The organism is Aeromonas sp. 2692-1, from assembly GCF_013085505.1.
GTDB lineage: Bacteria > Pseudomonadota > Gammaproteobacteria > Enterobacterales > Aeromonadaceae > Aeromonas > Aeromonas hydrophila.
The window spans coordinates 1582656-1636723 of the sequence record NZ_CP038513.1 but is presented as its reverse complement, the minus strand read 5'-3'; the positions used below and the strand labels follow the sequence as shown (position 1 = coordinate 1636723).

The window sequence follows — 54068 nt, the reverse complement described above, 5'->3', positions numbered from 1 at the left end:
GAGGGTCTTCATCCGGCCGATGTTGGAGCTGCCGTACTGAGCCAGCCGGATGTTCTCCTCGTCGCCGACGAAGCAGGGCATGGAGAGCGGCCAGATCCGTTCATCTCCGAGATGGTGGATGGTGTGACGGTGGATGTCGCCAAGCTGTTCCATCAGGCTGTCGATGGAGTCGGTGGCCGGCGTGATGAACTCCAGCAGGCTCTCCGAGTAGTCGGTGGTGATGTTGGCATGGGTCAGCGCCGAGCCCAGACTGCGGGGGTGATCGGTCTGGGCCAGGGTTCCTTCCGGGGTGATGCGCAGACATTCACGTTCGATCCCGCGCCGGATCCCCTTGAGGGCGGTCAGCCGTTCCGGCGAACCCAGGGCGGTCAACAACTCGGTGAGTGACAAGCTTGTCGTAGTCATATTCACAGCTCATGTGTGGCCGCCCCACAGGGGGGCGGCGCTCTTTATTATGTAGCGCCCTCAGGGCAGCTGCAGCGGATAGATGGGAAGATGAAGCTCCTTCAAGGGTTTTTCAAGCTTTTGCTTGTCCCCCACCACCACAATCACCATCTCGGCCGGGTCAAGCCAGCGTGCCGCACTGGCCTTGAGCGTCTCGGCCGACACCGTCTTGATCAGGTTGTTCTGGGCCTGCACATAGTCCGGCTTCAGGTCGTACATGATCATCTGCAGCAGGAAGCCCGCCTTCTGGCCCAGAGTTTCGTAGGAGAGCGCATCCTGCTGGGAGACGGCGCTGCGCATGTAGGCGAGCTCCACCGGAGTCGGCCCGTTCTTGCGGTAGTTGTCCATCTCCTTGAGGAACTGGCGGATGGCATCCACGGTCGCATCGGCCCGCACGTTGGCACCGGTGGCGAAGGTACCCGCCTCCCGGTTGGCGGAGAAGCCCGAGCTGGCACCATAGGTGTAGCCCTTGTCTTCGCGCAGGTTGAGGTTGATGCGGCTATTGAAGTTGCCGCCCAGGTTGAAGTTCATCAACCCGGCGGTGAAGTAGTCACCCGTGGTATCGAACGGCATGGCGCGGCGGCCGATGCGGATCACCGACTGGGGCGCCCCCGGCTTGTCCACCAGATAGATGCCCGGCTTGGCCTGCTCGCCCGCCGGCTTGAGGCTGCCCAGAGAGGGCTCGGCCCCCTTCCACTGGGTCAGGAAGGCAAGTTGATCCTCCACCTGGGCCTGGGTCACGTCACCCACCACCACCACCTTGGCGTTGGTCGGGTTGTAGTAGTTCTGGTAGAAGCGCTTCACGTCCGCCAGGGTCAGCTTCTCGACATCGGCCAGCACGCCGTCACCCGGCTGACCGAGGCGGTTCTGCTTGCCGTAGACCAGCTCGCGGAATGCCTGACCGGCCAGCCACTCCGGCTGCTGCTCGCTCTGCTTCATCCCTTGCAGCATCTGCGCCTTGACCCGCTCGAAGTCGGCTTCGCGCATGCCGGGCCGCTCGAAAACCTCGCGTACCAGCGCCAGGGTCTGCGGCAGCTTGTCGGTCAGGCTGCTGATGGTGACCAGATTGTTGTACTGGGCGCTGGAGACGCTGACGCTGGAGCCGAGCTTTTGCAGCTCGTCGCTGAGCTGGGCCTCGGTCAGGCGCACCGAGCCCTGCCCCATCATGCTGGCGGTGAGGCTGGCCAGCCCCAGCTCGCCCTTGCCCTCGGCCCGCATGCCGCCCGGCAGGGCGACCATGATGGAGACGGCGGGAATTTCGTCGCTCTGGGTGCCGATGATCTCGATCCCCTTGTCGAGCTTGCCGTGCCAGATGGCCGGCACCTTGACGCTCACCGCATCGGCCGCCTTGGGCTGCACGCTGCGATCAAAGTCGTCTTTCACCGGTCGCTCGGCCAGCACCTGATCATGCTTGGCATAGTCCGGCAGCTCGCGTTTGGCCGGGGTGAAGTTGGGTTTGGCGGCCTGCCAGTCGCTCTTGCCCTTGGGCACCACGCTCAGTACCACCGCCGGCTTGTTCAGGATGAACTTGTCGTAGGCGGTCTTGACCTGCTCCGGGGTCACCTTGCCGATGGCATCCAGGCTCTTGAACACATAGTTGGGATCCTGGGCGAACACCTGACCCATGGCGAGCTGGCTCACCTTGCCGGAGACGCTGTCCAGACCCCAGATGGCCGAGGCGCGATAGCTGTTGATCGCCTTCTCCAGATCCTCCGGCTTGAGGCCGCGACCGGCGAACTCGCCGATCACCTTGTCCACCTCGCTCTTGAGGGCCTTCAGGCTGCCGTCCACCGCCGGGTTGGGATAGGCGTAGACGGTCAGAGTACAGGCCAGCTCCTCGCAGTAGTGGGAGGCGCCCGCATCAATCGCCTTGCCGCTCTTGACCAGCGACTGGTAGAGCATGGAGCTGGCGCTGCCGCCCAGCACATCGGCAAACATGTCGAGCGCCGGCTCCTGCGGATCGCCGAGCGACACGGTCGGGTAGCTGATGTAGAGCAGCGGCAGATGCACCTTGTCCTCAAGCGTCACATAACGGGTCTCGGGCAGGGTGACAGGCGCAGGGGTCGGCTCGGCCACGTCCGGGCCGCGCGGGATGGAGCCGAAATACTGCTCAATCCAGGCCAGCGCCTGCTTGGTGTCGAAGTCGCCGCCCAGGGTCAGGGTGGCGTTGTTGGGACCGTACCAGCGCAGGAAGAACTGCTTGAGGTCGTTGACGTCGACCCGGTCCAGATCCTCCACATAGCCGATGGGCTGCCAGGAGTAGGGGTGGGTGCGCGGGTAGAGCGCCTCGCCCACCTTCTCGCTCACCAGGCCGTAAGGCTGGTTGTCGATGCGCTGGGCCCGCTCGTTCTTGACGGTGGCGCGCTGGATCTCGAACTTCTTCTGGCTCACTGCATCGAGCAAAAAGCCCATGCGGTCGGCCTCCAGCCACAGCACCTTCTCCAGCTGGTTGGCCGGCACGGTCTCGTAGTAGTTGGTGCGATCCTTGTTGGTGGTGCCGTTCATGTCACCGCCAGCTTCGTTGATGATCCGCATGTGCTCCTGATCCCCCACATGCTTGGAGCCCTGGAACATCATGTGCTCGAAGAAGTGGGCGAAACCGGACTTGCCCACCTGCTCGCGGGCCGAGCCCACGTGGTAGGTGACGTCCAGGTGCACCAGGGGATCGGATTTGTCGGGCGCCAGAATGACGGTCAGGCCGTTGTCCAGCTTGTACATCTGGTAGGGAATGCCGAGCTTGCCCTCTTCCTTGACCTGTTCCGACACCAGGGTGGGTGCCGCCAGCACGGGCAGGGAGAAGCCCAGAAGCATGCTTAATGGAATGAGTTTGTTCACGGTTACCTCGTGAGTGAAGCTAGAAGATCTGCCTGGCCAGCATAAAGACCAGGGCATAACGCAACAATTTGCCGAGCCCGATGAGAATGAGAGAGCGCCAGAAGGAGAGACGCAGCCAGCCGGCCAGCAGACAGAGACCATCGCCGATCACCGGCGTCCAGGCCAGCAGCAGACACCAGTGGCCATGTTGTTTGAGCCAGCCGAGGGCTTTTTGTTCCCCACGGCCTTGAAAATCTTCCGGTTTTTTCTTGAAGGTGGCGAGCCAGCCGAGCCACCAGGTGGTCATGGAGCCGAGGGTATTGCCCAGCGTCGCCCACAGCAGCAGGCTGGCCATGCTCCATTCCCCCTTGGTCGCCATGGCCCCCAGCAGCACTTCCGAGCTGCCGGGCAGCAGGGTGGCGGAGGTAAAGGCGCTCAGAAACAGCCAGCCGAGCCCCAGCTCGGTGATGCCATTCATCCAGCCAGACCGTCCGCGGCGGGCATGCGCAGCAACAGCTTGCCACGCACGTGGCCCTGCTCGATGGCCTGATGGGCCAGCGCCCCCTCGGCCAAGGCATACTCCCCGGCGACCGTGACCTGAACCTCGCCCTGACGCAGCAGGGTCAGCATCTGGCTCAGCTGCTGGCGGTCAGGGTGTACCAGCATGCCGAGCACCTCGATGGCGCTGCCGGCCGCGGCATCCTTGATCTGCTGGGCGCTGATGGTGGGCACAGTCACCAGCCGGCCACCGGGCTTGACGCAGGCAAGCGCCGCTTTGCCGCTCTCGCCACCCACCAGATCCAGCACCAGTTCGACCTGACCGCCGGCCACCACCTGGGCGACCCAGTCTGCGTCATGGTAATCCACCATCCGACTGGCCCCCAGCCCGTGCAGGAAGCTGTGGTTGTCGCGACTCGCCGTCGCCACTACCTCAGCGCCATAGGCGCTGGCAAGCTGCACCGCCAGGTGGCCGACACCGCCGGCACCGGCCAGGATCAGCACCCGTTGCCCCGCCTTGAGGGCGCCGTGTTCAAACAGCCCCTGCCAGGCGGTGAGGCCCGCCAGCGGCAGCGCCGCCCCCTGTCTAAGGCCAATATCCTCCAGCCTGACCAGCTCCTCCTCGCGCGCCACCACGGACTCGCCGTAGCCGCCGGCCGCGAGGGGAAAGCCCACCATGCCGCACACTCGATCCCCCTCGGCCAGCGCGGTGACGCCGGGGCCTATCTTCTCCACCACCCCGGCCACGTCATAGCCCGGCGTCCAGGGCAGCTTGTCCTTGTTCTGGGCCGCCGCCCAGCCGAGGCCTGCCCGGGTCTTGGCATCGATGGGGTTGACCCCCGCAAAGCAGATGCGCACCCGCACTTCGCCGTCGGCTGGCACCTTGTCCAGGGAAGGGTTGAGCCGAAGTACCGAGGGGTCGCCGAATGCGGTAATCTGTAGCTGCGTCATTGCACAATCCATCCTGTTGATTGATCAAGGGTCAACAGAATAACAGCGAGGACACCATGGCTCGAATGTTTCTTATTCCTCTGTTGCTGGCCCTCGGGTGGTGGGCGTTTCTGCTCTACTTCCGCATCCCGCTCAAACAGGGGGCCAAGGGCTTTTACTGGATCATCGGCATCGGTGGCGGGCTTGCCGCCTTCCTCAGCCTGATGATGGTGCTGACCCACTAGCACAGCCCCCGCGCGGCAATAAAAAGGCCACCCTGCGGTGGCCTGATGATCAACTCCCCAGCGAGCTGAGATGGTAGTGGCGGTTGCTGCCCTGCCCCAGCACCCCCTGGGCCAGCAGATGCTGGAACACCCGATCCACCTCCTCCAGCGACAGCGACAGCGCCTCTGCGACTCGCCGCTTGCTGCACTTGAGCTCACCGCTCTCCAGCGCGCTGCGCACCTGAGCCACCACCTCCGGCTCGGGCTCCGGTCTGGCCATCACGGCGGGCACCATGGCCGCCACCTCAGCCTGGCGGGCCAGGGTCTGCTCCCTGGCCTGCTGCCACAGCCAGCTGCGACGAAAGCGGTTCTCTTCGCCGATCAGGCTGACGAAGAAGGCGCCAAACACGTCGAGCAGCACGGAGAGGAAGCAGACCAGCAGAAACTGCACCTGGCTGATGCTCATCCCCACCCCGTCCGCCAGGCTGCTCATCAGCCCCAGCATGGAGGATTGCTCGTTGATGGGCTTGGCATCGCGCTCCTGGCGCAGCTCATCCTGACGCAGCCTGAGCTTGGTGTTGGCCTGCTGCAACCCGCTGACGCCGCTGGAGATGCGCGCCATCTCGATGTACTTGCGGGCCGCCTCCTCGTTGAGCTGGATCTGCCGCTCTATGCTGGCGATCTGCTCGTCGAAGCGGGCGATCTCCCGCTCATGGCGCGCCTGCTGGTTGAGGATGGTGTTGGTGGCGCTGTTGATGCCGCCGATGCTGCCACCGATGGAGATGGCGGCCAGCACGCTGTAGAACAGCAGCGACCAGAAGGCCCCGCTCAGCTCCCGCCGCGCCTTGCACTCGCCGTACTCGTACCAGACGTAGAACTTGCCCAGCTCGAAGATGATGGCCAGGCCGCCAAACAGCCACTTCATCAGGGGATTCTCGTCGATGGAGAGAAACAGCAGCAGGGAGAAGACGATGGAGGCCAGAATGGCCAGCCCGGTAAAACTGTACACCGTGGTCAAGGCGAACCACCCCTTGGGGTAGCGCAGCACGGTAGAAGCCTGTGTAGTCATGATGAAGGGGGTGCGATATGCAGGAAAAGTTGGCTGCCGATTATAGTCAGCCGAGCCACAGAATGAAGGCTAATCATTTGAATTGACTCAGATACCTTCACAAACGGACAGGCTGCGACCAGATTGGGCAAATTGTCGACGCTTCCCCGTTGTCTGCCGCTGCAAACCCCGCTAGCCTGATCGCCTGCCCACCCGCGGCAAGCCGGCATGACATGCCCGCCAACTGATGTCGTGCCTGGTTCCGGCCCGGTTAAGGCGCCAGCTTCTACACTGAGACCAATCCTTCCGCACTCGAGGTCATCATGCACAAATCCATACTGCTGCTCTCCCTGCTGCTCGTCCAAGGCATGGCCATGGCGGCGCCCCCCTCCAAGAACAACGATGGCGTCAAACTCTCCACCGACGACATCAAGCTGGACATCAACTGGGATCAGAAAGAGTACGACTGGTGGCAGAGCAACTGCCTGGATCTCGGCATCGGCGACAGCCGCATCCAGCTCAACTGCGACAAGATGGACGGCAAATACCGGGACCACTACAACCGCAGCATCCACAGCGGCAACAACCCGGGCCAGGGCCACAACAAGCAGAAAGGCAACGGCAACGGCAAGAAGAATTGATCGTCATCCCCGTCACCCTGACACAGGGGCCGAGGCCCCTGTGTCCATTTCTCTACCAGTAGTTCTCCGCACTGATGTTGCCGGGCGCCCGCCGCAGGTTCTTGGCCAGCCCCAATGACAGCAAGGTCTGCTGGGTCTCCTTCACCATGGCCGGGTTGCCGCAGATCAGCACCTGACTCAGCTCGGGAGCAAATTCCAGCCCGACCCGCGCCTGCAACCGACCGTCGGCGATGGCGGCCGGGATCCGCCCTGCCATCGCCTCGGGCCATTCCTCCCTGCTGACGAAGGGCACATAGCGAAAACGCTCGCCGTGGCGGGCGGCAAAACCCGCGATAAGCTCCCGATAGCTCAGCTCTTCCCCCTTGCGCACCCCGTGCACCAGCACCAGGTTCTCGAAACGGGCGAAGGCTTCCCCGTCGGCCAGCATGGAGAGGAAGGGGCCGATGGCGGTGCCGGTGGAGAGCAGCCAGAGATCGCGCCCGGCCGGTATCTCGTCCAGGGTCAGAAAACCGGTCGCCAGGGATTGCACCAGCAGGCTGTCGCCCGCTTGCAGTGAACCGAGGGACGGAGTCAGTTCCCCATCGGGGATCTCGACGAAATAGAACTCGTGATAGGGGGCTGACGGGGGATTGACGAAGGAGTAGGCCCGCTGGATGCGGCGTTCGCCCTGCTCGAGGGCCAGTTTGGTGAATTGCCCCGCCTTGTAGGGGGCCAGCTCGGCCGCCACACGCAGGGAGAACAGGGTGGGCGTCCACTCGATACGCTCAAGGACGCGACCTTCGACCCAGGCCATAGGGATCTCCTCCAGAAGAACGGATCCTTACTCTAACCCTGGGCCTGAAAATAAAAAACCCGCGCAAGTGCGCGGGTTTTTTCTGCAAAAGCGAATCGCTATTACAGGGCAACAACCTGGATCTGTACGGTTGCTTTGACGTCAGCGTGCAGCTGAACAACAACTTCGTAGTCACCGGTGTTACGCAGAACGTTGCCCATGCGGACTTCGCTCTTGGCAACGGCTACGCCGGCAGCAGTGATGGCTTCAGCCACGTCACGGGTACCGATGGAACCGAACAGCTTGCCTTCGTCGCCAGACTTGGAGGCGATAACAACGGCAGCCAGTTCACCCAGCTTGGCAGCGCGCTCTTCAGCGGCAGCTTTACCGGCAGCCAGTTTGGCTTCCAGTTCAGCACGGCGAGCATCGAAGGTCTCGATGTTGGCCTTGGTAGCCATAACAGCTTTGCCTTGCGGGATCAGGTAGTTACGGGCATAACCAGCTTTCACGGAAACTTGGTCACCCAGACCGCCCAGTTTGGCGATTTTGTCGAGCAGGATAACTTGCATTACCTTTCCTCTATAAATTTCGTTGAGTTAGGCTTAAGCGCCGGACCGATTCTTACTTGTTGTGCAGATCGGTGTACGGCAGCAGAGCCAGGTAACGAGCACGCTTGATGGCGCGTGCCAGCTGACGCTGATACTTGGCGCGGGTACCGGTGATACGGCTCGGTACGATCTTGCCAGATTCAGTGATGTAGTTTTTCAGAGTAACGATATCTTTGTAGTCGATCTCGGTAACGTTCTCGGCGGTGAAGCGGCAGAACTTACGACGACGGAAATAACGTGCCATGGCCTTTATCCTCTAGTCAGTGATCCAGAATTACTCTTCGGAAGCAGCTTCAGTAGCTTCTTCGCGGCGCTCGTCGTCACGACGGGTGAAGCGCTCTTCCTTGGCCTTGGCCATCGGAGAAACTTCAGTCACGGCGTGCTTGGTGCGCATGATCATGTTGCGGATAACGGCATCGTTGAAGCGGAAGTTGGTTTCCAGCTCATCGATAACGGCTTGCTCTGCTTCTACGTTCATCAGAACGTAGTGGGCTTTGTGCAGTTTGTCGATCGGGTAAGCCAGCTGACGACGGCCCCAATCTTCCAGGCGATGAATGGTACCACCGGAGGTGGTGATGGCGCCGGTGTAACGCTCGATCATGCCAGGTACTTGCTCGCTCTGGTCCGGATGAACCATGAAGACGATTTCGTAATGACGCATTTTAGCTCCTTACGGATTAATTCAGCCTCCGCCCAGGTGCAGCCAGACCTCGGAGGCAAGGAACATAATGGTGTTTAGACGCTGCTTTTCTAGGGCGGCGTATTGTACAAAATCCCATCCCCCACTGCAACCAGCCGCCACCGATGTTTTTATCTATGGGAACAATACAAAACTTCAATTGATAATAATTATCATTTAGATCTATTCTATCTCCATGCACTTATGGAGGCTGATACCATGCAACCCGCGCTGACCACGGCCATCCCGGCCCGCAAATTCAAGCTGACCCTGCTCGGGCCGGCCTTTATCGCCGCCATCGGCTACATAGATCCGGGCAACTTCGCCACCAACATTCAGGCCGGATCCACCTTCGGCTACCAGCTGCTGTGGGTAGTGGTGTGGGCCAACCTGATGGCCATGCTGGTGCAGACCCTCTCGGCCAAACTCGGCATCGTCACCGGCAAGAACCTGGCGGAACACATTCGCGACCGGCTGCCCAAGCCAGCAGTCTGGGCTTACTGGGTACAGGCGGAGATCATCGCCATGGCCACTGATCTGGCCGAATTCATCGGTGCGGCCGTGGGCTTCAAGCTGCTGCTCGGGGTCACCCTGCTGGAAGGGGCCGGCATCACCGCCGTGGTCACCTGGGGCATTCTGATGCTGCAGTCCCGCGGCCAGAAACCGCTGGAGTTTGTGGTGGGCGGCCTGCTGCTGTTCGTGGCGGCGGCCTACATCGTCGAGCTGGTGTTCTCCCGCCCCCATCTGCCGAGCCTGCTGGAGGGCGCCCTCTTCCCCGGCCTGCCCAACAGCGACGCCGTCTATCTGGCGGCCGGCGTGCTCGGTGCCACCGTGATGCCCCACGTCATCTACCTGCACTCGGCACTGACCCAGCACACCCAGGATCAGGGCTCGGTCCCCCAGCGGCTGCACACCACCCGGGTCGACGTGGCCATCGCCATGACCATCGCCGGCTTCGTCAACCTGGCCATGATGGCCATGGCGGCGGCCGCCTTCCACAGCTCCGGCAACCAGCAGGTAGCGGAGCTGGAGTCGGCCTACCAGACCCTGACCCCGCTGCTGGGCCAGGCGGCCGCCACCCTGTTCGGCCTCTCGCTGGTCGCCTCCGGCATCAGCTCTACCGTAGTGGGCACGCTGGCCGGCCAAGTGGTGATGCAGGGCTTCGTGCGCTTCACCATCCCGCTCTGGCTGCGCCGCGCCATCACCATGGCCCCCGCCTTCGTGGTGATCGCCATGGGCCTCAACACCACCGAAATCCTGGTGCTGAGCCAGGTGGTGCTGAGCTTCGGCATCGCGCTGGCGCTCATTCCGCTGCTGATATTGACCGGCGATCGCGCCCTGATGGGGGAGTATCGCAACCACCCGGTGACCCAGGCGGTCGGCCGCCTCATAGTCGCCTTGGTGATCGGGCTCAACGCCTACCTGCTGGTCGCCATGATCTAGCCCTCCCCCCCTTCTCAGGCCGGTTCGTTAACCGAGGTTAATGAGCCGGCCTGCGCTTTGGCGTATGCTGGCGGCTCTCTTCCTCTTCGATTTGCGGGAGCCATCCATGCCACATACCCGAGCCAGCTTCGTGCTGGGCCACCATCAGGAGCAGGCCAGCGTGCTCTTCTGCCAGAGCGGCGACACCAGCCTGCTGGTCACCGACCTCACCCCCTTTCATCCCCAGAGCCACCTCTGGCCCGATCAGCCGGGTGACGTGGGTACCGTGCATTGGGAGGGTGGCGACGCGGTCGTCGGCCCCTGCCGCATGGGGGCCATCAGCCCGGATGGGGAGCTGTTCGTCGACCAGGCGATCCCGGTCAAGCGGAGCGCAGAAGGGTGGCGCTTCGTGGTGGTGCACCCGCTGGCCGGTCACTGTGCGCTGCCAGTGGGCAGCCAGGTGACACTGCGGGTGGATGCCGAGGCCCGCCATGCCCTGAGCCTGGGCCACAGCGGCTGCCATCTGGCGGCACTGGCACTCAACCGGGCGCTGATGCCTTACTGGCGCAAAGAGCTCAGCGAGCGGGACGCGCTGGATCAGCCGGACTTCGATCGCCTCGCCATCCAGACCTCGCGGGTCGAGCCCATGGGTTCGCGCGAGCAGTACCGGATCGGCAAAAGCCTGCGCAAGAAAGGAGTCAACAGCGAGGCGCTGCTGGCAGACCTGCCGCAGATAGAAGAGAGGATCAACCAGCAGTTGGCAGACTGGCTGGCGGCCGGTGGCGAGATCCGCCGCAGCCGGGCCGGCGAGGCGATCATCGACTCCCGTTACTGGCACTGCTCACTGGAAGGCCGGGAGGTCACCATCCCCTGTGGCGGCACCCATGTGGGCAGCCTGGCCGAACTGGGGCAGGTACAGGTGCAACTGGCCTCCTGTGAGGAAGGGTTCACCCTCACGACCCGGGTCACTCCCTGACCGGCCGGCCCGGATGCCTTAAGCCGCCTCCCCCTAGCCGAGACGGATCAGCAGGATCCCGCCCAGGATCACCAGGGCGGCCAGCAGCCGGACCCGCCCCAGCGCCTCCCCCAGCCAGCCCCAGGATAGCAGCACAGCAAACAGCACGCTGCTCTCGCGCAGGGCCGCCACCAGGCCGATGGGCGCCTTGGTCATGGCCCAGATGACGATACCGTAGGCCAACAGCGACAGGGCGCCCCCGATGGCGCCGCTGCGCCACGCCGCAGGCCCCAGCTCGCGCCAGGCGGTGCGACTCTGCCAGCGCATCAGCAGCGGCATCATCAACGCGGTGAGGGCGAACAGCCAGAGGGTGTAACGTATCGGCTCACCGGCCGAGCGGGCTCCCGCTCCATCGGACAAGGTATAGGAGGCGGTAAACAGCGCAGTGATGAGCACCGCCTGCAGCGCGGCCGGGGCCAGCCGCAGACCGCCGCGCCATGCCATCAGCAGCACGCCGCTCACCAGCACCACGGCCCCCGTCACCGCCACCATTCCCGGCACTTCGCCCAGCAGCAGGGCCCCGAACAGCAGGGTCACCAGAGGGGCGCTGCCCCGGGCCAGCGGATAGATCTGGCCGAACTCACCCAGCCGGTAGGCTCGACCGAGAAAAAGACAGTAGCCGCAGTGCAGCAGGATGGAGAGCGCCAGCCAGGGATATTCGGCCGCCACCGGCCAACCCACCAAGGGCAGCAAGGGGGCGGCAAACAGGCCAGAGCAGAGAGAGACCAGCAAGACACTGACGCGCCCCTCGGCCTGGCGCTTGGCCAGCGCATTCCAGAGCGCGTGCAGCAGGGCGGCCAACAGGATGGCAGCAAAGATGGTAGGGGTCACGACAGGGTTCCGATAGCAACAGGCCGCCCAGCATAGCCGGTTTGCCCGGCGATGACAGAGAGCAGCCTCATAAGATGCCTGCTTTTCTCACCCATCGGCCTGCTGCCGATGGGTATGTCATCAGCGCAGCCGGCGCTGCCAGTGAATGGCCAGCAGGATGAAGCTCACCCCGACCCAGAGGTTCCACGCCGGGATCTCGCCAAACAGCCAGACGCCCAGCAGTACCACGAACATCAGGCCCGAGTACTCGGTCGCTGCGATGCGGTTGGCCTCAACCTGGCGATAGGCATAGAAGCAGCTGGCGTGATAGAGCAGCTGCATGACGCCGCTGCCACCGATCAGCACCAGCAGTCGCCAGTCCACCGGCTGCCATTGATGCACCGCCAGCCCGGCGGTCAACGGCAGAGCCAGCAGATTGGCCCAGAACAGGGTCGCCACCACCGAGATCCCGGCTGGCAACTTGCGCCCCGTGATGTTGAACAGCGCCAGGGTGAAGGCGGTCACCAGGGCGCCCAGCCCGGCCAGATGGAAATCCCCCGGCCGCAGCACGAACACCACCCCGAGCAGCCCCATGCCTCCCAGCAACCAGACGCGGGAATTGATCTTCTCCTTGAGCAGCCAGGCCGCCAGCGGCAGCGTCAGCAACGGGGAGACATAGAAGATGGCGTTGGCCGTGGCCAGCGGCAGCTGGGTCAGGGCCAGCATCATGCCGCCCCCGCCGAGCAGGCAGAGGTGGCCGCGCAGCAGGTGCCACTTCCAAGCACCCAGTCCCCAGGCCGAGCGCGGTACCCGCAGCATGAAGGGCAGCAGCACCAGCAGGGTCAGCAGCTGGCGCAGGAACATGTATTGGAAGGGGCTGAAGCCGGGGCCGATCAGCTTGACCAGCACGTCGGAGAAGGCCTGGGCCAGATTGCCCAGCACCAGGGTGATGATGGCGAAGGTTTGCAGGTCCAGTGCGAACCGCTTGCGCAACAACTCCATCAGCGACAGCCGCTCGAGTGGCGAACGCTAATAAAATGGCTCAACGGCTCAATCGCTGAATCTTGTTCTGAATTAATGGGGTAAAAGACCATTTTTAAAACCTATCCATCAACTGTTGCCGATTAATCACTCAGAGGGTACCCACTAACATGGCGCCGAGCACCCGTTTTCTTTACTACCTCAAGACATAATAATTTCATTGTTATGCTTAAAAGGTATTAAGAGGAGCTCATGCCGATGTGGGGAATGTCATCTTCCAGATAGGGTTCACCCACGGCGGTGAAACCATGACGACCGTAGAAACCTTGCAGGTGTGCCTGGGCCCCGAGATAGATGCTGACCCCGGGCCAGAGCCGGGCACACTCCTGCAGCGCCTGCTGCATCAGCCGGTGACCGAGCCCATCACCTCTCGCTTCGGGCGCGGTCACCACCCGGCCGATCACCACCTGCTGCGCCTTGGCCACGCCGGGCGCCATCAGCCTGGCATAGGCCACCAGTGCCCCATCCTGCCAGCCGAGCAGGTGCAGCACGTCGGGGCGCTTGTCGACGCCGTCCAGATCAAGAAAGACACAGGTCTGCTCCACCACGAAGACCCGGGATCTCAGGGTGAGCAGTTCATAGAGTTCGTTGACGTCGAGTTGTTCAAAAGACTTGAGAGACCAGTTCATGGGGGTTCCTTGCTCATGATGAGAAGGGCAGCATAGCCAGCCACACGTGGGTCGGCATTAACCTTTGTTAAGATCCTTCAGCCGTTTGCGAATGCGGCTCAGGCTGATGGGGGTGATGCCCAGATAAGCGGCGATCTGGTGATCGGGCACCCTGGCCTCCAGCACGGGAAAACTGCGCAAAAAGTGCTGATAGCGGGCCTGCGGACTCTCGGTCAGGAGCAGCAGCTCTTTCTCCTCCTTGATGCGCAGCTGCACCGCCAGCAGATGCTGATACCAGGCGGGCCAGCAGGAGAGCGTGCGCAGATCGGCCAGATTGAACAGCAAGAGCCGACAGGGCTCCAGCGCCTCAACGCTGTAGCGGGCCGGCTCGCCACTGAGCAGGTGGTGGAAGTCGAGAAACTCGTCACCCTCCCAGTAGAACTCCTTGATGTACTCGCGGCCATCCGCCAGCACCACCTTGGCCCGCAGCAGTCCCTGCTCCACCATCACCAGCAGATCGGGTCGATCGCCAGCATGCCAGAGGCAGGCACGGGGGCTCAGGGTCAGCGGCCGGGCAAAAGAGAGGAGGCGCGCGGCCTCCTGCTCATCTGTGACCCGATCCCGGCAAAACGGGGGTCTATCCATTCAGCTCGCCTCAGGCACGACGCTGGCGCACGGCTTCAAACAGGCAGACGCCGGTCGCTACCGAGACGTTGAGGCTGGATACCGCCCCTGCCATCGGGATGCTCACCAGCTCGTCGCAGTGCTCGCGGGTGAGGCGGCGCATCCCCTTGCCCTCTGCGCCCATCACCAGCGCCATCGGGCCGGTCAGTTTGGCCTGGAATACGTCGTGATCCGCCTCGCCGGCGGTACCGACAATCCACACGCCACGCTCCTGCAGCTCGCGCAGGCTGCGAGCCAGGTTGGTGACCTGGATGAGCGGCACCACTTCGGCGGCGCCACAGGCAACCTTGCGCACGATCGGGGTCAGGCCGGAGGCCTTGTCGCGCGGCACGATCACCGCATGCACGCCGGCCGCATCGGCGCTGCGCAGGCAGGCGCCGAGGTTGTGCGGATCGGTCACCCCGTCCAGCACCAGCAGGAAGGGTTGAGTCTGTTGCTCGGCCAACTTGTCCAGCAGGCTGGCCAGATCGTGCTCAGCCAGCTTGGGCGCCTCTTTCACACGGGCCATGATGCCCTGGTGATTGTTGCCCTCCGCCTTGTCGTCGAGCGTCTTGCGGTTCACGCTCTGCACCTTGAGGCCGAGAGATTCCAGCTCGTCCAGCAAGGGTTGCAGCCGGTCGTCATCGCGCCCCTTGAGGGCCCACACTTCGATGAAACGCTCCGGGGTGCGCTCCAGCAGCGCGGATACAGCGTGAATGCCGTAGATCAGTTCAGTACTCATTTAGTGCTCTTGGCCTTATCGCGAGCCTTTTTGCTCGGTCGTCTGTTGCTGGGTTTGGCGCGGCCACCCTTGTCGGATTTGCCGTGATCCTTGCCCTCTTTACGTTTTTCGTGGCGCTGGGCGCTCTTGGCCTTCTCTTTCTTGATCTCGGCCTGCTTGCGCGCCATCTCTTTGGCGTTCTTGCCGGTTGCCTTGAGGGGCTCTTCCACCATCACGAAGTCGATCTTGCGATCGTCCAGATTCACGCCCATCACCTTGACCCGCACCTTGTCACCCAGACGGTAGCGGCGGCGGAAGTTCTCGCCGATCAGCTGCTGGTGCAGCGGGTCAAACTGGTAGTAGTCGTTGGTGAGGGTGCTGACGTGCACCAGACCGTCGATGTGGATCTCCGCCAGACGCACGAAGAAGCCAAAGCCGGTGACGCTGGCGATGACGCCGTCAAACTCGTCACCCACGTGATCCAGCATGTACTCGCACTTGAGCCAGTCGGCCACGTCGCGAGTGGCGTCATCGGCACGGCGCTCGGTCATGGAGCAGTGCTCGCCCATCGGGTCCACTTCTTCCAGCTGGTAGTGGTAGCCACCGCTCGGGGTCCACTTGTGGCGCAGGTTGGCCTGCTGCTCCTTGGCGGTCTGATACTTGATCGCGCGGTGCAGGATGAGGTCGGGGTAGCGACGGATCGGCGAGGTGAAGTGCGCGTAGGACTTCAGCGCCAGACCGAAGTGACCGATGTTGTCGGCCTGATAGATGGCCTGACGCATGGAGCGCAGCAGCATGGTGGAGAGCAGCTCCGCATCCGGGCGCCCTTCAAACTTGGCAGCCAGGTCGGCGAAATCTTTCGGCTCGGGCTCCAGGCCTCCCTTGAGCTCCAGACCCAGCTCGGCCAAGAAGTCACGGAAGCCGGTCAGACGCTCTTCGCCCGGACGGTCGTGCACCCGGAACAGGGCGGCGGCCTCGTTCTTCTCGATGTAGCGGGCAGCGGCCACGTTCGCCTGGATCATGCACTCTTCAATGATCTTGTGGGCGTCGTTGCGCACCAGCGGCACGATACGGTCGATCTTGCGCTGGGCATTGAAGATGAAGCGGGTCTCTTCGCTCTCGAACTCCACCGCGCCGCGCTGATGGCGGGCATGTTTGAGCGCCTTGTAGAGGTTGTTGAGCTCTTCGATGTGACCCACCAGCGGCTCGTACTGCTGACGCAGCTTGGGATCCCCTTCCAGGATCGCCGCCACCTTGGTGTAGGTCATGCGGGCATGGGAGTTCATCACCGCTTCGTAGAACTTGTAGCCGGACATGCGGCCAGCGGCGGAGATGGTCATCTCGCACACCATGCACAGACGGTCGACCTGCGGGTTCAGGGAGCAGAGGCCGTTGGAGAGCACCTCCGGCAGCATGGGCACCACGAACTCGGGGAAGTAGACCGAGTTGCCGCGCTGATAGGCTTCGGTGTCGAGGGCGGTGCCCGGCTTCACGTAGGCGGAGACGTCGGCAATGGCGACCCACAGGCGCCAGCCGCCACCGCGCTTGGCTTCACAGAAGACGGCGTCATCGAAGTCACGGGCATCTTCCCCGTCGATGGTCACCAGCGGCAGGGCGCGCAGGTCGATGCGGCCCTCTTTGGCTTTCTCCGGCACCTGCTCGCCCAGACCGGCAACCTCTTTGGTCACCTCTTCCGGCCAGGTATGCGGAATGCCGTGGGTACGCAGGGCGATTTCGATTTCCATGCCGGGCGCCATGTTTTCACCCAGCACTTCCAAGACGGTGCCGACCGCATTGAAGCGGGCGGTGGCGCGCTGATTGATGCGCACGACCACTACCTGGCTCTGGCGAGCGCCCTTGTTCTCCCCTTCCGGGATGATGATGTCCTGGCCGATGCGGCTGTCATCCGGTACCACGAAACCGACGCCGTTCTCGACGAAGTAGCGGCCGACGATGTCCGCTTCACGGGATTTGAGCAGACGTACCAGACGCGCCTCCTGGCGCCCCTTGCGGTCGATCTCGGTAGGCTGCACCAGGGCGTAGTCGCCGTGCATCAGGCGCTGCATCTCGCGGTTGTTCAGGAACAGATCCGGGCCACCACCCTCGGGGCGCAGAAAACCGAAGCCATCTTTGTGGCCGAGCACGTAGCCTTTCACCAGATTCAGACGATCCGGCAGGGCGTAACACTGGTTGCGAGTGAATACCAGCTGACCATCACGCTCCATGGCGCGCAGACGACGGCGCAGGGCTTCCAGCGGCTCTTCTTCGGTCAGCTTGAGGACCTTTGCCAGCTCTTCACGGGACATGGGCTTTTCATGGCCCTTGATGAGGTCGAGGATCATCTCGCGACTGGCGATGGGGTTCTCGTATTTTTCGGCCTCGCGTTCGAGGAAAGGATCTTTTTGAGACATAAGCAGGCCTTAGGGTAGGTGGTAACGGTGCCATTATATCGGAGGGGGGGGCGAATGGCATCCATCGACTGCCTTTTGGCCAATCTCTCTGTCATACTATGCACAGTTTGCAGGCATGATGAGACATGGAACTCATGAGCAAGGACTCGTTCGCCCAATCCGCCGCCTATCTCAAGCAGGCGGTTCCCCTGATGATCAAGTATCAAATCCCCACCACGCCGGATAATTACACCCTTTGGTATAACTACGTGGCGGCCAGCATGCCCGAGCTCAATCAGGCCATCGATCAGGCCATCAAGCTGCAGGGAACCTGCTCTCTCACCACCTGTGAACGCCTCTATCACCAGCACCTCGCCGCGCAAGATGAGCAGCAGATGGAAACCATGAAGCTCAACCTGGCCGCCATGGCCAACGAGCTTGGTCACACCATGCAGGATGCCCTCTCCGACACCGGCATGTTTCAGGACATGCTCGACAAGAGCTTCGACCGGCTAAGCCTCATCGACGACGAGGGGCTGAGCCTGGAAGACACCATGGGGATCCTGCGGGATCTGGTGCGCGAGTCGCGGGACGTGCGCATGTCCACCATGCACTTTCGCAACCAGCTCAGCAGCGCCGAGAAGGAGATCAAGGAGCTGCGCGAGGCGCTCAACGAGACCCGCAAACTGGCCAACGAGGATGCGCTCACCAGCCTGCTCAACCGGCGCGCTTTCGATCTGGAGATAGAGAGCCTGATCCGCAGCAAGCAGCCCTTTTCCCTGATCCTGTCGGACATAGACCGCTTCAAGAGCTTCAACGATGAATATGGCCACCTGCTGGGGGATCAAGTGCTGCGCGCCTTCAGCAAGCGGCTGCGGGAAACCTGCAAGGAGGGCGTCACAGCCTACCGCCTCGGCGGCGAAGAGTTTGCCCTGCTGGTCCCCATGCGCAGTCTGGCGCTGAGCCGCCAAATGGCGGAGAGCCTGCGCCGGGCCATCGAGAAGATGTCGATTCTGGATCGCAAGTCGGGCCGGCGCATCGACCACATCACCGCCTCGTTCGGGGTGGGTGAATACAGCGGTCAGGAGACGGGCGACAGCCTGGTCGAGCGCACCGACAAGCTGCTCTACAAGGCCAAGGAGCTGGGTCGCAACCGGGTGATGCCGCTGCCATCCTGATTCTGCCAGCACACAAAAAGGCCGGTCAATGACCGGCCTTTTTCATGTTTGCCATCCCGGGATCAGAGGCTTTTCAGCTTCTCTTCCGGCAGGGCCAGCTCGTCATTGCGGTTGACGCCGATGCCGCGCTCCAGCACGTGGCGGGCGATGGCATGGGCCTCTTCCAGTGAGTGCATGCTGTAGGTACCGCACTGGTATTCGTTCAGCTCGGGGATCTTGCCCTGCTCCTGCACGGTCAGCACGTCGCTCATGGCGGCCTGCCAGGCGGCACCGACCCGGGCTTCGTCCGGCGCACCGATCAGGCTCATGTAGAAGCCGGTCCGGCAGCCCATGGGGGAGATATCGATGATCTCCACCCCGTTGCCGTTCAGGTGGTCACGCATGAAGCCGGCAAACAGGTGCTCGAGGGTGTGGATGCCGCGCTCGGAGAGGATCTCCTGGTTCGGCACGCAGAAACGCAGATCGAACACGGTAATGGTGTCCTTGTTCGGGGTCTGCATGGTCTTGGCCACACGCACCGCCGGCGCAGCCATGCGGGTGTGGTCAACGGTAAAACTGTCCAATAACGGCATTTCTGACTCCTGATTTGGTTACCAGAACCAGCCCCCGCTGGAGAGCTGATCCTTGCATTGTCGATACTGGGCGCCGTAGCGCTGGGCGCGGGCCTCCACCTTGCGGGATGTCTTCATCAGCCATCCCTTGCTGCGGTAGCTGCCACGCCGATAGCCACCCCACCCTTCGTGATAGTTGAGATACTGGCCATACGCATCCCACTTGGAGGTGCCATTCAGCCGCTGGGCCTTGTGAGTGTACCAGCCCATGAAGTCGATGGCGTCGGCAAAGTCGTCGCGATCGCTCCAGCCGTTGCCGGTTTCCCGCTGGTAGTCGGCCCAGGTTTCATCCTTGACCTGGGCATAGCCGTAGGCGGAGCTGGCCCGCCCGGTCGGAATGAAGAGGAAATACTGCATCGGCGGCTGGGCATCGTGCACGAAGGAGGACTCCTGATACATCATGGCCATCACCACCTGGATCGGGGTTCCCCACTTCTCGTTCATCTTGAGCGCCGCCTTGTGCCACTCCGGCTTCTCGCGAAAGATCTGGCACAGGTTTTCCGGCTGGGCCGGCGGCCGGGTACTACAGGCGGTCAGACCGGCCAGCAGGCCGGCCACCGCAACGAGGCGCATCCAGGACATCAGCGGGATCGAGTCTCCATTCGTTGGCTCATCACGAGGCTCTGCCATCTCATCAGATGGCGTCTTCGTTCTCTTCGCCGGTACGGATACGAATGACGCGCTCCACCTCACAGACGAAGATCTTGCCGTCACCAATCTTGCCGGTGCGGGCGGTGTTCTGGATCGCTTCCAGGCAGGCATCGAGATCCTCGTCCTGCACCACCAGCTCCACCTTCACCTTGGGCAGGAAGTCGACCATGTACTCGGCGCCGCGATAGAGCTCGGTGTGGCCCTTCTGGCGGCCGAAGCCCTTGACCTCGGACACTGTCATGCCGTTGATGCCGATCTCGGCCAGGGCCTCGCGCACATCGTCCAGCTTGAACGGTTTGATGATGGCTTCAATCTTCTTCATGGTGACTCCTTACCAGTTCTGTTTGCCAAACCCGGACGTGATGGGGTAACGGCGATCCTTACCAAAGTTGCGGGCCGTGATGCGGGGCCCGACCGCCGCCTGACGGCGCTTGTATTCGTTGAGATCCACCAGCCGGATCACCTTGCGCACCACCGCCTCTTCGAAGCCCTCCGCCACCATGTCGGCCACAGAGGCATCTTCTTCCACGTAGCGCTTGAGGATGGCATCCAGGATGTCGTAGGGCGGCAGGCTGTCCTGATCCACCTGGTCCGGCGCCAATTCTGCCGAAGGCGGACGGTCGATGACCCGCTGCGGGATCACATAATCGACGGAATTGCGGTATTCGCACAGCTTGAAAACCAGTGTCTTGGGCACATCTTTCAGCACGTCGAAGCCGCCGGCCATGTCGCCGTACAGGGTGGCATAGCCCACCGCCATCTCACTCTTGTTACCGGTGGTCAACACGATGCGACGACGCTTGTTGGAGAGCGCCATCAACAACACGCCACGGCAGCGGGCCTGCAGGTTCTCTTCGGTGGTGTCGCGAGCCGTGCCCTCAAACAGCGGCGCCAGCTGGGCCATAAAGCCTTCAAACATAGGTTCAATGGAGATGATGTTGAACTCTACCCCCATCCGCTCGGCCTGCTCCTTGGCATCTTCCACGCTCATCTGGGCGGTGTAGCGGAACGGCATCATCACCGCCTGCACCTTGTCGGCGCCGATGGCATCGGCCGCGATGGCCAGGGTCAGTGCCGAGTCGATGCCGCCGGAGAGGCCCAGCACGGCACCGTGGAACCCGTTTTTGGTGACGTAGTCGCGCACCGCCAGTACCAGTGCCTGATAGGTCTCGGCCAATGGCGCCAGCGGCGCGGCGGGTTCCCGCTCTTTCACTGGCTGGCCATCGGCAAAGCGCACCAGCGCCAGCTCTTCGGCAAAGGGGGACAGCTTGTGGGTCAGCTCACCCTGGCTGTTGAACACCTTGGAGCAACCGTCGAAGATCAGCTCGTCCTGACCACATACCTGATTGAGGTAGACCAACGGCAGACCGGTCTGATCGCAGCGCTCCATCATCAGCTCGCGGCGGATCCAGGGTTTTTCCTGATCATAGGGTGAGGCATTGATGGTGAGCAGCAGCTCGGCTCCCGCCGCCTTGGCGGCCAGCGCAGGGCCCGGCTGCCAGAGGTCTTCACAGATGAGCAGCCCCAGCTGATGACCACGGAAGGGGACCACGCAGGTCTCGGTTGCCGCGGTGAAGTAACGCTTCTCGTCGAATACTCCGTAGTTGGGCAGATCCTGCTTGAAGTAGCGTGCGACCAGCTTGCCTTGCTCGTAGAGGGAGGCGGCGTTGTAGAGTGCCTCCCCGTCGCGCCAGGGGTGACCCACCAGAATGGCGCAAGCCCCCTGCCATACCGCGATGCGGGCCAGGGCGGCCTCCACCCGGATCATCAGATCGGCGCGCAGCAGCAGATCTTCCGGCGGATAGCCGGTCAGGGCCAGTTCGGAGCAGACCAGCAGATCGGCGCCTTGCCGATCGGCCTCGGCGGCTGCCGCCAGCACCTTGTCACAGTTATCTTCGATGGCGCCTACCGTCAGATTCAACTGGGCAAGCATCAGAGAGAGGGCTTTTGCCATGGCGATGCATCTTGAATTCGAAAATGATGGGGAATGATAAAGAAAAGGCGCTGGCTGTGCCAGCGCCCAAGGCTCAAGGGGTGCAAGTCAGGCTGGTCGCGTTGGTCACTCCGTTGTCCACCAGCAGTGAACAGGGGCCGCTCAACACCTGATTGTTGGACTGTTGCGTCATCTGCACGCTGAAGGAGGGTGGCTGCAACATATAGGTGGTGCTGCCCTGGTTGGAATAAGCAAGGTTGATGGCCAGCGTCGAGTTCGCCGGGGCTGTACACAGATAAGCTGCAGGCTGATTGTTGGCCTGTGGATAGTCGATGCGGCAGGTCGCCCCGGAGTTGGGAGTCGTGATGCTTAGCCTGTTGAACGTATTCTTGCTGCACGCTACCGGTGGGGGATTCTTGCCACCCGTCCCCCGGGTCAGACACTGGATCCAGCCACTGACACTGACGGTCGGTACCGTCTGCGATCCTGTATCCACCTTGACCAGCATATCCGCCGTCTGCGCCAGCGACTGGTCCCGTGGCGAGATGAGCGAAGCCGTGATGCCGGAATTCCCCTGATAGGCAGTGACACGCACGGTGACGCTCTGCAGCACCTGGTTGCTGTCCTTAGTCGATTTCTTCGCCGTCATGTAGCCGCGGCTGTAACTGCCGAAATAGTAGTTGTTGAGATCCACCACCGTCTTGACCGTCTCGTTGGTGACAGCGGCATAGTCGGTGGCATTGCCCGTCAGCAAGTTCTGCGGGGCCATGGCCCACTCTGCCAGCATGGTCAGGTTGATATCCTGAAACGGCACCTTGGTCAGATAGTCCACCGCGCTGGTATCAATCCCCACCAGATAGACAGGGTCGAGCACATCCACATAGATGCCGCGGGCGATGAGCTGCGCCGTACCCGTGTTGACGGTGATCCCGGTCGTGGTATCGCCCCCGGCTTCCGCGTTGGTCGCCAGCCAGGCTGAAAAATCTGTGATGGTCGGCAAGGTGGCGGAGGCACCCTGGGTCCAGTTCAGGGTCGACTTCTGCCAGTCTATGTAGGTCTTGACCACATACTTGATGTATTTCTGATAACTGGCCTGGTTCGCTGGTTTGGCCAGGAAATCGGCCGTGGTCACCACTACCTTGACCAGGTTCCAATCAGGCAGGGGGCGATAATAGCCATCCAGCCGGACGAAACGGCAGGCATCCACGTACTTGCCGCTGTTCGCCGTGCTGAGGCTGCTGCTGTAGCGTACCCGGCTGGTGTTGAGCGGAGCATAGAAGTTGGTGAAGCTGGAGCCACTGCCATCGAAGTGATCCTTGCAGCAGCTGGTACAGAGCGTGGGCTGGCCATTGACGCTGCTGTCGAGCGTCCCCGTGGTCTTGGTCTGCAGCGAGCCTGATTTCCAATAGAGCTGGTTGCTGGCTGAACTGTAGGCCTGACCCGGCAGATAGGCGCTCAGGCTGGAGCCATAACTGCAGGAGCAGGAGACGGATGCCATGTCCTGCAACACCTGCTGGGTGTTGCCACCCGCTGCGGGTTTGTAAGTCACTGTTTCGAACTGGACCAGCTTGCCCACCAGACCATCTTTGGATGTGACGGTCGGCAGTGGCTTGCTGGTCTCCTGTTTGTTACCATCGCCCAGCTCCACCGAGATGACGTCAGGCGCTACGCCGGGGGTGTAGTTGACCTTGGGGCCTTGCCTCGCCGTATTCAAACCGCCATCCAGCTGATCGGAGCTCAAGGATTCGATGGGTGAAACATTGCCGGCCAGTTGCAGCGCCTGAGCCTGCCCTTCGCTGTCCGTCCACCCGACGTTGACCGTGATCGCCTTGCGGCCCGGGTAACTCAGGCGATAGCCCGCCGGTGCCACGTTCTGCCAGGTTGAGCCATTCAGATACTGATTGGTCACCGCCCATGCCACCGAGTAGGCCTCACCCGACAGAGTCACGGCCGCACTGGCCGAGGCTATCTGGTTGTAGGCCGTCAGCGGCGCGGTTGCACTCACCACGCCATTGAAATTGCGAAACTCATCCAGCTTGGACTCCGCCAGTCGCATCGCCGTCTCATAACGCCGGCCATCCTGCGAAACCGTCAGCGCCGACTTGGACATGGCGACCAGGCCGACAATGCCTACTCCCAGCACCACCAGCGTGATCAGGATTTCCAGCAGGCCAAATCCTTTTTGCCCTTTCATCTCCATATCCCCTTACCAGTCTCGCCAGCTGCCAGGCACCTGATTGACGATCTGGAATGCGGCGCCATTCGAGATGTTGCTCAGGACACTGGCATCATACTTGGCATCGTAGGTACCGTTGGCGTTGCCCAGTTGATAGTTGGAAACCATGGCGCCATACACGATGGCCCCACCGGTCAGCTTCACGTCCGTCCCGGCAGCAGCAGGGTTGGATGAGTAGGCAAATACCAAGCCATACAGCACCGTATTGCCGTTGACCGCCAGATTGCCATTGCGCACGATGAGAATCACAGGCGCCGTTGCGGAACCGACGTTGGAGGAGGGCTTGCAGTCCCCATCCACAATGATGAGGCCGGTTGAGGCAGGACCAAGCGAGCTGCAGTCTGTCAACTTCTGGGTTGCCCTGGCCTCCAGATTGGCCCAACCGTTGGCATCATCCTTTTCATTGAACAGATACCAGACCAGATCGGTCGGGAAGGCAGTATCGTTATCCTTGATATCCGGCTGCTTGTCCCCCTTCTGACTGATGTTGGCCGAACAGCCGCCGTCGTAGTCCCCCTGATGACAGGTCTGTCCGGTCCCCGTGATCAGGTCGACATTGCCGCTGGTCCAGACCGACAGTGGTACCCCCAGCCCGCCACCATTGGGGTTGGCTACTATGGTGAAGTTGCCGCCGACCGCCATGCCGCCAGCCACGGTCAGAGGCGCGGCAGGAGAGCCGGCCAATACGCTGAAACGTACGACCTTGGTTTCGACTGCCGCCTGGGCCTGACTGTTGCTGAGAGTCGCCTGGGAACGAACCCTTATCGGCGTCACGACCACCGACCCCACCGTGATGGCAGTATCGTCAGAAGATGACAGGGTATAGCTGCCCGTGGTCAAGGTAGTCGTTGCCCCGCTGGTCCTCCAGCTCGGATCCAGCGTCAACCGCCCCAGTCCATCGGCCAGACCCACTTCCGCCATTGCCATGGCCTGACGATAGAGCACCTCGTTGAGGGTCACTCGCCGATCAGCCACTAGCATCTTGCCAACCAACAATGAAATGCCCAGCAGGATCAGCACCAGCAACAAAGTGATGGTGAAGGTGGTAAAACCGGCTTGTCGGCTCATGTCAGTACCCATCATTGCGCAGCTTGATATCCCGCTGCAAATTCAGCGTCAGTGCCGGCGTGGCCTTGAACCGCCCGCTCACCATCAATTGCAACGCCCTCGCCCCGCTGACCTGACTGCTTGGCAGGAGCCTGAACGTCATGGCGGTGATCTCTACGGTATCGTCGCTGGAGATCAGACTGCCATTGCCACAGGTAGTAGTCCCTGTCCCCTGCTTGATCCCCTTGTCAGCACTGCTGTAGCTGTAAACCAGGGTGTCATCGCTGCTCAGCACTCCATTTTCATCGTTGTCATAGCGTACCCTGATACAGGTATACAGGCCGGATCCCGTCGCGGTTTCATTCATCAGGTCCGTGGCCGTATCAAAATAGAAACTGGATCGGCTGCCAGAAGGGGCGGCAAGAAACTGGGTGGCGTTGGCGTCATACCCGGCTCGCTGGATGTCTCGAGCCATCATGTCCGTCAGCAACTGAACTTCCTGATTCAGGCGGCTGGTCTGCATGGCGGTGTAATTGGCCTTGAGAATGGTGGCAAACAGCGAAATGACTGCAGCCACCAGCAGCAAGCCCGCCACCATGGCCACCATCAACTCGACCAGGTTGAAACCCCGCATTTTCAGTTGCATGCCACCTCTCCCACCAGGTTGCTGACGGCACAGGTACGTACCCGCCCAAGGTTGTTGGTGACCACTTTCATACTGGCGGCCGAAGAGCTCACCGTGATGCTGCCGCTTGGCAGGGTACCGCGCCGGGGGGAGAAGCTGATGGGACGTATCTGGCTTGAGGACTCCGTGTAGGTGCCCGTCAGAATGATCCCGGGAAATTCACTGGCATCAGCACCTTTACGCCCTTCGATGCTGGAACAGGTGTCGCTGCAGCTGGCGCAACTGCCATCGATGCTGATGCGATAGCACCAGCTGTCGGTACCGCTGTTGAACAGGATCATTTGCAAATTGCTGTTGCGTTTGAGCGCTTCGGACTTGAGCAGCATCATGTCGGTGTAGACCGCCTGGGTGGCCGCCTTGACCATCTGATCCTGGCGCAGGGATTGATAACTGGGGATGGCCACGGTCAGCAACAGGGCGACCAAGGACAGGGCAACCATCAGCTCTATCAGGGTAAAACCGGCGGATCTGCCCTTTCTGCCTTCCATCAGCTCAAGACTCCTTTCTTTTTGCACGTGCCAGTAGGGTCTACTGTCAGTACTATCCTATAGTATCAACCTGTTTCACGAAGCATGCCGCCCCATGAGAATCAAACAGTCCGGAATCACCTTGCTTGAACTGATCGTCGTGGTCGCCATCGTCGCCATCATAGCGTCTGTTGCCTATCCCAGCTTCACCGATGGCTTGCGCAAATCCCGCCGGGCCGAAGCGCTCAAGGGCTTGCTCAGCATGCAGCTGAAACAGGAAGAGTTCCGGGTTTCCAATACCAGTTACAGCACCACCCCCTCCCAAGTGGGCAACCCCACCAGCAGCTACTATGACTTTTCCATTTCAGGTGCCACCGCAACCGGCTATACCCTGATCGCCACCAGCAAGGGGGCACAGGTAGGCGACAAGAGCGGCAGCACCGCCTGCGATACACTGACCCTCAACAAGGCCGATACCAAGACTCCTGCTGCCTGCTGGTGACGGACTACCAGCACTCGGCTGCCGTCATGCTGGCCATCGATACCCCCTGCTGTCCGCCCTGATCAAGGGTCAGCAGGCCGCAAGGATCGCCGTTCATCACCCCGGTCGGGATTGCCGTCAGGGTATAGCTGGCGCCGCTGGCATTGAGCGCCAGATTGTAATAGGCAGTCCCGCCATCCCTGGGCAAGGTGGCCAGCCCGGCGGAGACCAGGTTGCCACCATCATAGTTGCCGTCAGCGGTAAACTGTCGCTCCATGTATTGTGCCGCCTCCAGCAGGGCAGCCTTGGCTTCGGCCCGCTTGGCAGAGGCCATGTAACTGTTGTAACTGGGATAGGCGATCACGGTCAGAATGGCCATCACGGCTACCGCAATCATCAGCTCCATCAGGGAAAATCCACGTTCCATCTCCACCTCTACTCCAGTTGCAACCAGGATTGGCGACCACCCAGATCACCCGCCCCCTCTTCCAGCGTGACCGATATGTTGCCGCTGGAGCCACTGATGTACTTGCGCTCCATGTCGGCATCTTCCACCACGCTCGGCGTCGTGGTGAGTTCATCAAACTGCTTGCCGCTGACCGGCACCTTGATGTCGTTGCCACCACTGTCCTTGATCCCCACATAGTCGTCATCGTTGACGGCACCATCGCCATTGACGTCGAACACCGAGTAGGTCAAACGCGCCCCCGAAATGGGATCCAGCTCCATCAACCAGGAGCGCCCACCGAAGTCACAGGCGTCCGCCGAGGGGATCAGGGTGTTGAAGATCAGCCGCTTGTTGCGATAAAGCATCTCTGACACGGCTCGCTCCCCCACCCCCTTGCTCAGCGCAGGGGATTTGAGCACCAGATACCACCCTTTCTGGCTGGTGTAGTTGACCGCTGTGTTGGACACCACCCTCACGTTGAACTTGATGGTGGTGCCATTGGCGGAGTACTCGTGGGTAATGCTCTGCTGCAACAGCTGGCTGCTGAGCACGGTAGCCCCGGTATCCCAGATGCCGTAGACGGCTTCCAGCCTGGGGGTCGCCGGCAGCAACTTGTCGTCATTGGTGAAATAGCTGCCCGTTCCCATCAGCACCATGATGCCCCCCTTGGGATGACGGATGGCCAGCGGGCGCATGGTGACGGGTTGACGCGTGCTGGCGGAGCAGGTTCCGTTGCACGCCTGAAACAGCGGTTTTGGCTTGTTGCCGGTCTTGAAGGCACTCCCCCACTGGGCGCTGTTGTTGTCGGTCAAATCGAATTTCCACAGATTGCCCTGCAGATCGCCGGCGTAGACATAGTCCGCCACCCGGTCGCCATCCTCGTCTACCGGCAAGGGGGATGAGAGACCATTGGGCTCGCTGGCCGAGCCCACCTGGGTATCTATCTCCTTGATCACCGCGCCGGTCGCCAGATCCAGCACGAACAGGCGCGCCGTTTGGCTGGTGCTGTTGTAGCCGTTGGCCACCAGCGCCACCCATTTGTTGCCGGATTTGACCCGAACCAGGGTCGGCGCTGCCAGCGCCACCCCCATCTCGGTATTGGTAAACTCCCACAGCATCTTGTCGGCGGTGAAGTTGTCCGGCGCCGTCACGTCGATGGCAAACACGGCCTTGCCACCGGCACCGGTCGATCCCAGCAGCACGGTTTTCCAGCTGCTGCCAAGATAGGCATCGCCTACCTTGGCCGTACCATCGACATAGTAACGATGGCTGTAGTCCGGCTTGGTCAGCAAGCTCAGATCCCCCAACAGGCTGGCAGGAATGTAGGCCAGGGTCTCCACCCCGTTGGCGACCCTGAAACCATGCAGCATGCCGTCATTGGCCCCCACGTAGAGCATGGGTGTACGGCTGCGAATAGCCGTCGAACCGAGGAAACTCAGATAACCGTCCCGCTCCGCCTGGGTCAGGCCGGTGGCGCTGCCGTAGCCGTAATCCCGGCTGCCGACATAGACGGGATCCGAGTTGATGATGTCCCCCAGCAGATCGCTGCGGCTACGAAACAGGCCGCCATTGCTCTGCTCGCGACTGCGATCACCGCGCAAATAGGCAACCCGGTTTTCCCCCTGGCTGTCGCCAGCAAGGTTGAACAGGGCACGGTTGGTGGCATTGAGATCGGCCCAGGTGAAGGGAATGCCGACCCCGTTTTGTCGAGTAAAGATGCTGCGGGAGGTGTGTGCCGGGATCAGGGTTGCGGCATCCCAGGCCATGTTGCCCAGCGACCCATCGCTGTTGAGGGGAATGGAGATGAGTTGCCCCGACCAGTCGCCGCTGTTGTAACGGGCCTGGTAGATGTGGGTGTTGCTGTCCAGCCGGGTGGCGTTGGCGGTCACCGAGCTGGCGGAGCTGTTGCGGGCCGCAATCTGGGCCAGGGTGCTGCTCAGGGCTGCGGCAAAGATGTCGGGGTCGCCCGCGCTGAAAAAGCTGCCCTTGCTGTTGAGTGCCGCGTGCCAGAGATCATCAATCTTGTACTCCGGAATGTAGGTCGCGTTCTTGTACTCCTTGTCATCCGGATCATGGGGGTTGGGCCAGCTGTTCGGGATGCCGTTGGCCGGATTGAGTGACCCGTTGACCCCGAGCCCAACGGTAAAGTTGACCAGATGCTGCCAGTTGGCCGGATCCGCCGTGCTGGTCGGCACCTTGTCGGCCAGATCGGCACGCAGGTCGGTTTTCCAGTATTTGTAGGCCACGTCGGCCAGGGTATTGCTGTAGCCATCCTTGTCCAGATCCCCTACCGAGGGGGTATCTCCGTTCCAATAGCCATCGGTCATCAGGATGTTGTAGCTCTGCCGGCAGGTGAGGTGGGGCAAGGTGCTGCCGGCACTGGCCGCCCAGGGGCCATTGTTGTCGGTGCGGGAGAAGTACTCCCCCACATCCTTCAGGCTGGTGCGCAGCGGCGTGCCGGCGGCCGGAATATCGCGGCTGTAGAGGTCGCTGAAAAAGGCGCTGCGATCGGTGCCGGAAAAAGGCGCTACCCCACGGATCACACTGCCGCTGGCGTTGATGGTGGCAAACCCCACCCGCAGGGCCTGCCCTTGGCTTGCAAAAGCACGGCCGACCCCGGCACGAGCCGCCAGGATCCGGGAGCGGTAGTAGGTGTACCAGTTGGCGAAGTTCTGGATCTCCTCGTCATAGGTACAAACGGGGGCGCTCTTGCAATCGCTGCGATTGGGGCGCCCGCCATAGGTACTGCCGGACTTTATCTCCACCCGGGTATAGCTGCCCACCTTCTTCACGTCGCCACTGCCCTTGTAGGCAAAGTAGACGGCAGGCCAGAAGGTTTCATCGTCGTTGTAGTCAGTGGAGGAGAACCCGGTGTAGTAACGCAGGGACTTGGATCGGTTGTTCTTGGTCAGATCACGACAGCCGGCGGCGGTATTGAAGGGGTTGTGCGGTGCACAGCTGATGCTGGCATTCGCCATCAGAGTACCGTCCGCCTTGGCCCAGGGCCGATAGCTCTGCTGCGGGTTGTAGTAGAGTTTGTTGTTGTTGCTTGAGCGGGTATAGGCGTTGCGGTCGTTGTTGCTGGTGAAGGTCACGGTCCGGTTGTCATAATCCTCGCTGCCATAGACATTGTCAGCTCTGGGATAGACGTAGCGAGCGCTGTTCTCGATCAACCCCTCCGGCATCAACTCGAAGTGCATCGAACCTGAGTCATCGAGACTGAACATGATGTTGGGTTCGGCCCGGGTACCCAGATAGAGGGGAACCTGGGCGATGTCGAGGGCCGCCTGCACCTGGGAGCAGAGCAGCAGGGCCGAGAGTCCGTAGCCAGATGCACGCATGGGTTGTTCTCCTAGCGGCTGTAGGTCGATTGCAACAGCACCCGGCTCTCGTCCGAGAGTCCGAATCCCCTTGCCGTGATGCGATAGAGGCGGCGCTCGCTGATGGGCTCGTCAACCGCCAGACTCTCGTTGCTGCCCTGGGTATAGGGCAACCGCTCGATAAAATATTCGGGGGCCCGTCCGCTCAGGCCGCTATTGGCATAGGTACGCCAGGCCGTGGAGGGAGAGGCGGGATCCACCGCCACGCTGACGAACTCATAGAGGCCGGCACTGTTGTCGTAGGGGCCTGAGCTACCCGCCTCCAGATAGCGCTCGGCAGCACGCAGCGCCGCCTCCGCCGCCTGCAGCGCCTGCTGTGACTCCTTCTGGTTGCCCGCCATCTTCTCCTGCAGCAGGGCGCTCTGCATGCTGGCCATCGCCAGCAGGCTCACCACCGCAAGAAAAATCAGGCTGATCACCAACGCCATTCCCCCTTGTCGAGCCATCATGCCTCCCTCCTCATGGCAGCCGGTTACGCAGAGCGACCGTGGTTTCGGCCACCCAGTACCAGTGATTGTCGACAGCCTGGAAGGTGGCGCCAGCAAAGCTGATGGCCTGCGGATCCGATACCACATTGCCCTGACCGCTGCGCATCAAGAGCTGAACGCCGATCCCCAGCACGTTGTCCCAGTTCGGGTTGCTGGCGGCGCTCACATAGCGATCCGCCGCCCGATCCCGGTTCTGATCCTCGCCGAAGGTCAGCTGAACATCGGTGACCCCGTCCACCAGCAGCATGCCGGCGGCCAGGCCGCTCTTGCGATACAGGGCATAGGGCGCGTTGGCAGAGGGGCGGGCGACGTAATAGATCCGGGTCTCCATCCGGCTCAATACCGAGCCGGCACCGAAACGCTCCTCGACCGGGCTGCTGGCGCCGCCCCAGGAGCTGACGGCATTGCCCGGGGTGTATTTGTTGTCGTTGGAGTGGCCGATATTGACCTCGCTGCCGCCACCTACCACCTGGGTCTGGGTGATCTGGAAGATCCGCGCCTTCTGACAGTCGGACACCATGACGATGTCCCCCTCGCACAAGTCGCTGTAGCCCTGCTTGCCGGTGCCGCAGTAGTTGGCCTTGCTGGAGAGTTGCTGCACGAACAGCTGGGCGGCGCTGTTGTTGCGAGTGACCGGTACCCCGGCGCCGGTCGGCCCCTGCACCAGCAGCACGTCGGTTCCCGCTTTGGGTTTGGGCTCGGCAGCGGTAAACAGGGCCGACAACGCCGTGGGCAGCGTGGCGGTGACATTGTCATAGCCGCGCAGATAGACGGTGAAGTTGTAGGGCAGCGCCGTACCACCGTTAAGGGTGTTGGTGATGTTGACCCCTTGCTTGCTGAGGCAACCCTGGTAGCCCACCATCCGCAGCTCCTGCTGCAGCAGGTTGACGGCAAACCGGCTGTCCTCCTGAACCCGGGCGATGGCCTCGCCGGTCAGATAGGTTTTGTGGTTGCCAAGCAGCACCTGAATGATGACCCCGACCGTCAGCAGTGACAGCAGCAGGGCGATCATCACCTCCACCAGACCGACACCGGCCTGACGCAACAAGGTGCGCCGGCCGCTCACAGATCCGTCCTCAGGGTCATGCTGCGCAGCGCAGGCTCGGTAGCCAGCCGGCTGGCATTCCACTGGATGGTGATGGTCGCCTGCCCGGCGCTGACGGCAATCGCCCCGTCACCGCCCGGCAGGCCGGTCAGCGCCTGTTTCCAGTACTGCACATCCTGTATTGCCATCGAGCTGCCGGAGACGGCCTCTCCCAATCCGACGTTGTATTGACCGAGCAGGGCCGCGCTGCGATTGGCCCGCATCATGTCGGTGATCATGTAGCCGAACTGGGTCGCTTCAGTGCGTGTGAGCGCCGATTGATTGCTTTTGAGCGCCTGCAACTGCAGGGTTGCCATGCCGAGAATGCCGATCGACAGCACCAGCACGGCAATCATGATCTCAAGCAGAGATACCCCCTGATGTCGTTTCATATGCAGCTGGTCTCCACGATGGATGGGCGCCCGGCCGGGGTGATCGTGATGTCGCGCGATGCCTCTTGGGCACACTCCGGCGGCTGCAGAGAGAACACCAGCGCCACCTGCTGACGCCCGTCGAGAAAGCCATTGCCACTGAAGCGTACCAGCGACGTATTGCTGACCAGGGTGCCAGCACCCATGTCGGGAAAGAGCCGCAGCAGTTCGCCGTTGTCGAGGGTGCCATTGCCGTTGCGATCGACCCAGATCTGCCAGCCAGATTCCCAGTGGTTCTGGGTCAGATTGCTGGCGGTTGCGGAGAGCGTGACTGCGGTATTGCGGCGAATGGCTTCGGAGCGGGCGAGGTTGATGGCGGCCACGAAGTTGTTGGCCTGGCTGGTCAGCGTCATGTTGCGCAATATCGCGCTAAAGGAGGGAACTCCCAACGTCAGCAGGATAGAGATGAGCGCAACGGTGACCATCAGCTCGATGAGGCTAAAACCTGAACGCAAAAACATCCTGTTTCGCTCTGATTTTGTCGGGGAGGCTCGTTCGCATATCCATGTGCCATCAAGCCAGATGAGAAGATCATCAGCAGTCTAGACCGCAGACCTTCGCTTGCAATTCAATCTACTCAGATCTTGGACATACATCATCAAATTTCGCTGCAATCTCACCACAAACCGGACAACAAGAGTCATAAGAATCGCCCATAAAAAAGCCACCTCACAGGAGGTGGCTCAGGCACTCATGGCACTATCCCGCACGGGATGGCTGACTCAAAGGATGCGCAGTTCCGGCGGCACCTCAAACACCACGTTCTCTTCACGACCGGGATGCTCGGCCACCACCTTGCCACCCAGCTCGCGCAGGCGCGTGATGACCGACTGTACCAGCACCTCGGGGGCGGAAGCGCCGGCGGTGACACCGATCGCCTCAACTCCCGCCAGCCAGTCGGCCTCGATCATGGAGGCGTCGTCGATGAGGTAGGCTTTGGCACCCACCTTCTCGGCCAGCTCCCGCAAGCGGTTGGAGTTGGAAGAGTTGCGCGACCCCACCACCAGCATGGCGTCCACCAGCCCCGCCATCTCCCGCACCGCGTCCTGGCGGTTCTGGGTGGCGTAGCAGATGTCGTCCTTGCGCGGCCCCTGGATCTTGGGGAAGTGGACACGCAAGGCATCGATGACGTCCGAGGTCTCGTCCACGCTGAGGGTGGTCTGGGTGACGAAGCAGAGGTCGTCCGGGTTCTTCACCTTGAGCTTGGCCACGTCTTCCGGCGTCTCCACCAGATACATGCCCCCCTCGCGATTCTCGTACTGACCCATGGTGCCGATCACCTCGGGGTGACCGGCATGACCGATGAGCACAGCCTCGGAGCCCTTGCGACTGGCGCGATGGACCTCCATGTGCACCTTGGTCACCAGCGGGCAAGTGGCATCAAACACCTTGAGGGCACGAGACTTGGCCATCTCGCGCACCGCTTTGGAGACGCCGTGGGCGGAGAAGATGACGATGCTGTCGTCCGGCACCTCATCCAGCTCTTCGACGAAGACGGCGCCCGCCTCCTTGAGCTTGTTCACCACGTAGCGGTTGTGCACCACCTCGTGACGGACATAGATGGGGGCACCAAACTTCTCCAGCGCGCTCTCGACGATGCTGATCGCCCGGTCGACACCGGCACAGAAACCACGGGGATTGGCCAGAAGAATATTCATCAGTGAACCGCTTCCTCGTCATCAACCCCCAGGATCTCCACCTCGAACGTGACGGTGTGACCGGCCAGGGGATGGTTGAAATCGACCGTCACCGACATCCCTGCCACCGCCCGGATGATACCCGGCAGCTCGCTGCCGTTGGGCTGGTCAAACAGGATGATGGTGCCGACCTTGGGCTCTACATCGGCACCGAACTTGGCGCGGTCCAGATGGTAGATGTTGTCGGGATTGGAGACGCCGAAGGCCTCTTCCGGCGCCAGCGTGAAGCTCTTGCTCTCCCCTTCGCGCAGCCCCAGCAGGCACTGCTCGAAACTGGAGGTCAGGCTGCCATCGCCCATCCGCAGGCGGGCAGGCTTGCCTTGCAGCGCAGTGCTGTCGGCCACCGAGCCATCTTCCAGCTTGATGGCGAAATGAAACAGCACGCTGCTGTCTGTCGCAATCGGCTGGCTCATGGCGTCACATCCTTCTTCTTCTCACTGCGAAAACCGTCCAGCACTATCATGGCGGCGCCGATGAAGATGAAGCTGTCCGCCAGGTTGAACGCCGGCCAGTGGGCGCGCTGCCAGTAGAAATCGAGGAAATCGACCACGTGACCCAGCACCAGCCGGTCAAACACGTTGCCGAGCGCCCCGCCGATGATCAGCGAGTAGGCGATGCCGCTCCAGCGCTGAGCGACGGACTGCTTGCGCAGCCAGTGGATCAGCAAGCCGCAGATGGCAAACGCCAGCACCGCGAAGAACCAGCGCTGCCAGCCGCCCTGATCGGCCAGGAAGCTGAAAGCCGCCCCCTTGTTGTAGACATGGACCAGGTTGAAGAAGGGGGTGATCTCCACCCCCGGGTAGCCAAATGGCAGCAGCTTGACCACGGCGAGCTTGCTCGCCTGGTCCAGTACAAAGGCCAGCACCGCCAGCCACAGCCAACGCAGGCCGCTTTTATGGTGAGTCATGTTCATCAGGCAAATTGACGAGTTTCGCCGTCACCCTCGACGTTGGTGACGCAGCGGCCACAGATCTCTTCGTGACCAGCGATGGTGCCCACGTCTTCCACATGGTGCCAGCAGCGGTCGCACTTGGCGGCGGCAGACTGGGCCACGCTCAGCCACAGGTCATCGCGCTCGGTCGCCACGGCGTCTGCCGGGGCGGCATCGACGCTAACGACTTTGGCCTTGGAGGTGAGCAGCACGAAGCGCAGCTCATCGGCCAGAGCATTCAGGCGTGCAGCCAGTGCCGGCTTGGCGAACAGGGTCAGCTCGGCCTGCAGGGAGCCACCGATACGCTTCTCGCCACGAGCCACTTCCAGCGCCTTGTTCACTTCACCGCGCACGGTGAGGATCTCGGCCCAGAAATCGTCGTTGAGGGTTTCACCCGCTTCCAGCCCGAACAGGCCGTCGTACCACTCCTCGGTGAACACGAACTCACCGCGCTCACCCGGCAGCAGCGCCCAGATCTCGTCGGCGGTGAAGCTCATGATCGGCGCCATCCAGCGCACCATGGCTTCGGCGATGTGATACAGGGCAGTCTGGCAGGAGCGACGGGCCAGGCTGTCAGCCTTGGCGGTGTACTGACGGTCCTTGATGACGTCCAGGTAGAAGGAGCCCATCTCGATGGAGCAGAACTGCATCAGCTTCTGGGTCACACCGTGGAAGTTGTACTCGTCGAACGCCGCCATGATCTCGGCCTGTACCGCTTTGGCACGACCCACGGCCCAGCGGTCCACCACCACCATGTCGGCAGGCGCCACCATATCGGTCGCCGGATTGAAGCCGTTCAGGTTGGCCAGCAGGAAGCGGGCGGTGTTGCGGATACGGCGATAGGCGTCGGCAGAGCGCTTGAGGATCTCGTCGGAGACGGTCATCTCGCCGGTGTAGTCGGTGCTGGCGACCCACAGACGCAGGATGTCGGCACCCAGCTTGTTCATTACGTCCTGCGGGCTCACCACGTTGCCGATGGACTTGGACATCTTGCGGCCCTGACCATCCACGGTGAAGCCGTGCGTCAGCACCTGGTTGTAGGGAGCCTTGTCTTTCATCGCCACACCGATCATCAGGGAGGACATGAACCAGCCGCGGTGCTGGTCAGAGCCTTCCAGATACATGTCGGCCGGGTTGCCGTTGAACTCGGGACGGGCGTCGACCACGGAGGAGTGGGTTGAACCTGAGTCAAACCAGACGTCCAGGGTATCGGGCACCTTGTCGTACAGGTCGGCATCGCTGCCCAGCAGCTCGGCCTTGTCCAGATCCCACCAGGCCTGGATGCCGGACTGTTCGACTCGCTTGGCCACTTCGTGCATCAGGCGCACCGATTCCGGGTGCAGTTCCTGGGTCTCCTTGTGGACGAACAGGGAGATGGGCACGCCCCAAGTACGCTGACGGGAGATACACCAGTCAGGACGGTTCTCGACCATCGCCTGGATGCGGTTTTTACCCCAGGCCGGCACCCAGCCGCTCTGGCCGTGCTGTTTGATGCCGTCTTGCTCGATGCGCTCGATCTCTTCCAGCGCGCGCTTGCGCAGACCCTTCTGCTCCATGCTGATGAACCACTGCGGGGTGGCACGGAAGATGATCGGGGTCTTGTGACGCCAGCAGTGCGGGTAGGAATGGTTGAACACCTTGTGGTGCAGCAGGGCGCCGCGCTCGGTCAGCACCTCGACCACGGAGGCGTTGGCCTTGAACACATGCTGGCCGGCAAACAGTTCGGTATCCGGCAGGTACACGCCGTTGCTGCCAACCGGGTTGGCCACTTCCAGACCGTACTTCTGACCTACCACGAAGTCTTCCTGACCGTGGCCAGGGGCGGTGTGCACGGCACCGGTACCGGCATCCAGGGTAACGTGGTCACCCAGCACCACCGGCACGTCGAAGCTGTAGAAGGGGTGGTTGAAGCGCAGCAGCTCGAGCGCGGCGCCCTTGGCGTAGCCCAGGTTGTGGAACTGCTCGATACCGGCGCGATCCATCACGTCCTTGACCAGCTCGGCGGCCAAGATCAGGCGCTCCGGATGCTCCCCTTCCACCTGCACCAGCGCATAGTCCAGATCGGCGTGCATGGCGATGCCGCGGTTGGCGGGCAGAGTCCACGGAGTAGTGGTCCAGATCACCGCAGAGATCGGGCCCTTGCCGGTATGGCCTTCGGCGCAGTCAAACTTGGCGGCAACACCCGCTTCGTCGACAGCCTTGAAGCGCACGTCGATGGAGGGGGAGTTCTTGTCGTAGTACTCCACTTCGGCTTCGGCCAGGGCGGAGCCACAGTCGGTACACCAGTGCACCGGCTTGGAGCCTTTGTGCAGGTGACCGTTTTCAACGATCTTGGCCATGGAGCGGATGATGTTGGCTTCGGTGCCAAAGTCCATGGTCAGGTAGGGGTGTTCCCAGTCACCCAGCACGCCCAGCCGGATGAAGTCGGTCTTCTGCGCTTCGATCTGGGTCTTGGCGTATTTGCGGCACTCGGCGCGGAACTCGGCGGCGGAGACCTTCTCGCCCGGCTTGCCGACCATGCCTTCCACTTTCAGTTCGATGGGCAGACCGTGGCAATCCCAGCCCGGCACATAGGGGGAGTCGAAACCGGAGAGGCCCTTGGACTTGATGATGATGTCTTTGAGGATCTTGTTGACCGAGTGACCGATGTGAATGCTGCCGTTCGCATAGGGGGGGCCATCGTGCAGAATGAACGAAGGCTTGCCCGCTTTGGCGCGGCGAATGGCGCCGTAAAGATCCTGATCGTACCAACGTTTCAGCATGTTGGGTTCGCGCTTGGCCAGATCGCCACGCATCGGAAACTCGGTTTCCGGAAGATTCAGGGTGTGTTTATAGTCGCTCATCAGTCCTGGGTTCCCTTCTTTTCTAAAAGAGTGCTGGGTAAATGGAGTAGTGGCAGCCCGAACCAGGCTCGGGCCGCCAGGGCATCTCGTTCGATCTGCTCTTTCAAGGCGGTGAAAGAGGCAAACTTCTGCTCTTCGCGCAGCTTGTGGCGAAGCAGCACCTTGACCTGTTGACCATATAGGTCGCCAGAAAAATCAAATAGATGTACTTCCAATCTGGCTTGTGTACCGCTCAAGGTCGGCCGTACACCCACATTGGCGACACCGGGGAAGGTCTTGCCGGAACATAACACTTCCACCGCGAACACGCCACCGACCGGGATCACCTGACGCTTGAGGGCCAGATTGGCGGTGGGAAAACCTATGGTGCGGCCCAGCTTGTCGCCGTGGGCCACCCGGCCGCTGATGGTATAGGGACGGCCGAGCATCAGCTCCACCTCCGCCATGCGACCGGCCGCGAGGGCCTCGCGCACTAGCGTGCTGCTGACCCGCTGACGGGACAACTGGAAGCTCTGGGTGCTGATCACCTCGAAACCGAAGCGCCGGCCAGCCTCTTCCAGCAGGTGGAAGTCCCCTTCCCGCCCCTTGCCGAAACGAAAATCGTCGCCCACTACCAGATAGTGCACGCCGAGTTTCTCCACCAGCAGTTGCTCGATGAAGGTGGTGGCGGACTGCTCGGCGAAGCGATGGTTGAAGCGCACGCAGAGCATGCGATCAATCTGCATCCCCTTGAGCGCTTCATACTTCTCCCGCAGGCGGCTGAGGCGAGCCGGCGCCGCAGCCCCGGCAAACAGCTCCAGCGGCTGCGGTTCAAACAGCATGACGCAGGCTGGCAGGCCCAGTTGGGCTGCTTTTTCCTGCAGGCGAGACAGCACGGCATGATGACCCTGATGAACCCCATCAAAGTTGCCAATGGTCAATACACACCCCCGGTGACGGGGCTTGATATTGTGAATACCGCGGATAAGCTCCATCAATGCCTTGTGCGTCGCTGCTATGAAAATCGCCGGATTATATATCAGGCGGCACTCGGGGTCAGCCCTGTTGCTGACCCGATTTCAGCCATCCAGCCCTGATTGCTGGCTCAGGCGGGACTTCCGCCATAGTGCGCCGACTCAATCATCCCGCCCTGCTCTCAGATCTTTTGGCCGAATGCCCAGCGCCAGCAAGACACCGGCATAGATGGCGCCCCCCAGCACCAGCAGCATGGTCAACTGCATGCTCGCCTTGCTCATGTGCCAGGCGCCCCATTGGGCCAGATCCGGCGAGAGGTAGAGGAGCACGCCCCCCATCAGCAGACTTGCGGTCAGCAGCTTGAGGCAGAATACCCCGGTGTGGCGGGAGGGCCGGTAGACGTTCTGCTGATGGAGCCCCTTGAACAACAGGGCCGCGTTCAGCGTGCCCGAGCAGGCAGTCGACAGCGCCAGCCCCACGTAACCGAGCGGATAGATGAAGATGAGGTTGCAGGCCATGTTGGCCGCCATCGACATCATCCCGATCCGCACCGGAGTGCGGGTATCCTGGCGAGCGTAGTAGCCGGGGGCCAGCACCTTGATCAGCATCAGCGACAGCAGGCCCGTGGTGGATGCCAGCAGGCTGGCGCTGGACATGCTCACCTCGTGCAAGCCGAACTCGCCGCGCATGAACAGCACCCGCAGAATGGGTTCGCGCAGCACGGCGATCCCTACCATGGCGGGCAGGCCGAGCAGCATTACCATCCGTACCCCCCAGTCCATGGTGCGGGAGAAGTCGGCCGGATCGGCATCCACGTGCTTCTTGGCCAGCGCCGGCAGGATAACGGTGCTGATGGCGACACCAAACATGCCGAGCGGGAACTCCAGCAGTCGGTCCGAGTAATAGAGATAGCTGATGGCGCCGGTCGCCAGGAACGAGGCGAGCATGGTGTTGACCAGCAGGTTGATCTGGCTGACCGACACCCCGAACAGCGCCGGGATCATCAGAGTGCGGATCTTCACCACCCCCGGATGGTGCCAACCCCACTTGGGCCACACCAGCATGTTGATCTGGCGCAGGAACGGGAACTGGAACAGGAACTGCACCAGACCACCGAGGAAGACACCGATGGCCAGCGCCAGCTCGGGGTCGTCCAGCCAGGGCGAGATCCACCAGGCGGCGGCAATCATGGTGATGTTGAGAAAGATCGGCGTGAAGGAGGAAACCCCGAAGCGGCCGAAGGTATTGAGGATGGCTCCCGCCATGGCGGTAAAGGTGATGAACCAGAGATAGGGGAAGGTGATCTTGAGCATCAGGCTCGCCATCTCGAACTTCTCGGCCGCCGGCCCGCCGTGCAACCAGTCCCAGAACCAGCCCCAGCCGAACAGGGCGGTCAGTACCCCGGAGCCCAACACCCCGAGCAGGGTGACCACAGTAACGATCCCCCCGAGAGTGCCCGCCACTGCGGCCAGCAACTCGCGCACTTCGCTCTCGTCGCCCTTTTTCTTGTACTCCGTCATCACGGGAACAAAGGCCTGGTTGAAGGCACCTTCGGCGAACAGGCGACGCAGAAAGTTGGGAATGCGGTTGGCAAAGAAGAAGACGTCTGCGGCCACCCCGGCACCGAGCAGATTTGCGATGACCACATCGCGCACCAAGCCCATCACGCGGGACGCCAACGTCATTCCGGACACTATCATGCCGGATTTGATCAATTTCTTACTCAAGACGAGGCCTCTGGAACTGTCGGAAAGAAAAGAATGCTGTTAGAATCGGCCGACAGTTTAACCGTCTCCCATCTGACACACCACCGGGGGGCGGTGTTTATTTGCACAAATCATTTGACAATATGTGGTTGAGAAGGCATATTTCCGGGCCTTTTCAATACACTCGCTAAGACAGTTTTAGGAGTTTTACCTTGGCTAACATCAAATCTGCTAAGAAGCGCGCTCTTCAGTCAGAGAAACGTCGTCAGCACAACGCCAGCCGTCGTTCCATGACCCGTACCTACCTGAAGAAAGTCATCGCTGCCATCGCCTCTGGCGACAAGGCTGCCGCGACTGCCGCTTTCGCTGTTGCTCAGCCGATCATGGATCGTATGGCGACCAAAGGCCTGATCCACAAGAACAAAGCTGCTCGTCACAAGAGCCGCCTGTCTGCCCAGATCAAAGCTATGGCTTAATTCAGCATCTGCTGAACAAAGCTAAAAAAACCGGCCTTCGTGCCGGTTTTTTATTTCTGTTCGCTGCAGTACAACTTGTGCAGCAATCCTATCATCTCGCGCACCTCGTGGCTGCGCAGCGAATAGTAGACCGTCTGGGCCTCCTTGCGCGTCTCCACCAGTTCATCCCGTCGCAACACAGCCAGATGCTGTGACAACGCCGACTGGCTCAAACCCAGCCGTTCGTTGAGCTCGCCCACCGACAGCTCCCGCTCCAGCAGCTGACACAGGATAAACAAGCGCCGCTCGTTGGCCAGCGCCTTGAGCAGAGCGACCGCCCGGCTTGCATTTGCCTCCATCTCTTCCAGTTGCATCTCATTCCCTCTCGTTCGAGGCAAGAATCATACTCTGTGGCCCGTCGATTTAAAATGACAGGGTTGCCGGTTGAATCGTGGTGAAATCCTCCTGACCGGCAAACAGAAAGGAGAAATCGCTCTCGCATACCCGTTTTACCGCCGGATGCTGGATCATCCGTTCGGCGAAGATGACGTAGTACTCCTCCATCAGATCCTGGGTCTCCCCCAGCAGCATCACCTCTTCTCCTTCCAGGATCTCCTCCCGATAGATGGTAGGAGCCATGAAGATACCCTGGTTGAAGAAGCCGAACGCCTTCATCAGGGCCGCATCGTCAAACTCGCCGAGGATGCTGGGCGATACCCCCTGCTGCTCGAACCACTGGGTCAGCTGGCGACCCATGGCAGTGCGCCGACCCGGGATCAGCAGCTTGCGCTCCTCCAGACAGGCCGGAAAAGGCAGCGACGGCAGTGGCGCCTTGCAGAAGAAGCTGACCCCGCAGCCACCGAGCCGCTTGGAGAGCAGGCCGGCGTGCTGGCTGGAGTCCACCGGGCAGTCCGACAGGATCATGTCGAGCTTGTGTTCGCTCAGCTGTTCCAGCAGCAGCTCGTGGGTCGATTCGAAGCAGCGCAGGTGGATAGAGCCGTCGTTGGGGATGACGGAGAGCAGTACCCGGCTGGCAAGGCGTTTGGAGAGCGCATCGGCGATGCCGACGTCAAACAGGATCTGGCTCTCCTTGCGGTAGTTGACGATATCCAGCATCTCGTAGGAGAGGCTGAACATCTTGTCGGCATAGCGAAACACCAGCTGACCCAGCTCGGTCGCCTCGAGGGAACGCCCTTTGCGCATCAGCAGCTTGCCGCCCAGGCGCTGCTCCAGCAGCTTGATCTGGCCGGTGACGGTCTGCGGCGTCAAGAAGAGGGCTTCCGCCGCTTGCGTGACGGAGCCCTTCTTCTGAGTCATCCAAAAATAGTAGAGATGGTTGTAGTTAATGTGTGACATAGTACCGCAATCCCATGATATTCAATGAATCGTAAGGGTTATAAAGTGGCACTAGAGGCCATAATCAGAAGTTGCGCCGCCATTTTGCCGCCACTTCTCCAGCGGGTTTAGCCTGGCCGCCTCCTCCAGATGGTCGGGGGCGAAGTGGGCATAGCGCATCGTGTCACGGATGTTCGCATGACCCAGTATTTTCTGAAGAACCAGAATGTTGCCGCCGTTCATCATGAAGTGGCTGGCAAAGGTATGCCGCAAAACATGGGTGAGCTGCCCTTCCGGCAACTCGATCCCCGTCGTCTTCAACGCCCGCCCGAAATCCAGATAGCAGGGAGTAAACAAGCTCCCACCTCTCACTCCAGACATCAACTCATCGTAAAGCACCGGGCTGATCGGCACCGTCCGGTTTTTATTGCCCTTGGTGTTGGTATAGGTGATCCGGTACGGGGTCACCTGCGAGGTGGTCAGTGCCTCAGCCTCTCGCCAACGTGCACCAGTCGCCAAACAGATCTTGATGATGAGAGCCAAGTCTGGGTTGGGGTACTGCTGGGCAGAATGGAGGAGTTCGGCAATCTGCCCCGGCAGTAAGAAGGTCATCTCAGAGTCGGGCGTCTTGATGCTTGTCGTCATTTGCAACGGGTGAGCATGTTGCCACTCCCCCAACCGGATAAGCTCACCAAACACGGCTTTGAGAAACGCCAGCTCCTGATTGACAGTTCGTGCGGTGATCGCCTTCTTGGCTCCAACATTCCAACCGTTGTCTATCTCACCGGCCATTCGCTTGGCCCGATAGTGCGCCCACATCGAGGGGGTGATGTCGATCGCCTTGGGGTTGCCCATTCCGTTGCAGATGATCTGCAACTTGGCCAAGCGAACCTCACTGCGTTTTAGGGTCTGGCCGTGCAACTTGTACCAGAGGCCGATTAGCTCCTGCAGGGTACGATGCTCCTTCGCATCCTTCCCAAGCCAGGGCTTGGCCTGATGCTCATCCAGAATAAATCGTTCCCAAGCCAGCGCCTCGCCTTTGGTGACGAAGCGCTTGCGTTTGCGGGGCCCATTTCGGCCACCAGGGTATATTTCTGACAGCCAGGGTTTTGTCTTGTGATCTGTTCTACGAACAGTCACGGCGGCGTCACTCCAGAGGGGGGCTCGAATTTGAGCCTATAACCCTGCTTGGGATGGGAAGGCGTATGTGGGAAAGCCAACTCAAGTATCCCTTCTTTTACCATTGGCGTCAGATAATTCCGACGCAGAGGTAACGGACTTCTTCCTAGCAGAGCGCTGAGATCTGCGATCGTTAAATAACCCCACGAACACATACGAACAATCACATCTCTAGTCTCAGCTTCAGTCGCCTTACGTTTAGGAATTTCACGGAAGTTTGCCGCAATACTTTCAATGACCGGCCAGGCTATCTCATCAAAAGTCATATTTTCTGGATCAAACTCCTGACTTCTATCATGACTGAGCTCATGACCGAGCTCATGACCGAGCTCATGACCGAGCTCATGACTGAGCTCATGACCGAGCTCATGACCGAGCTCATGACCAAGCTCATGACCGAGCTCATCATGGCCATTCTGACTATCAACTTTATCTTTAATACTCAGAGGGTTGCGGATAAATGTGCTATCAATAAACTCCTGCCCTGACGCATCATCAGGCGTCAGCAACTGCACATCAGGCAAATGGTAGACTTTGCTCTTATGGCTCCCTTTCGATGCCAGCAGTCCTTGGCGCTCCAACTTGTAAAGTGTCACCGTTACATGCCGAGGGTGCTCCTCAGTCACTTCACAGACCCGCTCGTGGTTTAACCAACCATCAACAGCCGCATAGTAAAGAATCAGTATTTCCAGGGCGGACATCGACGCAACATCAGCATCTAGTCTCGCCGATAGCTGCGCCATCATCTCTTGCGGAATGATGTCAGCCATATGCAGTTCAAGCAGGGTCTGCTCCGGATTCTCCACTTCCCGCAATCTGGGTTGTGTCCAACGATTGCTTTTCCAGCCACTGAAAATCTTCGGAATACCTGAGCCAGCCCGCTCTCCAAGACCAATCATCAGAAACATCTGATGCATAATCCTGTTGCGGCAATCACTATGACTACCCTGCAAGGCAAGCTCATGCGGAATCCTCATCAAGCCAGGATTCCTGAAACCAAACATATCGGGCCGTTTGACGATCAAGACAGACACATTCGCTGAGTAGTCCGCATGCACAAGGGTATTGACTAGCGCTTCACGCAACGCGACATGCACTGGGCTGTCCTCAAGGCGTTGACCTTCCGACAGCGTGAACTGTACTTTCAGGTCAGCAATGAGCTTGCGGTACACCCTCCGGTAAAAATCGAAGATATTGCCTGACCAGCTACCATCCGGAAATATCCTGTCTATCCAGCGCCGCTCCGCCTTTGCCTCTGGCCGTTCCTGGTAGTCGACCACATAGTGAGGTACCCCCTCTTGGATGGCCTCCCACTGCCCAAACATCAATAAACCAGCGAGGGTAATCCCCTCTTCACCAGTTTCTCGATCCTTACGCCAGCCCCGTAGTTTCTTAACCAAGTCGAAAGGTGCGAGGTCCAGCCAAGGGTGCCCAGGCTTAGCTGCGGAAAAGAGATTCCGATAGGCCCCGATGCTATCCAAATCCAGATCATCAAAAGTGAATCCTTTGAGAATTCTGGCGTCCCGTTCATCTTCGAGCTGCTCAGCCACCATCCGCTTAATGGTTTCTTGATCGCACGCCCTGTCCCCGTCATACAGCCGCCGGTAAGTCCCAGCGTAAAGATTATTGTTGATAAAGACCGGTTTTTGCTTTCTGGCTGCGGCTGGGATGTTAATACGCAGTATCTGCTTGCCATCTTTGAGCAAGGTGACTACGTCATCCTCCGTCAAGAGGTTGATACTGACTTTGGCGGGGTTGTTTAGTTGGCTAAATAGTTCTTGCTTTACCTTTTCAATATTTTCAATACCGGCAACAGAGAACTGCCCCTTGTTCTCGCTCACACCCAGCAGCACCACTCCGCCCCTGGCGTTCGCCATCCCGCTGTAAGTACTCCAAAAGTCCTTGGGTAGCTGGCCCTTCCCCTCAGCTCCTTGCGCCAGCTTGCACTCTAACTCACAGCTTTCGGCCAGTGTGTCAAAGTCCAGTTCACATTCATCTTGTGGGTGCTCTCTGTCCATCAGAACTTCTTCCCAGCCCAGACCACCCGGCCAACCACATGCAGGTCCGCCCGTTGCTCCTTGGTGAAGTCCCATGACTGGTAGGTGGGGTTGTCACTGACCACTTTCACGTCGCCCAGGGGGGAGAACTGCAGGCGCTTCACGAACAGCCCGCCTTCCATCCGAATCACATGCAGCCCATCCCTCGGCGCATCGCCGTTGGCCAGGTGCAGCAGGATGATGTCGTTATCAGAGATGGTGGGCTCCATGCTGTCGCCCTTCGCCCGGATCACCGCCAACCGATCCGGCTTTAACCCTTCCTTTCTCAGCCACTCGGTTCGGAATGCCATTGGTTCAGACTTCTGCTCGTCGCTGACAACCTGGCCATGCCCAGCCGATGCAAACACCTGGTAACTGTCGATAAAGGTGAAGTCGTCATTGGCCCCCATTAGTGGGCTTGGGGTGGTTTCGATCCTCGACACCTGGGGATGATAGCCAGCCGCCGCTTCTCGGGCTTCTTGAACTGATTGCCCTGATGAGGGGATGGCAGTAGCCCCGGCCAGGATGCGCTCCCAGTCATCACCGCAGGCCAGCCACCGGAGATCTACTCCAGCAGCCACCGCCATGGCAATAAACCGCTCCACATTCGGCAGGGCTTCCAGTCGCTCGTATTTGAGAATCGATGAGTCAGACATCCCTGATCTGATAGCAAAAGAGCGCCGAGACTCATTACCTCGAATCTGGATGAGCCGTTCAGCAAACGCTTTTGCATCAAACATATGCAGATTTAGCTCGTCCATTGGTTACCACCTCTTGGGGGAATGATGGGAAATAACCCACGCATGTTGTTGACATATGGTTGTGTCCAGCTCATATTGTGCCTACCAAGGTTTGCTGCTGTCGAAAAATTCAAACCATGGTTGGCAGTAATAACGCCCAACTAGGGCCAATAAGCATCAATGTAAGCGATGAGGCGTCATCATGACACAAATGCAACCAGCATTCACCTTTCCGGTCTGCTCCAAGGAGAAGTTCGCCGAGATGACCGGTTTCACTGAGGACTACGTCCAATCCATGATCGAGGCAGGGCGCCTTCCTATCCTGCCGAAAACCGGTCTGCGGCAAAAAGTGGTCATCAACCTCGAAGCGCTTCGGATGGAATGCCATCAAGCAGCACTTGTCTCTCGTTGAGTCTCTGTCATTCAAGGAAAGGCAACCATGTTTGAACAGACTGCATCCAAACAGCATAGCTATGAGGCTGCGTGCGCACTTTTCGCAGCAAGGTACAACCTCGCCGAGGTGGCCAGGTCAGCAGAGATTGGGGAGCAGATGCTGCGCAACAAGCTGAACCCTGACCAGCCGCATCAGCTGACAGCTCGAGATCTGGTTGCCCTCTACCACGCCACCGGTGATGACACCCTGTTTGATGGCCTGCTGTTTGATTGCGGCCTGACTGCCGTTCGTCTCCCTGCCGGCACAGCCAGCGCCCCAGAGGCCCGAGCCATGCAGGCGCTCAATGCGGGCGCCCAGATCCTGGGCGTCACTGCCCAGGCTACCACCCTCCTCGCCGGTGACCGCGTCACCAAATCACACCGAAACACCGTCGTCACCGGCATCTGGGCAGGCATCGAGCACCTTGTGCTGTTGGCCACCGAAGTCGAAGACCGCTTTCACGCCGTTCCTGGTCTTGCGTGTGCTGCCGACATGGCCCGCGCAGCCCTCGGCGCATAGGAGACCAGACCATGAGATTGATTTGCCCCCACTGCGGTTACCACGCGAATACCCGCAACTCCACCAAAATGAGCCCGCTGACAGGCCACGCCTATTACGCCTGCAGCAATGTCGACTGCGGCCACACCTTCAAGGCGGCGTTTGAAATCGTCGGCACCATCAGCCCATCCGCCATGCCCAATCCGGCCATCGTGCTGCCGACCTGCAAGGGCGTGGGAAAAAACTGCAAAACCATGTCGAAGAGCGTCCCGCTCAAGGAGCCAGCATGAAACTTCGCGCCGAGCAGCCGGGGCTGATCCCGCTGCCTTTTCTGCTGTTCAACCGCGCCACCGTCGTCACCAGCGGCGACGAGCCGGTGATGCGCAATACCACCCGTTTCGACGGCAGTTATCTGGAAGACAGCCAGGGCCGCCGCGGCGCGCTGCGCTTCCAGCCGTGCCATCAACCTCGCCCGCACTGGCTGACCAAGCTGCTGCAGGCATAACCGGAGGGCCTCCCCATGAACACAGCACAGGTTTTCGAGCTCGTTCAACAACCCAGCGCCGCAGAAGTGGCGCTGGCAGAGATGCGCGCCAAGTTCGGCCGCAATGGGGCGGCCAGCCGCTGGTCACGCCTGCCGACCCGGGCCCGCGCCGTCATCTGCTACGCCGCCGGGGTGTCGACCACCCTCGCCGGGCAGGCGCTGGACCAGTTCGACTTTGAGCAACAGGAGGCGATCCGCCTCGCTCTGGGGGAGCTGCTGGCGACCCTGCACGAGTTTGATGGCGGCGTGCTGCACCGCCGCGAATGGCACCGCACCACCCGCCGCATTGAGGGGCCGACCCGCAGCGAGCAGGAACAGGCAGAACACGAGAACAAGCGCCGGGCCGAGCTCAACGAGCAGGCCGGCATTTTGGAAAGCCGCATGGCGGTAGTGAGAAAGGTGGCCGGAAGCGGCCAATAAAAAACCCCGCTATCGGTGCGCCAACACCAGCGGGGCTTTCAATCAATCAACGAGGTAAACCTCATGAACAATCTTACAGCAGAACAGGCGATCCGCAAAGTCGCGAACAGCCTCATTAATACCCACCGCCCCCAGCTGGGGGCATGCCACAGCCTCGCCGTCGAGGCGAGCCTTGAGGCGCTGGCCGAACTGGCCGACGAGCTGGCCCTGCTCGACATCTACGCCGAGCTGACCAAGCGCCTCGAGATCCTGCAGGGTGGCCAGCGGCCGCCGGTGCTGGTTGGCAGCACTCCATCCGGGGATCTCGCTTTCCTCAAGCTGTTCAACGAGTTCGCCATCGCCAACCCTCAAGCCGCCGACGAATGGCTGTTTACCGATGCCAAGGGCTGCTTTACATGGCAGGACGATGAGCAGGGACTGGTATTCATGCCGCCAGAGGTTGAAGTCGAGCAGTTGGCTGATGGTGACCTGCCGTTTATGGAAGGCCTGCACATCATCGGCGTGGATATGGTCAGCGGCCAAGATAGCACCGTGGTATTCCAGCCGCCCTTTGCCCACGCGCTGAAAGGCGGTGCCCAATGATCGCCATCACCAGCAAGCACACCGCCCAATCCCCTGCCGATGCTGTCGCCTACCTGGTGCGCCATGGCTACATCAAAGTGCGCGGTCACTGGCTCAGAGGCCAGCGCCACGCCGCCCGTATCGAAACCCTGGCCTCTGGCCGCGCCTGTGTATTGGAAGGAGTAGCAGCATGAGCAAGACCATCATGACCCTGGCCTGCCTGAAACAGTGGATAGCCGAGAACGAAGCGCGCCTGGTACCCACTGCCCCGCTCTGCTGCTGCGGCGAACTGGGGATCTCCATCCGTGTCGAGGCTGGCCATGTCGCCATTGACGAGCCGGATTACAGCCAAGTCGAAGGGGGTGCCCTGTGACTGACGACCTGTTCGAGCTTGAAGCCCCGCAAGATGCTCTGGGTACCACAGAGGCAGGTCCCGCCAATATGCAGCCACCGGCGCCGGTCAGCCCACTGACCAAGTACTGGGAAGTGGAGCTGGAAGAGTTCAACACCTCGGGCCGTGATGCCTGTAGAAACCGCGACATCACCCGGGAGCTGCTGGCACTTGGCGCCATCCGCGCCGTGTATTGGCTGGCGCTGGGCGCTGCCGAGGTCGCGCTGGCCAAAGAGATCGCCGAGTGGTGGGCCGAGTGCGAGCCACTCCACGGACTGGGGGAGACCATCAAATGATCCACGACTTCTGGCTTGATGCCATGTTGAGCGACGCAGCGCGCCGCCGGGAATACCAACTCGAATTGCTGGATGCCCGCCGCCGTCCTTGCCGCCCCCACAGCTATATCAAAACCCTGCTGATCATGGTGCGCGCAGCCCGCCGCTGCGAGCGCCAATCTGCCGCCCGTCTGCGCCAGTCATACAACGGAGGCGCCATCTAATGACCCACCAAAAACCAGCCGGGCTTGCCCCGACTTTGGGCCTCCTGCGCCCTGCAAACAGCCTTTCCGCCGTACAAATGGTCACCCTGGAGCCCTGCACCAAGTGCAAGCAGACCGCCGTGTGCATGCCGGTAGCTGGCCGCCACGGTCGTCGATCTTATCCCTATTGCGTCGAACGCTGCTGGCCGCTGGCCCGCGCCGCCAGTGAAACCGTGGTGAAGGCCGCCCCTGCTGCCCGCCCCTCGATGTTGTGCAGCTGCTGCGGCGATTTCAGCCACGTACGCCCAGTCATCCTGTCCGGCAACCGCATGACCAGCCTGTTTTTCTGCGAAACCACCTGCTGGTCTGATCGGCTGGCAACCCTCGACATGGTACCGACCTGCACCCAGTGCGGCCGCTACCTGCAACCCAACGAGTATGTGAACGGCAAGTGCGGGGTGTGCAAGTGAACGAACCCATCAACAACCTGCAGGGCATCCAGCTGCCACAGCACTACCTGGTCGGCCACCATGCCATCAATATGGCCGGCGCTGCCGAGCAACTGGCCCGCGTCGAGTGGCACGTTGCCAAGCCGCTGGCCAAGACCTACCTGCACCGCTACCCCGCCAACCCGAAAACCGCCAATGTCTGGCTGCGCCGCATCGTTGACGTGTGCGCCGCTGCGCAAAGCCGGTTCCCGATCCCGGTGGTCGACCTGCGCAACGACATGCGCCGCGAACTGGTCGCCGCCGAGTGGGCGCGCCGCTGCCAGCAACTGCTGAACACCGGCGCCAACGAGCGCACCGCCGCAGAGCTGCTGGCTGACCTTGGATCTCAGGCACAGGCTTGGCACTTCTGCCCCACCTTGCCGGTTCACCCCCGCACCCGCGCCGAACGCCTGCTGGAAAGACCGCTGACCGACGCAGAGCGGGCCAATCTGGCCCCTGCCGTAGACAAGTTCGAGGGCGATGCCGCCAGCCTGCTGGTGCGCCTGCTCGATGAGTCCTGGTGGCTGCGCAAGATTAACCGCGCCTGGGCCATCTATTGCGAGCTGATCGCTATCCTCACCGGCCAGGTGCGCAAAGGGGTCAGCCCCTACGCCAGCGCCCACGCAGTGCGCGAGTTCACCCAGCGCAAAGCGGCCCAGCGGGCATGGATGGAGAGCATGAGCGCCGTCAACGAGGAGCTGGGGCAAGAAATCGATCTGACTGACGCCATCATGGCATCCGTAGCCAACCCCGAGATCCGCCGTCATGAACTGATGGTGCGCATGCGCGGCTTTGAAGACATGGCACAGGAACAGGGCAAGCTGGGCCTGTTCCTGACCTTGACCGCCCCATCCAGCTATCACGCCTGGCGAGTGGGTAAACAGGACAAGGCCAAGACCTACCAGAACGAAGACTTCAACAACGCGACCCCGACCGAGACAAACCGCCTGCTGTGCAAACAGTGGGCCCGCTTTCGTGCCGCACTGGCGCGGGAAAAGGTCGGGGCCTTTGGCTTTCGAGTAGTGGAACCACACCACGACGCCACCCCGCACTGGCACTGCCTACTGTTCATCAACCCGGAACATCAGCACGTCTTTCTGACCCTGCTGGCCTTCCACTTCACCGCCGCCGAACGAGACGAGTTGAAAATGCCCAACGGTGCCGAGCTGAACGCTTTGGCAGAGTCGCGCATCCGTAACAAGTTGCCGCACATCAAGAGCCTGCTCGACATCACTGACAAGCAAACCATCAAGGCCATCAACCCCAGGGTGAACTGGAAAGAGATAGACCCGACCAAGGGCAGCGCCACCGGCTATATCGCCAAATACATCGCCAAGAATATCGACGGCCACAAGGTCGGGATGGACTACGAGGCCGAAGCGCCGGTCGACCATACCACCATCGCGGTGGCGGCCTGGGCGAGCTGCTGGCGCATCCGCCAGTTTCAGCAGATCGGCGGCCCTGCCGTGAGCGTGTGGCGCGAGCTGCGCCGCCTGGGTGACGACGTGATCGAATGGGACTGTGTGCTGGAATTAGCCCGCCATGCGGCTAGAAACGCCCGCTGGGGCGACTTCATCAACGCCATGGGCGGCATAGATGCCCCACGCAAAGAGCACCTGATCCGCCTATCCAAGCGCATGGACGAAGCCGCCAACAAATACGGCGAAGATGTGATCAAGCTGCTGGGGCTGATCACCGACGTCGGCATGACCACGGCCGTCACCCGCACCGAAGGCTGGCAGATAGTGCGCAAGGGGGCAGTGGTGCAGGGTTTGGGCGAGCAGCGCGAGCATGCAGTGGGCGAGCGCAGCGAGTTGACCTTGAGCAGCGGCAGCTGCGCCCCTTGGAGTTCTTTCAATAACTGTACGGAAGGATCCAAATCAGGGGTTAAAGGATCAACTCTGGCTAAAGAGTTGAGCCGTATGGGTCTCGATGCGAGCAACGCCGCCCTGCTGCAACACGGCAGCATCATCAATGCCGGTGGCCAGTACGTGCGCCTGGTCAGCGATCGGCTGATTGTGACCCGTCGCTGGCCTGGTGCTGGCGATGCCGTGGCCGACCAGCTGACCGCCGAGGTCGAGGCCGAACAGGCCCGCAACCGGGCCGCCAGCAGCGACAAGCTGAAGCAACAGGTCCGCGAGCTGATGCACTCCGGCGGCAACGTCACCGAATGGCTGGCCGCCATGCCGCTGGCGCAGGCCGAAGAGGCGATCGCCATCGTCACCCGCCTGCTGGATGACGAAGAAGACCGGGGCCGCTATCAGCCCAGCGAACAGGAGCAAGCCCGCGTCGCGAGCATGCAAGCCGACAACGGCCGCCACGAAGCGGAGATTGCCAAGGCGCGGGCGCGCCTGGGATTTAACTGAGGGAATGAAGATGAGAAACGTAATGCTGGATCTGGAAACCATGGGCAAAGGCCCCCGCGCGGCCATCGTCACCATAGGGGCAGTGTTCTTTGACCCGATGACCGGTGAACTGGGCGCCGAGTTCGAGGCGCATATTCACCTGAGTGACAGTGCCAGATTCGGGGAAATGGACCCTGACACCGTGCTGTGGTGGATGCAACAAAGCGATGAGGCTCGGTATGCAATTGCCTACGACCAAGGAGAGGCTCGCCGTATTTCACTGCTTGAAGGGATACAAACATTCGAGGAGTGGATTCGGGAGAACATGGGAAGCCCTGAGTTTTACCCGTTTGTTCGGCCTTACATATGGGGGAATGGGGCTGGATTTGACTGCACCATCATGGCGAATGCCTATACAGCTCTTGGTCCTGTTGGTCTCGAGTCTTGGAACGGATTCCAGGATAGGGACGTTCGTACAGTCGTTGACATGGGCCGTCATCTGCTGGGCTTTGACCCAAAGAAAGATATGCCATTCGAGGGTGTGGCCCATCGTGCGCTGGACGATGCCAAGCATCAGGCCCGCTACGTCAGCGCCATCTATCAGCGGATACAGGCAGCAATGAACGGCTGCGGCATGGTAGGGGGTGCGGCATGAAAACTATCAACTGGAATCAGGCCTCCGAACTGGGCCTTATCGTTCGCATCAACCGCGAGATCCTGCACCCGTTGGGGCTGGCAATGTGCCGCAATCCGGAGAACGGGGCATCGGATATGCTGCTGGTGAGTCCGGATGGGATATGGGAGTACGACCAGCAGCTTATGGCCAATGCGCCAACGGTCAGCGAAGAAGAAGCTCGGGCAAAAATTGCAGAGTGGACTAAGGAGCTGCAGGCATGACAGATACCATCACTCGCGCCGACGTCGAACGCCTGCAACCGCATTGCCTGCGGCTCTGGCCCATCATCCAACAGCACCCGCCGGGATCGGCGGGTCGCAAGGCCATCACCCACGAACTCAATGGCCTGCCGGCCGCCGACCGCCACATCTGCGATCTGTTGCTCGACCGGATGGAACGGGTCATCCGGTTCGAGGATGCCTGGTTCCCCTTCTACCCGGGCGAGGTCGGCACCCTCACCCCACCGGTGAAAGCCAAGCGGGTGCTGCCAACCGGCCCCACCGCCAAGCAGGTATGGAAGGACACCCGGGCGCGGCAGGGTGCGTTTGCCAGAGAGAACACAAGATGAGCAAACCAAAGGACGCGAAAACCAGAAAGCAGGCGCAGCGATCAAGAGACGCGGCGCTCGGTATCAAGCGGGTAGAGATGCGGCTCTCCATCCGCGAACGCGAACAACTGGAAACCCTGCGCAGTGCTCGAGCCGGATCCGGTGAACCCTACAGCGCCGACGAGTACATCAGCACCCTGCTGCGCCGCGACTGGGAACGCTGGCAGCAACAACAAGCAGAGCTGGCCGAGCAGACCTGCCAGAACTGCGAATGCGCTCTGCCTGCTGGATGCGGCGGTGCATTCAAAGGGCTGCAAGAGTGCTGGCACACCCAGGGCGACAAGACGATAGCGCTATAAGAGC

General features: G+C 61.1%; 64 protein-coding genes (1 of these 64 only partly in view). 24 read left to right on the top strand and 40 right to left on the bottom strand.

Annotated features, from left to right (window positions below; all coding sequences use genetic code 11):
- The 4 genes in view from gshA to E5E97_RS08055 are tightly spaced (at most 60 nt apart) and all read right to left on the bottom strand, a layout consistent with a single transcriptional unit that may run on beyond the window.
- A protein-coding gene (gene gshA / locus E5E97_RS08070; protein ID WP_171280129.1) for a glutamate--cysteine ligase crosses the window boundary here: on the bottom strand, positions 1–405 show its 5' end (the start). 1194 nt of this gene lie to the left of the window's left edge; only the first 405 of its 1599 coding nucleotides appear in the window; the start codon lies at positions 403–405; the stop codon falls past the left edge of the window.
- A gap of 60 nt (positions 406–465) precedes the next feature.
- Positions 466–3279 (bottom strand): pitrilysin family protein, encoded by a 2814-nt coding sequence (locus E5E97_RS08065; protein ID WP_171280128.1) that lies wholly within the window; start codon positions 3277–3279, stop codon positions 466–468.
- Positions 3280–3298: 19 nt separating this feature from the next.
- Complete coding sequence (locus tag E5E97_RS08060) at positions 3299–3736, bottom strand: YqaA family protein (protein WP_171280127.1); 438 nt, start codon at positions 3734–3736, stop codon at positions 3299–3301.
- Positions 3733–4707, bottom strand: coding sequence for an NADP-dependent oxidoreductase (locus tag E5E97_RS08055; protein ID WP_171280126.1), 975 nt, complete (start codon positions 4705–4707; stop codon positions 3733–3735). The genes E5E97_RS08060 and E5E97_RS08055 overlap by 4 nt, the downstream gene beginning before the upstream one ends.
- A gap of 56 nt (positions 4708–4763) precedes the next feature.
- On the opposite strand from E5E97_RS08055, the gene E5E97_RS08050 reads away from it, so the two are divergent.
- The gene (locus tag E5E97_RS08050) at positions 4764–4931 is read left to right on the top strand and encodes a hypothetical protein (protein ID WP_005308905.1); all 168 of its coding nucleotides are present in this window, start codon (positions 4764–4766) and stop codon (positions 4929–4931) included.
- A gap of 49 nt (positions 4932–4980) precedes the next feature.
- Here E5E97_RS08050 and E5E97_RS08045 read toward each other — a convergent pair whose 3' ends face one another.
- Positions 4981–5979 carry a Preprotein translocase subunit SecY gene (locus tag E5E97_RS08045; protein ID WP_171280125.1) on the bottom strand — a complete coding sequence of 333 codons (999 nt, stop codon included), beginning with the start codon at positions 5977–5979 and terminating at the stop codon, positions 4981–4983.
- Between the two features lie 302 nt (positions 5980–6281).
- Between E5E97_RS08045 and E5E97_RS08040 the strand changes: the two genes are divergently transcribed.
- The gene (locus E5E97_RS08040) at positions 6282–6599 is read left to right on the top strand and encodes a hypothetical protein (protein ID WP_171280124.1); all 318 of its coding nucleotides are present in this window, start codon (positions 6282–6284) and stop codon (positions 6597–6599) included.
- A 52-nt stretch (positions 6600–6651) separates the two neighbouring features.
- On the opposite strand, the gene E5E97_RS08035 is transcribed toward E5E97_RS08040, so the two are convergent.
- From E5E97_RS08035 to rpsF, 4 genes are all read right to left on the bottom strand, one after another.
- Positions 6652–7392: a ferredoxin--NADP reductase gene (locus E5E97_RS08035; RefSeq protein WP_171280123.1), complete on the bottom strand. Its 741-nt coding sequence runs from the start codon at positions 7390–7392 to the stop codon at positions 6652–6654.
- Positions 7393–7493: 101 nt separating this feature from the next.
- Positions 7494–7940: a 50S ribosomal protein L9 gene (gene rplI / locus E5E97_RS08030; RefSeq protein ID WP_011704669.1), complete on the bottom strand. Its 447-nt coding sequence runs from the start codon at positions 7938–7940 to the stop codon at positions 7494–7496.
- A 52-nt stretch (positions 7941–7992) separates the two neighbouring features.
- Complete coding sequence (gene rpsR, locus E5E97_RS08025; RefSeq protein WP_005308890.1) at positions 7993–8223, bottom strand: 30S ribosomal protein S18; 231 nt, start codon at positions 8221–8223, stop codon at positions 7993–7995.
- 30 nt (positions 8224–8253) lie between these two features.
- On the bottom strand, positions 8254–8640 hold the full coding sequence (gene rpsF, locus E5E97_RS08020) for a 30S ribosomal protein S6 (protein WP_005308887.1): 387 nt from the start codon (positions 8638–8640) through the stop codon (positions 8254–8256).
- Positions 8641–8877: 237 nt separating this feature from the next.
- Here rpsF and E5E97_RS08015 point away from each other — a divergent pair, with 237 nt between their 5' ends.
- Entirely contained in the window at positions 8878–10101 is a 1224-nt protein-coding gene (locus E5E97_RS08015) for an Nramp family divalent metal transporter (protein WP_016349448.1), read from the top strand.
- 64 nt (positions 10102–10165) lie between these two features.
- Complete coding sequence (locus E5E97_RS08010; RefSeq protein ID WP_171280122.1) at positions 10166–11056, top strand: hypothetical protein; 891 nt, start codon at positions 10166–10168, stop codon at positions 11054–11056.
- A gap of 33 nt (positions 11057–11089) precedes the next feature.
- Here the strand turns inward: E5E97_RS08010 and E5E97_RS08005 are convergent, their stop codons facing one another.
- From E5E97_RS08005 to rnr, 6 genes are all read right to left on the bottom strand, one after another.
- Complete coding sequence (locus tag E5E97_RS08005; protein WP_076361488.1) at positions 11090–11926, bottom strand: DMT family transporter; 837 nt, start codon at positions 11924–11926, stop codon at positions 11090–11092.
- 120 nt (positions 11927–12046) lie between these two features.
- The gene (locus E5E97_RS08000; RefSeq protein ID WP_029301975.1) at positions 12047–12907 is read right to left on the bottom strand and encodes a DMT family transporter; all 861 of its coding nucleotides are present in this window, start codon (positions 12905–12907) and stop codon (positions 12047–12049) included.
- A gap of 218 nt (positions 12908–13125) precedes the next feature.
- Complete coding sequence (locus tag E5E97_RS07995; protein WP_011704664.1) at positions 13126–13575, bottom strand: GNAT family N-acetyltransferase; 450 nt, start codon at positions 13573–13575, stop codon at positions 13126–13128.
- A gap of 57 nt (positions 13576–13632) precedes the next feature.
- The gene (locus E5E97_RS07990) at positions 13633–14199 is read right to left on the bottom strand and encodes a Crp/Fnr family transcriptional regulator (RefSeq protein WP_118881918.1); all 567 of its coding nucleotides are present in this window, start codon (positions 14197–14199) and stop codon (positions 13633–13635) included.
- A 10-nt stretch (positions 14200–14209) separates the two neighbouring features.
- The gene (gene rlmB / locus E5E97_RS07985; protein ID WP_118881919.1) at positions 14210–14959 is read right to left on the bottom strand and encodes a 23S rRNA (guanosine(2251)-2'-O)-methyltransferase RlmB; all 750 of its coding nucleotides are present in this window, start codon (positions 14957–14959) and stop codon (positions 14210–14212) included.
- Positions 14956–17349 carry a ribonuclease R gene (rnr, locus tag E5E97_RS07980; protein WP_016349442.1) on the bottom strand — a complete coding sequence of 798 codons (2394 nt, stop codon included), beginning with the start codon at positions 17347–17349 and terminating at the stop codon, positions 14956–14958. Before rnr ends, rlmB begins: the two co-directional genes overlap by 4 nt.
- A 134-nt stretch (positions 17350–17483) precedes the next feature.
- Between rnr and E5E97_RS07975 the strand changes: the two genes are divergently transcribed.
- Positions 17484–18506: a GGDEF domain-containing protein gene (locus E5E97_RS07975; protein ID WP_024944559.1), complete on the top strand. Its 1023-nt coding sequence runs from the start codon at positions 17484–17486 to the stop codon at positions 18504–18506.
- Positions 18507–18568: 62 nt separating this feature from the next.
- Here the strand turns inward: E5E97_RS07975 and luxS are convergent, their stop codons facing one another.
- The 8 genes from luxS to E5E97_RS07935 all read right to left on the bottom strand — a co-directional run bounded on the left by luxS (position 18569) and on the right by E5E97_RS07935 (position 26157).
- A complete protein-coding gene (gene luxS, locus E5E97_RS07970; RefSeq protein ID WP_011704660.1) occupies positions 18569–19078 on the bottom strand; it encodes an S-ribosylhomocysteine lyase in 510 nt (169 codons plus the stop codon).
- An 18-nt stretch (positions 19079–19096) separates the two neighbouring features.
- Complete coding sequence (locus E5E97_RS07965; RefSeq protein ID WP_272481394.1) at positions 19097–19690, bottom strand: transglycosylase SLT domain-containing protein; 594 nt, start codon at positions 19688–19690, stop codon at positions 19097–19099.
- Between the two features lie 61 nt (positions 19691–19751).
- The gene (gene glnB / locus E5E97_RS07960) at positions 19752–20090 is read right to left on the bottom strand and encodes a nitrogen regulatory protein P-II (RefSeq protein ID WP_005308848.1); all 339 of its coding nucleotides are present in this window, start codon (positions 20088–20090) and stop codon (positions 19752–19754) included.
- A 9-nt stretch (positions 20091–20099) separates the two neighbouring features.
- Positions 20100–21722 (bottom strand): NAD+ synthase, encoded by a 1623-nt coding sequence (locus tag E5E97_RS07955; RefSeq protein ID WP_118881920.1) that lies wholly within the window; start codon positions 21720–21722, stop codon positions 20100–20102.
- A 73-nt stretch (positions 21723–21795) separates the two neighbouring features.
- Positions 21796–23895, bottom strand: coding sequence for a prepilin-type N-terminal cleavage/methylation domain-containing protein (locus E5E97_RS07950; protein WP_118882323.1), 2100 nt, complete (start codon positions 23893–23895; stop codon positions 21796–21798).
- Positions 23896–23907: 12 nt separating this feature from the next.
- Positions 23908–25005: a PilX N-terminal domain-containing pilus assembly protein gene (locus E5E97_RS07945; RefSeq protein ID WP_029301968.1), complete on the bottom strand. Its 1098-nt coding sequence runs from the start codon at positions 25003–25005 to the stop codon at positions 23908–23910.
- Between the two features lies 1 nt (position 25006).
- Positions 25007–25630 (bottom strand): PilW family protein, encoded by a 624-nt coding sequence (locus E5E97_RS07940; protein ID WP_118881921.1) that lies wholly within the window; start codon positions 25628–25630, stop codon positions 25007–25009.
- On the bottom strand, positions 25621–26157 hold the full coding sequence (locus tag E5E97_RS07935) for a GspH/FimT family pseudopilin (RefSeq protein ID WP_118881922.1): 537 nt from the start codon (positions 26155–26157) through the stop codon (positions 25621–25623). The genes E5E97_RS07940 and E5E97_RS07935 overlap by 10 nt, the downstream gene beginning before the upstream one ends.
- A 94-nt stretch (positions 26158–26251) precedes the next feature.
- Between E5E97_RS07935 and E5E97_RS07930 the strand changes: the two genes are divergently transcribed.
- Positions 26252–26638, top strand: coding sequence for a type IV pilin protein (locus E5E97_RS07930; protein WP_118881923.1), 387 nt, complete (start codon positions 26252–26254; stop codon positions 26636–26638).
- Between the two features lie 4 nt (positions 26639–26642).
- Here the strand turns inward: E5E97_RS07930 and tppA are convergent, their stop codons facing one another.
- From tppA to ribF, 11 genes are all read right to left on the bottom strand, one after another.
- Entirely contained in the window at positions 26643–27044 is a 402-nt protein-coding gene (gene tppA, locus E5E97_RS07925; RefSeq protein ID WP_026080224.1) for a type IVa pilus pseudopilin TppA, read from the bottom strand.
- Positions 27045–27052: 8 nt separating this feature from the next.
- The gene (locus tag E5E97_RS07920) at positions 27053–30406 is read right to left on the bottom strand and encodes a pilus assembly protein (RefSeq protein ID WP_171280121.1); all 3354 of its coding nucleotides are present in this window, start codon (positions 30404–30406) and stop codon (positions 27053–27055) included.
- 11 nt (positions 30407–30417) lie between these two features.
- The gene (locus E5E97_RS07915; RefSeq protein WP_011704650.1) at positions 30418–30894 is read right to left on the bottom strand and encodes a PilX N-terminal domain-containing pilus assembly protein; all 477 of its coding nucleotides are present in this window, start codon (positions 30892–30894) and stop codon (positions 30418–30420) included.
- 10 nt (positions 30895–30904) lie between these two features.
- Positions 30905–31999, bottom strand: a complete 1095-nt coding sequence (locus E5E97_RS07910; protein WP_124253181.1) for a PilW family protein — start codon at positions 31997–31999, stop codon at positions 30905–30907.
- Positions 31996–32409, bottom strand: a complete 414-nt coding sequence (gene tppB / locus E5E97_RS07905; RefSeq protein ID WP_011704648.1) for a type IVa pilus pseudopilin TppB — start codon at positions 32407–32409, stop codon at positions 31996–31998. Before tppB ends, E5E97_RS07910 begins: the two co-directional genes overlap by 4 nt.
- On the bottom strand, positions 32406–32909 hold the full coding sequence (gene tppE / locus E5E97_RS07900; protein WP_011704647.1) for a type IVa pilus pseudopilin TppE: 504 nt from the start codon (positions 32907–32909) through the stop codon (positions 32406–32408). The genes tppB and tppE overlap by 4 nt, the downstream gene beginning before the upstream one ends.
- A gap of 261 nt (positions 32910–33170) precedes the next feature.
- The gene (ispH, locus tag E5E97_RS07895) at positions 33171–34106 is read right to left on the bottom strand and encodes a 4-hydroxy-3-methylbut-2-enyl diphosphate reductase (protein WP_029301961.1); all 936 of its coding nucleotides are present in this window, start codon (positions 34104–34106) and stop codon (positions 33171–33173) included.
- Positions 34106–34558 carry an FKBP-type peptidyl-prolyl cis-trans isomerase gene (fkpB, locus tag E5E97_RS07890; RefSeq protein ID WP_171280120.1) on the bottom strand — a complete coding sequence of 151 codons (453 nt, stop codon included), beginning with the start codon at positions 34556–34558 and terminating at the stop codon, positions 34106–34108. Before fkpB ends, ispH begins: the two co-directional genes overlap by 1 nt.
- On the bottom strand, positions 34555–35058 hold the full coding sequence (gene lspA, locus E5E97_RS07885; protein WP_011704644.1) for a signal peptidase II: 504 nt from the start codon (positions 35056–35058) through the stop codon (positions 34555–34557). The genes fkpB and lspA overlap by 4 nt, the downstream gene beginning before the upstream one ends.
- The gene (gene ileS / locus E5E97_RS07880) at positions 35058–37919 is read right to left on the bottom strand and encodes an isoleucine--tRNA ligase (protein ID WP_044799149.1); all 2862 of its coding nucleotides are present in this window, start codon (positions 37917–37919) and stop codon (positions 35058–35060) included. Before ileS ends, lspA begins: the two co-directional genes overlap by 1 nt.
- Positions 37919–38893: a bifunctional riboflavin kinase/FAD synthetase gene (ribF, locus tag E5E97_RS07875; RefSeq protein ID WP_017409028.1), complete on the bottom strand. Its 975-nt coding sequence runs from the start codon at positions 38891–38893 to the stop codon at positions 37919–37921. The genes ileS and ribF overlap by 1 nt, the downstream gene beginning before the upstream one ends.
- Between ribF and E5E97_RS07870 the strand changes: the two genes are divergently transcribed.
- Positions 38798–38995, top strand: a complete 198-nt coding sequence (locus E5E97_RS07870) for a hypothetical protein (protein WP_162901756.1) — start codon at positions 38798–38800, stop codon at positions 38993–38995. The two genes, ribF and E5E97_RS07870, sit on opposite strands and share 96 nt — an antisense overlap.
- 39 nt (positions 38996–39034) lie before the next feature.
- Here the strand turns inward: E5E97_RS07870 and murJ are convergent, their stop codons facing one another.
- Entirely contained in the window at positions 39035–40600 is a 1566-nt protein-coding gene (gene murJ / locus E5E97_RS07865) for a murein biosynthesis integral membrane protein MurJ (protein ID WP_016349424.1), read from the bottom strand.
- A gap of 191 nt (positions 40601–40791) precedes the next feature.
- Here murJ and rpsT point away from each other — a divergent pair, with 191 nt between their 5' ends.
- Positions 40792–41055 (top strand): 30S ribosomal protein S20, encoded by a 264-nt coding sequence (gene rpsT, locus E5E97_RS07860; RefSeq protein WP_005308808.1) that lies wholly within the window; start codon positions 40792–40794, stop codon positions 41053–41055.
- A gap of 50 nt (positions 41056–41105) precedes the next feature.
- Here rpsT and E5E97_RS07855 read toward each other — a convergent pair whose 3' ends face one another.
- The 5 genes from E5E97_RS07855 to E5E97_RS23480 are packed head-to-tail and all read right to left on the bottom strand — an operon-like array spanning position 41106 to position 46345.
- A complete protein-coding gene (locus tag E5E97_RS07855; protein ID WP_016349423.1) occupies positions 41106–41408 on the bottom strand; it encodes a metalloregulator ArsR/SmtB family transcription factor in 303 nt (100 codons plus the stop codon).
- 49 nt (positions 41409–41457) lie between these two features.
- On the bottom strand, positions 41458–42390 hold the full coding sequence (gene nhaR / locus E5E97_RS07850; protein WP_171280119.1) for a transcriptional activator NhaR: 933 nt from the start codon (positions 42388–42390) through the stop codon (positions 41458–41460).
- A 51-nt stretch (positions 42391–42441) separates the two neighbouring features.
- On the bottom strand, positions 42442–43509 hold the full coding sequence (locus E5E97_RS07845; RefSeq protein WP_171280118.1) for a tyrosine-type recombinase/integrase: 1068 nt from the start codon (positions 43507–43509) through the stop codon (positions 42442–42444).
- Positions 43506–45566 (bottom strand): RNA-binding domain-containing protein, encoded by a 2061-nt coding sequence (locus tag E5E97_RS07840; protein WP_171280117.1) that lies wholly within the window; start codon positions 45564–45566, stop codon positions 43506–43508. The genes E5E97_RS07845 and E5E97_RS07840 overlap by 4 nt, the downstream gene beginning before the upstream one ends.
- A complete protein-coding gene (locus E5E97_RS23480) occupies positions 45566–46345 on the bottom strand; it encodes a LexA family transcriptional regulator (protein ID WP_253265144.1) in 780 nt (259 codons plus the stop codon). The genes E5E97_RS07840 and E5E97_RS23480 overlap by 1 nt, the downstream gene beginning before the upstream one ends.
- A 181-nt stretch (positions 46346–46526) precedes the next feature.
- On the opposite strand from E5E97_RS23480, the gene E5E97_RS07830 reads away from it, so the two are divergent.
- The 16 genes from E5E97_RS07830 (at position 46527) to E5E97_RS07755 (ending at position 54064) form a co-directional block, all read left to right on the top strand.
- Positions 46527–46736 (top strand): regulator for prophage, encoded by a 210-nt coding sequence (locus E5E97_RS07830; protein ID WP_048209136.1) that lies wholly within the window; start codon positions 46527–46529, stop codon positions 46734–46736.
- A 27-nt stretch (positions 46737–46763) separates the two neighbouring features.
- Positions 46764–47276, top strand: a complete 513-nt coding sequence (locus tag E5E97_RS07825; protein WP_171280116.1) for a phage regulatory CII family protein — start codon at positions 46764–46766, stop codon at positions 47274–47276.
- 11 nt (positions 47277–47287) lie between these two features.
- Entirely contained in the window at positions 47288–47545 is a 258-nt protein-coding gene (locus tag E5E97_RS07820) for an ogr/Delta-like zinc finger family protein (protein ID WP_139738068.1), read from the top strand.
- Positions 47542–47760, top strand: coding sequence for a hypothetical protein (locus E5E97_RS07815; RefSeq protein WP_104455397.1), 219 nt, complete (start codon positions 47542–47544; stop codon positions 47758–47760). Before E5E97_RS07820 ends, E5E97_RS07815 begins: the two co-directional genes overlap by 4 nt.
- A gap of 15 nt (positions 47761–47775) precedes the next feature.
- Positions 47776–48219: a hypothetical protein gene (locus E5E97_RS07810; protein ID WP_171280115.1), complete on the top strand. Its 444-nt coding sequence runs from the start codon at positions 47776–47778 to the stop codon at positions 48217–48219.
- A 63-nt stretch (positions 48220–48282) separates the two neighbouring features.
- On the top strand, positions 48283–48801 hold the full coding sequence (locus tag E5E97_RS07805; protein WP_171280114.1) for a hypothetical protein: 519 nt from the start codon (positions 48283–48285) through the stop codon (positions 48799–48801).
- Positions 48798–48974, top strand: coding sequence for a hypothetical protein (locus E5E97_RS07800; protein WP_170921841.1), 177 nt, complete (start codon positions 48798–48800; stop codon positions 48972–48974). The genes E5E97_RS07805 and E5E97_RS07800 overlap by 4 nt, the downstream gene beginning before the upstream one ends.
- The gene (locus E5E97_RS07795) at positions 48971–49153 is read left to right on the top strand and encodes a hypothetical protein (RefSeq protein WP_171280113.1); all 183 of its coding nucleotides are present in this window, start codon (positions 48971–48973) and stop codon (positions 49151–49153) included. The genes E5E97_RS07800 and E5E97_RS07795 overlap by 4 nt, the downstream gene beginning before the upstream one ends.
- Positions 49150–49467 carry a hypothetical protein gene (locus tag E5E97_RS07790; RefSeq protein ID WP_171280112.1) on the top strand — a complete coding sequence of 106 codons (318 nt, stop codon included), beginning with the start codon at positions 49150–49152 and terminating at the stop codon, positions 49465–49467. Before E5E97_RS07795 ends, E5E97_RS07790 begins: the two co-directional genes overlap by 4 nt.
- A complete protein-coding gene (locus tag E5E97_RS07785) occupies positions 49464–49670 on the top strand; it encodes a hypothetical protein (protein ID WP_171280111.1) in 207 nt (68 codons plus the stop codon). Before E5E97_RS07790 ends, E5E97_RS07785 begins: the two co-directional genes overlap by 4 nt.
- 77 nt (positions 49671–49747) lie before the next feature.
- The gene (locus E5E97_RS07780; RefSeq protein WP_171280110.1) at positions 49748–50119 is read left to right on the top strand and encodes a hypothetical protein; all 372 of its coding nucleotides are present in this window, start codon (positions 49748–49750) and stop codon (positions 50117–50119) included.
- Positions 50116–52503: a replication endonuclease gene (locus tag E5E97_RS07775; RefSeq protein WP_171280109.1), complete on the top strand. Its 2388-nt coding sequence runs from the start codon at positions 50116–50118 to the stop codon at positions 52501–52503. Before E5E97_RS07780 ends, E5E97_RS07775 begins: the two co-directional genes overlap by 4 nt.
- A gap of 22 nt (positions 52504–52525) precedes the next feature.
- Entirely contained in the window at positions 52526–53137 is a 612-nt protein-coding gene (locus E5E97_RS07770; RefSeq protein WP_216368137.1) for a 3'-5' exonuclease, read from the top strand.
- Positions 53134–53379, top strand: a complete 246-nt coding sequence (locus E5E97_RS07765) for a hypothetical protein (protein WP_171280107.1) — start codon at positions 53134–53136, stop codon at positions 53377–53379. The genes E5E97_RS07770 and E5E97_RS07765 overlap by 4 nt, the downstream gene beginning before the upstream one ends.
- Positions 53376–53726 carry a hypothetical protein gene (locus tag E5E97_RS07760; RefSeq protein WP_171280106.1) on the top strand — a complete coding sequence of 117 codons (351 nt, stop codon included), beginning with the start codon at positions 53376–53378 and terminating at the stop codon, positions 53724–53726. The genes E5E97_RS07765 and E5E97_RS07760 overlap by 4 nt, the downstream gene beginning before the upstream one ends.
- Complete coding sequence (locus E5E97_RS07755) at positions 53723–54064, top strand: hypothetical protein (protein WP_171280105.1); 342 nt, start codon at positions 53723–53725, stop codon at positions 54062–54064. The genes E5E97_RS07760 and E5E97_RS07755 overlap by 4 nt, the downstream gene beginning before the upstream one ends.
- Positions 54065–54068 lie beyond the last annotated feature (4 nt).

What these genes read in the sequence shown, in the direction of transcription:
- E5E97_RS08010 (WP_171280122.1), top strand. Translation starts at nt 10,166, where the DNA reads ATGCTGGCGGCTCTCTTCCTCTTCGATTTGCGGGAGCCATCCATGCCA.
- E5E97_RS07855 (WP_016349423.1), bottom strand. Translation starts at nt 41,408, where the DNA reads ATGCAACTGGAAGAGATGGAGGCAAATGCAAGCCGGGCGGTCGCTCTG.
- rpsR (WP_005308890.1), bottom strand. Translation starts at nt 8,223, where the DNA reads ATGGCACGTTATTTCCGTCGTCGTAAGTTCTGCCGCTTCACCGCCGAG.
- E5E97_RS07830 (WP_048209136.1), top strand. Translation starts at nt 46,527, where the DNA reads ATGACACAAATGCAACCAGCATTCACCTTTCCGGTCTGCTCCAAGGAG.
- E5E97_RS07780 (WP_171280110.1), top strand. Translation starts at nt 49,748, where the DNA reads ATGGTCACCCTGGAGCCCTGCACCAAGTGCAAGCAGACCGCCGTGTGC.
- E5E97_RS07955 (WP_118881920.1), bottom strand. Translation starts at nt 21,722, where the DNA reads ATGGCAAAAGCCCTCTCTCTGATGCTTGCCCAGTTGAATCTGACGGTA.
- ispH (WP_029301961.1), bottom strand. Translation starts at nt 34,106, where the DNA reads ATGAATATTCTTCTGGCCAATCCCCGTGGTTTCTGTGCCGGTGTCGAC.
- E5E97_RS07755 (WP_171280105.1), top strand. Translation starts at nt 53,723, where the DNA reads ATGAGCAAACCAAAGGACGCGAAAACCAGAAAGCAGGCGCAGCGATCA.
- E5E97_RS07795 (WP_171280113.1), top strand. Translation starts at nt 48,971, where the DNA reads ATGAGCAAGACCATCATGACCCTGGCCTGCCTGAAACAGTGGATAGCC.
- E5E97_RS08015 (WP_016349448.1), top strand. Translation starts at nt 8,878, where the DNA reads ATGCAACCCGCGCTGACCACGGCCATCCCGGCCCGCAAATTCAAGCTG.
- luxS (WP_011704660.1), bottom strand. Translation starts at nt 19,078, where the DNA reads ATGCCGTTATTGGACAGTTTTACCGTTGACCACACCCGCATGGCTGCG.
- E5E97_RS07800 (WP_170921841.1), top strand. Translation starts at nt 48,798, where the DNA reads ATGATCGCCATCACCAGCAAGCACACCGCCCAATCCCCTGCCGATGCT.
- nhaR (WP_171280119.1), bottom strand. Translation starts at nt 42,390, where the DNA reads ATGTCACACATTAACTACAACCATCTCTACTATTTTTGGATGACTCAG.
- E5E97_RS07770 (WP_216368137.1), top strand. Translation starts at nt 52,526, where the DNA reads ATGCTGGATCTGGAAACCATGGGCAAAGGCCCCCGCGCGGCCATCGTC.
- E5E97_RS08045 (WP_171280125.1), bottom strand. Translation starts at nt 5,979, where the DNA reads ATGACTACACAGGCTTCTACCGTGCTGCGCTACCCCAAGGGGTGGTTC.
- E5E97_RS08035 (WP_171280123.1), bottom strand. Translation starts at nt 7,392, where the DNA reads ATGGCCTGGGTCGAAGGTCGCGTCCTTGAGCGTATCGAGTGGACGCCC.
- E5E97_RS08055 (WP_171280126.1), bottom strand. Translation starts at nt 4,707, where the DNA reads ATGACGCAGCTACAGATTACCGCATTCGGCGACCCCTCGGTACTTCGG.
- E5E97_RS07805 (WP_171280114.1), top strand. Translation starts at nt 48,283, where the DNA reads ATGAACAATCTTACAGCAGAACAGGCGATCCGCAAAGTCGCGAACAGC.
- lspA (WP_011704644.1), bottom strand. Translation starts at nt 35,058, where the DNA reads ATGAACATGACTCACCATAAAAGCGGCCTGCGTTGGCTGTGGCTGGCG.
- E5E97_RS23480 (WP_253265144.1), bottom strand. Translation starts at nt 46,345, where the DNA reads ATGGACGAGCTAAATCTGCATATGTTTGATGCAAAAGCGTTTGCTGAA.
- rpsF (WP_005308887.1), bottom strand. Translation starts at nt 8,640, where the DNA reads ATGCGTCATTACGAAATCGTCTTCATGGTTCATCCGGACCAGAGCGAG.
- E5E97_RS07765 (WP_171280107.1), top strand. Translation starts at nt 53,134, where the DNA reads ATGAAAACTATCAACTGGAATCAGGCCTCCGAACTGGGCCTTATCGTT.
- E5E97_RS07920 (WP_171280121.1), bottom strand. Translation starts at nt 30,406, where the DNA reads ATGCGTGCATCTGGCTACGGACTCTCGGCCCTGCTGCTCTGCTCCCAG.
- E5E97_RS07990 (WP_118881918.1), bottom strand. Translation starts at nt 14,199, where the DNA reads ATGGATAGACCCCCGTTTTGCCGGGATCGGGTCACAGATGAGCAGGAG.
- E5E97_RS08050 (WP_005308905.1), top strand. Translation starts at nt 4,764, where the DNA reads ATGGCTCGAATGTTTCTTATTCCTCTGTTGCTGGCCCTCGGGTGGTGG.
- E5E97_RS07870 (WP_162901756.1), top strand. Translation starts at nt 38,798, where the DNA reads ATGATGACCCTGATGAACCCCATCAAAGTTGCCAATGGTCAATACACA.
- E5E97_RS07825 (WP_171280116.1), top strand. Translation starts at nt 46,764, where the DNA reads ATGTTTGAACAGACTGCATCCAAACAGCATAGCTATGAGGCTGCGTGC.
- rplI (WP_011704669.1), bottom strand. Translation starts at nt 7,940, where the DNA reads ATGCAAGTTATCCTGCTCGACAAAATCGCCAAACTGGGCGGTCTGGGT.
- E5E97_RS07975 (WP_024944559.1), top strand. Translation starts at nt 17,484, where the DNA reads ATGAGCAAGGACTCGTTCGCCCAATCCGCCGCCTATCTCAAGCAGGCG.
- E5E97_RS07935 (WP_118881922.1), bottom strand. Translation starts at nt 26,157, where the DNA reads ATGGAAGGCAGAAAGGGCAGATCCGCCGGTTTTACCCTGATAGAGCTG.
- fkpB (WP_171280120.1), bottom strand. Translation starts at nt 34,558, where the DNA reads ATGAGCCAGCCGATTGCGACAGACAGCAGCGTGCTGTTTCATTTCGCC.
- E5E97_RS07840 (WP_171280117.1), bottom strand. Translation starts at nt 45,566, where the DNA reads ATGGACAGAGAGCACCCACAAGATGAATGTGAACTGGACTTTGACACA.
- E5E97_RS07930 (WP_118881923.1), top strand. Translation starts at nt 26,252, where the DNA reads ATGAGAATCAAACAGTCCGGAATCACCTTGCTTGAACTGATCGTCGTG.
- E5E97_RS07815 (WP_104455397.1), top strand. Translation starts at nt 47,542, where the DNA reads ATGAAACTTCGCGCCGAGCAGCCGGGGCTGATCCCGCTGCCTTTTCTG.
- E5E97_RS08000 (WP_029301975.1), bottom strand. Translation starts at nt 12,907, where the DNA reads ATGGAGTTGTTGCGCAAGCGGTTCGCACTGGACCTGCAAACCTTCGCC.
- E5E97_RS07940 (WP_118881921.1), bottom strand. Translation starts at nt 25,630, where the DNA reads ATGCAACTGAAAATGCGGGGTTTCAACCTGGTCGAGTTGATGGTGGCC.
- rnr (WP_016349442.1), bottom strand. Translation starts at nt 17,349, where the DNA reads ATGTCTCAAAAAGATCCTTTCCTCGAACGCGAGGCCGAAAAATACGAG.
- E5E97_RS07785 (WP_171280111.1), top strand. Translation starts at nt 49,464, where the DNA reads ATGATCCACGACTTCTGGCTTGATGCCATGTTGAGCGACGCAGCGCGC.
- E5E97_RS07810 (WP_171280115.1), top strand. Translation starts at nt 47,776, where the DNA reads ATGAACACAGCACAGGTTTTCGAGCTCGTTCAACAACCCAGCGCCGCA.
- E5E97_RS08060 (WP_171280127.1), bottom strand. Translation starts at nt 3,736, where the DNA reads ATGAATGGCATCACCGAGCTGGGGCTCGGCTGGCTGTTTCTGAGCGCC.
- tppB (WP_011704648.1), bottom strand. Translation starts at nt 32,409, where the DNA reads ATGAAACGACATCAGGGGGTATCTCTGCTTGAGATCATGATTGCCGTG.
- E5E97_RS07915 (WP_011704650.1), bottom strand. Translation starts at nt 30,894, where the DNA reads ATGATGGCTCGACAAGGGGGAATGGCGTTGGTGATCAGCCTGATTTTT.
- ribF (WP_017409028.1), bottom strand. Translation starts at nt 38,893, where the DNA reads ATGGAGCTTATCCGCGGTATTCACAATATCAAGCCCCGTCACCGGGGG.
- E5E97_RS07995 (WP_011704664.1), bottom strand. Translation starts at nt 13,575, where the DNA reads ATGAACTGGTCTCTCAAGTCTTTTGAACAACTCGACGTCAACGAACTC.
- ileS (WP_044799149.1), bottom strand. Translation starts at nt 37,919, where the DNA reads ATGAGCGACTATAAACACACCCTGAATCTTCCGGAAACCGAGTTTCCG.
- tppA (WP_026080224.1), bottom strand. Translation starts at nt 27,044, where the DNA reads ATGGAACGTGGATTTTCCCTGATGGAGCTGATGATTGCGGTAGCCGTG.
- E5E97_RS07820 (WP_139738068.1), top strand. Translation starts at nt 47,288, where the DNA reads ATGAGATTGATTTGCCCCCACTGCGGTTACCACGCGAATACCCGCAAC.
- E5E97_RS07965 (WP_272481394.1), bottom strand. Translation starts at nt 19,690, where the DNA reads ATGCGCCTCGTTGCGGTGGCCGGCCTGCTGGCCGGTCTGACCGCCTGT.
- rlmB (WP_118881919.1), bottom strand. Translation starts at nt 14,959, where the DNA reads ATGAGTACTGAACTGATCTACGGCATTCACGCTGTATCCGCGCTGCTG.
- tppE (WP_011704647.1), bottom strand. Translation starts at nt 32,909, where the DNA reads ATGTTTTTGCGTTCAGGTTTTAGCCTCATCGAGCTGATGGTCACCGTT.
- E5E97_RS08040 (WP_171280124.1), top strand. Translation starts at nt 6,282, where the DNA reads ATGCACAAATCCATACTGCTGCTCTCCCTGCTGCTCGTCCAAGGCATG.
- glnB (WP_005308848.1), bottom strand. Translation starts at nt 20,090, where the DNA reads ATGAAGAAGATTGAAGCCATCATCAAACCGTTCAAGCTGGACGATGTG.
- E5E97_RS07950 (WP_118882323.1), bottom strand. Translation starts at nt 23,895, where the DNA reads ATGAAAGGGCAAAAAGGATTTGGCCTGCTGGAAATCCTGATCACGCTG.
- E5E97_RS07760 (WP_171280106.1), top strand. Translation starts at nt 53,376, where the DNA reads ATGACAGATACCATCACTCGCGCCGACGTCGAACGCCTGCAACCGCAT.
- E5E97_RS07945 (WP_029301968.1), bottom strand. Translation starts at nt 25,005, where the DNA reads ATGAGCCGACAAGCCGGTTTTACCACCTTCACCATCACTTTGTTGCTG.